A 57671-nucleotide genomic window follows, 5' to 3' on the forward strand; every position below is an offset into this window, starting at 1 on the left:
ACGATCGTCATGCGAATCGGCGCGTACGTCGCCGGCCCGAGCAAGTCGGCATAGAAACGCGCCGCACCGGCGGCATGCATCTTCATCAACGCGACCAGCGGGTCACTCGGGTTGGCTGCAGCGAAATCGAGCCCGTCCTTGTCCTCATGCTTCAGACCCGGCACGGCGATGATCGGCAAATCGACATCGGCATAACCGCGGTGGATGGCGACCATACCGTCCTTCTCCCGGCTTACCTTGCCTTGCGAAACGACATCCATGCCCGCCGGAATCCCGGCGATCCGCGCATCGATCGCATAGTCGAGCGTCAGGTCGCTGCGGAACGGAATCCAGCCGGCTTCGAGCGACAATTCGATCAGGCCGGGCGAGAAGAAATCGCTGCCGGCCGAGTCGATCGGCCCGGCATAGATAAGCCGGACGACCACCGCCTGCGCCGGCGTACCGCGTGGAATGACCCGGATGCTCGTCAGGCCGCGCATCGGGCGGGCGGTCTTGCCAATCGCGACACGCGCCGGCCCGGCGACCCTGACGGGCTTCAGCACGAAGCGGTTCGACAGGACGAACTCGATTTCCTTCGCCATGTCGCCTGGTGGCAATGTGATCGTCACATCGGCGCTGAGCTTATGCGCGGCGTCGAAGCTCGCCTTTACCTCATAGACCGGCCTGGCCTGAGCCGCGGTCGCGACGAGACACAGCCCAAATACGGCAAGCCGCGCGACGAATTTCACGGCACGGCCTTCATATAACGGTCGCGCAGTTCCAGCGGCCGCGCGGTGAGCGGCATCTGCCGCCCCTTGATGAACAAGGCGAGCGGGCGCGACAGTGGTTCGAGCGGGTCGCCGTTCCATAGTACCAGATCGGCTTCCTTACCCGGTTCGAGCGAACCAATCCGGTCCGCCACGCCGAACACGCGTGCCGGGTTGATCGTGATCGCGGCCAGCGCCGCGTCGAACGGCAAGCCCCAGGCGACGGCGTTGCCCGCACCATAACGAAGCTCGCGTGCCCGGTGCGCCACACCGCTGCCGGTCTTGATGATGACGGTGACCCCGGCCGCGGCAAGCTTGGCGGCATTATCCATCGTCGCGCCGATCTCCGAAAAGCTGCGCGGCAGATCGGCGAGCGGGTCGACCACCACCGGGACCTGCGCCGCGGCGATGGCGGCGGCGACACGCCAGCCCTCACCGCCGCCATCGACGATGATCTTGAGCTTTTCCGCGCGGGCAAAGGCGATCATCTCGATGATATCCGACGCGCGATCGACCTTGACGATCAGCGGCATGCGCCCCTCGACCATCGGGATCAACGCTTCGAGATCGATCCGCGACAGCGGCTGCGGCCGGCCCGCGCCGCGATCATAGGCTGCCCGATTGCGCATGAAGTGGCGCACATCGGCGATCGTTTCGCGAAGCTGGACGATCGCCGCACCGCGCGCGCCGCCGGCGCGTTCAGCCCCGCCCTCGCCCATCTCGATCACCATCGCCACACGCGGTCGGGTGACCATCTCGGGCTGCTGGCCGAGGTCGATCACAGCCGCCTGCCCGGCAAACTGGAGTTCGCGGCCACTACGGTCGTCGTATAACGGCGCGGTCACCGCATGAGTGATCCCGGCGAGCCGCGCGACCGGCAGCAGGATCGAATCCGGATTGAGTCCCTGCGAGATATCGAACCCCGCGCTGATCGCCGCGCTGTGCGTCGCGCGATCGGCGCTTGGCGGCACCTGGCTCACCTCCACCGCGCCCAGCGTACTGTCCGCCTGGATGAAGCCGGGCGCGACGATCCCGCCCTTGCCGTCGATCACACGCGCGTTCGGAGGCACCGCAACCATCGGCCCGACCGCGACGATGCGGCCATCGCGCATCACGATCGTGCCGTTCGCGATCTCGCCCGCCGGCCCCATGGTCAGGATACGCGCATCGACGATCGCGACAGTTTCGGCAGTAGCGGGCGCAGCGGCAATCAGTGCTGCCGCCATCAGCATTTGACGGATCATGGCGTGGCTCCCGCTTGGCCCAGCGTGAAATCGGAATGACGGCGATACTGCGGGTCGGCCCGGTCGAAGACCGTGTTACCCTCGATCCACACCCGGTCGGCGCGTGCGTAGATGCTGAACGGGTCCGCGCTCCACAGCACGACATCGGCCAGCTTGCCGGGTTCAAGCGTACCCGTTCTGTCAGCGATGCCGAGCGCCTTTGCCGGATTGGCGGTGAACCATTTGACCGCATCGGCCTTGGGGATTTTCATCCCCGCGCGCCAGGCCGACGACAAAGCGACCGCCGCTTCCTGGTTGAGCCGCTGAATGCCGATCGGATCGTCGGAATGGATGATCGCGCAGCCGCCGGCTTGATGGACGATCGGCGCGTTTTCCTCGATCGCGTCATACACTTCCATCTTGTACCCCCACCAACTTGCCCAAGTGGCGACGCAGATGCCTTCTTTCACCAGCAGGGGCGCGATCTTGTACGCTTCGTTGGCGTGATGAAACGCGCTGATCCTGAATCCGAACTCGTGCGCGATATCGATCATGTTGGCCATTTCGTCGGCGCGGTAGCAATGATTCTGGACGAGGATCTCACCCTTCAGCACGCCGGCCAGCGTCTCCATCTGCAAGTCGCGCTTGGGCGGGTCGTCGGCCTTGCTGCCCTTTTCCCATTTGTCCCAGCGCCGTGCATAATCGGCGGCGTCGATCCACGCCTTGCGATAGCCCGCGACATTACCCATCCGCGTCATCGGCGATCGGCCCTTGGCGCCATAGACGCGCTTCGGGTTCTCGCCACAGGCGATCTTCAGACCATAGGGCGCGCCGGGGAATTTCATCTCCTGCATCGTCACCGCCGGCACGTTGCGCAGCGTCACCGTGCGCCCGCCGAACAGATTGGCGGAGCCCGGCAGGATCATCATCGTCGTCACCCCGGCCTCGCGCGCAGTGTCGAAGCCAGGATCCTGCGGCCACACCGAATGCTCGACCCACACTTGGGCGGTGTTGGGGTCGGTCATCTCATTGACGTCGTTGACCGCTTCGACCGTTTCGGGCTGCGCCCAGGCGCCGAGATGCGAGTGTGCATCGATCACCCCGGGCGTGACCCATTTCCCGCGCCCGTCGACCGTCGCATAGCCGTCCGGCACGGCGAGGCCCGCGCCGACCGCGACGATCTTTCCCTCGGCCATCAGCACCGTGCCGTTGGCGATCTCCGCGCCGGTCGCGGTCAGCACCGTCGCGCCAACCACCGCGACACGCCCCGACGGTGCCGCGTGATACGTACTGGGGAACGCAATCGGCGCGGAACGGGCCTCGGCCGCCGGCGTCGCGGACGGCGCTTGCGGATGTTCGCCGGTCGAACACGCCGCGAGCGCGGTCAGGATGAGGGGAGCGAAACGCTTCATTTGCCGTCGGGCGTCATTGAGCGCTGCACGGCACCCTTTTCATCGAGGAAGTCGATCGAGGCTTTGCCGTCCTGCGCCACCTTCATCAGGATGCGCGGGCGGCCCATCGCATCGTTAAGCATAACCGCGGATTCCCGGTCGCGGGTCTTGCCGACATACAGGCGCTGGCGGCCGAACGTGCCGTCGGCCTGGACCTTTTGCAGCGCGGCGGTCTTGGCCGGCCCGTCGGGCATCTTGGTGATACGCTCCGCTAGGTCGAAATCAAGCGCCTCGCCCGGCCGGTCGTTGACGATCATCGCCGCCCAGCGCCGCCCGTCATATTCGCTTTGGGTCAGCTGGATGACCTGGTCCTGCTCATACTGGTCGAAGCTCAGATGACCGCCGCCCGAAACCTTGCCGTCCTTGCCCTTCTCGCCACTGAAGACCAGCCCGCCATTTTCGGTGCCTTCATTGTTGAAGAAGATCATGCCCGCGCCGCGATTGCCGCTGGGGTGAGGGCGTTCCTTGCCATGGAAGATGATGCCCGGCGCGCGGCTGGTGTTGGACACGACCAGGCGCAACGTGCCGTCATCCTCGCGGACATTGATGCGCTTCACGTCGATTTCGTCGAACACCATTTTTTGCGGCTTGGTGTCGGCCGACGCGCTGGTGCCGATGGCAAAGGCCATCGCGGCGGTCAGCACGCCCGAATAGATGAGCAGGAGCTTGTTGGCGTTCATCGATCGTCTCCGTTGATTCAGCGTTGCTTGAGGGCGGGAAGATAGCGGTCGCGAAGTTGCGTGGCGCGTGACGTCATCGGCTGGTCGACGCCGCCGATCAGCACCGCGACGGGGCGGGCTGTCGTCTCGAGTGGATCGCCGTCCCAGATCACCACATCGCCGTCCTTGCCCGGTTCAAGCGAGCCGATACGGTCGGCAAGACCGAAGATGCGCGCCGGGTTGATCGTCACGGCGGCAAGGCCCGCCTGCCAGGGCAGGCCGTTGGCGACGGCATTGCCGGCATTGTAGCGCATTTCGCGCTCGCGGTGATTGCCATTGCCCTGGATCGCGATCGTCACCCCGGCTTCGGCCAGCCGCCGGGCATTGCCGAGGGTGGCACCGAGCAGTTCGAACGAGGCCGGGCTATTCTCGATCGGCGTGATCAGTACCGGCACCCTGGCAGCGGCGATCTCGCGCGCGACGCGCCAGCCCTCGCCCGCGCCGGCGAGGATGATCTTCACCCGCTCTTCGTGCGCCATGGCCAGCGCGTCGCGAATATCCGAAGCGCGGTTGACGCTGACCAGCAACGGCATCCGTCCCTCGACCACCGGCACGAGCGCTTCGAGATCGGCATGCGACAGCGAATAGGTCCGCGTCTCGCCGCGATCATAAGCGGCACGGCGCGCCATGAAGTCGCGCACTTCGCCAAACACCGCATGCAGCGCAACGAGTTCCCCTGCACGCGCGCCACCGGCGCGTTCGGCGCCGCCATCGCCCATTTCGAGGATCATCGCCACGCCGCGCTTGCGCAGCATCGGCGCACCGCCGAGCGAGACCGCCGCCGCTTGTCCCGCGAACAGCAGTTCGCGGTTGGGCGCGTCGTCATAGACCGGCGTCGCGATCGCGCTGGTGATGCCGCCAAGCCGTGCCACCGGGATCAGTATCGAATCCGGATTGAGCCCGTACCCCGCATCGAACGCGGCGCTGATCTCGCTATTATGACTGCCGCGATCGTCGCTCGCCGCGACGAAGCGAACCTCGATCAAGCCAAGCGCAGTGCCTGACGCGACCAGCCCGGGCGTGACGATCCGGCCCGCCGCATCGATGATCCGCGCGCCGGCCGGCACCGGCGTATCGGCGCCGACCGAGACGATCCGGCCGTCACGGACGATTACCGTACCGCGTGCCAGCTCGCCCTGCGGTCCCATGGTGACGACACGCCCACCGGTAATCGCCACGGTTTCGGCGGCGGCCGGCGCGGCCATGCCGAGCGCTGCGATGGCGGTCAGGATGCGGATCATCGGGCAAATTCCTGTCCGGGCTGGCCGAGCAGGAAATCGGATGGACCCTGATAACGGGGGTCGGCCCGGTCCCAGGCCAGCGCGCCGTCGATCCAGGTTTTTTCGGCGACCGCATAGACGCTGAAAGGATCGGCACTCCACAACACGATATCCGCCATCTTGCCTGGCTCGAGCGAGCCGGTGCGATCGGCGATGCCCATCGCTCTGGCTGGATTGGCGGTGACCCATTTGATCGCCTGGCCACGCGTGATCGACATCCCGGCATGGTTCGCCGCGGTCATCGCGATCGCCGCTTCCTGATTGAGCCGCTGAATCAGCAGGCCATCGTCGGAATGGATGATCGCGCAGCCCCCTGCCGCGTCGATCATCGGCGCATTCTCCTCGATCCCGTCGAGCGATTCCATCTTCGCGCCCCAGCTATTTGCCCAGGTCGCGACGCAAATACCCTCTTTCGCCAGCAACGGCGCGATCTTGTAGGCTTCGTTGGCGTGATGGAACGCGGTGATCCTGAAGCCGAATTCCCTGGCGATATCGATCATCACCGCCATCTCGTCGGCGCGGTAGCAATGATTCTGCACGAGGATCTCGCCCTTGAGCACGCCGGCCAGCGTTTCCAGCTGCAGGTCGCGTTTGGGCGGTTCGCCGGCCTTGCCGCCCTTTTCCCATTTCTCCCAGCGCCGCATATAGTCGGCAGCGTCGATCCACGCCTTGCGATAGCCCGCGACATTGCCCATCCGCGTCATCGGCGCGCGGCCCTTGCCGCCGTAAACGCGTTTGGGATTCTCCCCGCACGCGATCTTCAGGCCGTAGGGCGCGCCGGGGAACTTCATCGCCTGGGTGGTCACCGCGGGCACATTCTTCAACGTGACCGAACGTCCGCCGAACAGGTTTGCCGATCCGGGCAGAATCAGCAGCGAGGTGACGCCCCCGCCACGGGCCAGCCGGAACTTCGGATCCTGCGGCCAGACCGAATGTTCGGCCCACACCTCCGCGGTGTTCGGCGCACTCGCCTCATTACCATCCTCGTGCGAGGGCACGCTCGGCGAAGGATAGACACCGAGATGCGAATGCGCATCGATTATCCCCGGCGTGACCCATTTGCCGTGCCCATCGATGCGTTGATATCCATCGGGCACTGTCAGTGCCGCGCCGACCGCCTCGATCTTGCCATCGCGGACCAACACCGTGCCGCTGGCGATCTCCTCGCCCGTGCCGGTCAGGATCGACGCGCCGACGATCGCCAGCGGCGCCTGTGGCAAAGGGCGATAGGTCGAAGGAAAGGCGCCGCCATCGGCGAAATCCTGCGCCACCGCCATATAGCTCGCGCCCAGCAGCATCGCGGCGCACGCGACCCAGGCGGCACTACCGGCGAATTTCCTGAAGTCCCGCCCCCCGAAGTTCACGCGCATGTTCGATTCCTCCGCCCATAGCGAATGAGCGGCGGGGCGGCGAAATCCGCCACTCGCAATTTCGCATCGCCCGGGTGGCGGATTTGCCCGCGCGGCGCATCGTCTCAGGCAGAGGGTATCCGCTCCCCCGAGCGGACCGAGGGGCTTGAACTTGTGAGTGAAATTCGCCTGGCGCGCCGTGCCGCAAAGCTTTCGACCAATTTTCCCGCGCCGCATTTTCCGTCGGAACTTGGCCCCGACGTCATTCCGTTCGATTCCGGCTTCGCCGCGCCGCAATTGCTTCCCGACCTGACCGAGTTCGCGCATGCAGCACTCAACACGCATCGCGCAGAGACGCTGCAATATTCGCCGACCCATGGTCAGCCCGAACTGCGCGGCTGGCTGGCCGGGCTGATGAACGAGGACGGTTGCGCGCTCACCCCCGATCACTTGCTGATCGTCAACGGCGCGAAGCATGGGCTCGAGCTGATCTGCAAGCTGTTGCTTGACGAAGGCGACGCGATCGTCGTGACCGCGCCGACCTATTTCACCGCGATCCCCATCTTTCGCAGCTTCGGCGTCGAGTTCATCGAGATCGGGCAGGATGATGACGGTATCGACATCGCAGCACTCGAAGTCGTGCTGGCGCAGCGCGTCGCGCAGGGCCAGGCACTGCCCAAGCTGATCTATAACGTCGCCGATTTCCATAACCCGACCGGCGCGACCATGCCGATCGAGCGGCGCAAGGCGCTGATCGACCTGGCCGAACGGCTCGGCATCTTCGTGGTGGAGGACACGCCCTATCGCCGCGTCCGGTTCGAGGGCGAGACGATCGCTTCGCTCAAGGCGCTCGACCTGACCGGCAATGTCTTCCACCTCGGTACGTTTTCGAAGCTGGTTGCGCCGGGTCTGCGCATCGGCTGGGTCGCGGCCGACACAGCGTTGATCGCGCGGCTGATCCAGCTCAAAGCGGATGGCGGCTCCTCGCCGCTGGTCCAGCGCATCATCTACGAATTCGGCCGCTCCCCCGCCTTTGCGGCTCATATCGAGCGCGTGCAGTCGGTTTATCGCGAGCGGCGCGACCGGATCGTCGCGGCGGTGCGGCGAGAATTGCCCGACGCGGTGCTCGCCGTGCCGGAGGGCGGTTATTATGTCTGGTTGACCTTGCCGGCACAGGTTGATGGCGACGCGCTTGCCGCGGATGCGGCCGCACGTGGCGTCAACCTGATCCCCGGCAGCAAATTCTTCGCCAGCGGCGGCGATACGACCACGCCGCGCAACCATATCCGCTTGTCCTACAGCTATGCGACACCCGAACAGATTGACGAGGGCGTCCGTCGCCTCGCCATTTCCTATCGGACGATCGCCGGCTGATGACGCCCGCCGCGCCGCCCCTGGTCGAGTTCCGCAAGGTCGAAAAACGCTATCCCGGTGGCGCGAGAGCAGCGGTGAGCGGGCTCGACCTGATGGTGCGCAAGGGCGAATTTCTGACACTGCTCGGGCCGTCCGGCTCGGGCAAGACAACCACCCTGATGATGCTCGCCGGGTTCGAAACGCCCGATTCTGGCGATATCCTGCTCGACGGGCGCTCGCTGGCAAAGCTGCCGCCGCACAAGCGCAACATGGGCGTTGTGTTTCAGAATTATGCGTTGTTCCCGCACATGAGCGTGGCGCAAAACCTCGCCTTCCCGCTTGGTGTGCGCGGCATTCGCGGTGCGGAGGCAATGGCCAAGGTCGATGCGGCGCTGGCATTGGTGCGGCTCGATGGGCTCGGCCATCGTCGCCCCGACGCGCTCTCCGGCGGTCAGCGCCAGCGCGTCGCGCTCGCACGCGCATTGATCTTTCAGCCCGATATCGTGTTGATGGACGAACCGCTTGGCGCGCTCGACCGGCAATTGCGCGAACGGCTGCAAAGCGAGATCAAGCGCATCCAGCGCGCGCTCGGACTCACCATCGTCTATGTCACGCACGACCAGAGCGAGGCGCTGACCCTGTCGGACCGGATCGCGGTGTTCGCCGATGGATCGGTGCAGCAGGTCGACACGCCCGAGGCGATCTACGAACACCCCGCCAACGCCTTTGTCGCTGGCTTTGTCGGCGAGAATAACGGCCTGGCGGGGCAGCTTACCTCGCGTGCCGGCAACGAATGCGAGATCAGGCTCGATGGCGGGCAGACGATCCGCGCGACGCCGGTTGGCGATATCGCACCGGGTGCGCGGATCGTCGCGACGATCCGGCCCGAACATGTCGAGACCGTCGGCCTGTCGCAGCTCTGCAACCGGATCGACGCACAGGTCGACGAACTGGTTTATCATGGCGATCACAGCCGCATCCGCGCGACGCTCGCCGGGGGCGGCGTGCTGACCGTCCGCGCGCCGCGTCAGCCGGTGCTCGCGCCGACCGACAGTTTCGCGCTCGGCTGGTGCACCGATCGCTGCTTCGCGTTTGCCGCCGAGGGCTGGACCAACGATCCGCTGGGGGAAGCCGGATGAGCTGGGGGAAAGGCATTATCGGCGCACTAGCGCTGGGCGCCACGCTGCTCGCCATCGCCTCATGCGGGCCGACCTCGACGGTGCGCCCGCTGACCATCGTCGGCTGGGGTGGATCCTCGCAGGACGCGCATCGCAAAGCCTATTGGACATCCTTCACCAAATCGACCGGCGTGGCGTTGCGCGAGGACACCTGGCACGGCGGCGTCGGCGTGATCCGCACCAAGGTGATCGGCGGCGATTCGAGCTGGGACATCGTCCAGGTCGAAACCGAGGACCTGATCCTCGGCTGCGAGGAAGGCCTGTTCCAGCCGCTCGACTGGGCCAAGCTCGGCGGGCGCCGCGCCTTTATTCCGACCGCGGTGCATGACTGCGGCGTCGGCGCGATGCTGTGGTCCTATCTGATCGGCTACGATGGCGACCGCATCAAGGGCAAGGGGCCGCAAAGCTGGGCCGATTTCTGGGATATGAAGCGTTTCCCGGGCAAGCGCGGCATGCGCAAGACGCCCAAATATACGCTCGAATTCGCACTGATGGCGGACGGCGTATCGCCGGCACAAGTCTATGCCACATTGCGCACGCCCGCCGGCGTCGACCGCGCCTTTCGCAAGCTCGACCAGCTCAAGCCGCAGATCATCTGGTGGTCGTCGATCTCGCAGGTACCCGACCTGCTCGGCTCGGGCGAAGTGGCGATGTCGGTGACCAGCCCGGGCCGGCTGATCGTCGCCAATCGCACCGAAAAACGCCATTTCAAGGTCGACTGGCACCAGAATATCTACGCCGTCGATTATTGGGTGATCCTGAAGAACAGCCCGCGCCGCGAGGAAGCCAACGAACTGCTGCGCTACATGACGCGACCGGAGAACCAGATGCGGCTGGCGATGTTCATGCCGACCGGCCTGACCAGCATCGAGGCGAGCCGGCGGATCGACCCGGTCTACAAGCGCGACACGCCGACCGACCCGGCCAACATGACCGATGCGCTGCAGCTCGACGGCGATTTCTGGGTCGAATATGGCGACCAGCTCACTCAGCGATTCAATGCCTGGGTCGCGCGCTGAACCCGCCGCCCGTGCGGCGAGGGTCAGACCGCGCTGGTGGATCGTCGCGCTGGTCGCGCCGTTATTGATCTTCCTGATCGCGACCTTCGTATTGCCGGTGGTGATGATGCTGTCGCGCGGCGTCAGCGATCCCGAACTGCCGCAAAGCTGGCCGCGAGCCGCCGTCGCGTTGCGACAATGGGACGGCGCGGGGCTGCCCAGCGATGCGCTCGCCCGGACCGTCGCCGGCGATATCGTCGCGGCGCGGCGTGCGGGCACGCTCAATCGCGTGGCCAACCGGCTCAATTACGACAGGGTTGGCTCGCGCAGCCTGCTCTATCTGACCTCGGCGCGGCTGGCGGCGGGCGCCAAGGTCGGCGGCTTGTCCGATCTCGCGGCGATCGATCCGCGCTGGCGCGACCGCGCCTATTGGGGGGCGATGCGCCATGCGGCGGGGCCGAGCACGAGCTTCTACCTGCTCGCAGCGCTCGACCGGCGGATCGACGCCGATGGCCGGCTGACCAAGGTACCTGCCGATCAGGCGGTGTTCGTCGATATCCTGCTGCGCACTTTCAAGATCAGCGCGGTGGTCGCGTTGCTTTGCGCCGCACTCGGTTATCCGGTCGCTTATCTGCTCGCGTCATTGCCCGACCGTAAGGCCAATCCGCTGCTCATCCTGGTGCTGCTGCCATTCTGGACCTCGGCACTGGTACGCACCACCGCCTGGGTCGTGCTGTTGCAGACCAATGGCGTGGTCAACGGGCTGCTCGAAGGGATCGGCCTGATCGATGCGCCGCGCCAGCTGCTCTACAACCGGGTCGGCGTCTATATCGCGATGACGCACGTCCTGCTGCCTTTCTTCATCCTGCCGTTGTACGGCGTGATGAAGGGTATCCAGCCATCGGCGATGCGCGCCGCAAGCTCGCTCGGCGCGCCGCCGCTGACCGCATTCGCCAGGGTCTATCTGCCGCAGACCCTGCCCGGCGTGATGGCCGGCGCGATTATCGTCTTCACGCTCGCGCTGGGTTATTATCTCACGCCCGCCCTGGTCGGCGGCGGCGCGGATCAGATGATCAGCGGGTCGATCGCCTTCTACACCAACCAGTCGCTCAACTGGGGCATGGCGGCGGCGCTCAGCCTGTTGCTGCTGCTGCCGCTCACGCTGATGCTGTTCGCCGGGCGCACGCTGGCGCGGACGGTGCCGGCATGAGTGGTTATCGTTCGCCGGCCGACCGCGCGGGCCGCGCCGTGCTGATCGGCTTTTGCGCACTGGTCTTCGCTTTCCTGGTGCTGCCGATCCTCGCCGTGGTGCCGCTCTCGTTCAACCCGAGCGCCTTTCTCGTTTTCCCGGAGAGCGGTCTGTCGCTGCGCTGGTATCGTTCCCTGGCGGACTCGCCGCACTGGACGCGCGCACTGATCAACAGCCTGTCGGTGGCCAGCGTGACCACGTTGATCGCGACCCCGCTCGGCACGCTCGCCGCGATCGGGCTGTCGGCGATGCGCTCGCGCGCCAAACCGATGATCGTCGCCCTGCTTACCGCGCCGATGGTCGTGCCGGTGGTGGTGGTGGCGATCGCGATCTATTTCCTGTTCGCGCCGCTTGGCCTGGTCAACAGCTTCACCGGGCTGGTCATTGCCCACACCGTGCTTGCCTTGCCTTTCGTGGTGATCGTCGTGCACGCCGCGCTGCAGGGTTTCGATTATGAGCTGCTGCGCGCCGCGAGCAGCCTTGGCGCGCGCCCGGCGACCGCCTTGTTGCGCGTGCTCGCCCCGCTGATCGCGCCGGGCATCGGTGCCGGTGCGGTGTTCGCTTTCATGACCTCGTTCGACGAAGCGGTGATCGCCTTGTTCATCGCCGGCCCCGAACAGAAGACGCTGCCGATGCAGATGTTCGAAGGCGTTCGCGAACAGATCAGCCCGGCGATCACCGCCGCCGCCACCTTGCTGGTGATTGCATCGACCCTGTTGCTCGGTACCGCCGAGTTGCTGCGCCGTCGCAGCGACCGGCTGCGCACCGGACGGTCATGATCGTCGTACCCGACCAGGCCGGATTGCGTGCGCGCAGCGGGCGTAAATGGGGCAATCATCCCGCCGATGTGATCCCGGCCTGGATCGCCGATATGGACCTGATGCCCGCGCCGGCGATCGCGGAAACGCTGGCCGAGGCGGTGCGGCTCGGCGATTTCGGCTATGCGATGGCAGGCGATCTGGGCGGCATTCCCGAAGCGTTCGCGCGCTGGGCGACGCGGCGCTGGGACTGGCAAGTCGACCCGGCCGATATGATCGTCATGCCCGATGTGGTCGGCGGGATCGCCAATTGCATCGAGGCGCTGACCGGACCGGGCGATGCGGTGCTTGTGCAGACCCCCGCCTATCCGCCGCTGCTCGGTTCGGTGCGCATCGCCGGGCGACAGCTGATCGAACATCCACTGGTCGACGGCATGACCGATTTCGCCGATCTCGAACGCGTGGTCGCGGCACAGCGCGTGCGGATGATCCTGTTCTGCCACCCGCATAACCCAAGCGGTCATTGTTTCCGCCGCGCCGAGCTGGAGACGCTGGCGCGGATCGCGCGGGAGCATGGCGTGACGATCGTCTCGGACGAGGTCCATGCCGATCTCACTTTCGCCGGACACAAGCATATCCCGTTCGCGACGATCGCACCGGAAATCACGGTGACGCTCAACGCACCGAGCAAGGCGTTCAATCTCGCCGGCCTGAGGACCGCGGTGTGCATCGCGTCGGGCGATTTACGCACCCGCCTCAAGGCGCTGCCGCCGACGCGCTGGACCGCCTTTTCGACGCTCGGTGCGCGCGCCGCGCTCGCCGCCTGGAGCGATGCGGGCGAGGCCTGGCTGATCGAATGCGTTGCCTATCTGCAGGATCGGCGGGACCGGTTGCTCAGGACGCTCAGCCGCGATTGCCCGATCATCGGTTTCACGCCGCCAGAGGCGGGTTATCTCGCCTGGCTCGACTGCCGCGCGCTCGGGCTGGACGATCCGGCACGTTTCTTTCTCGATTCCGCCAGGGTCGCGCTATCGCCCGGCCTCGACTTCGGCGCGCCGGGACGCGGTTTCGCCCGACTCAACTTCGCGACCTCGGACGTGATCCTCGACGAGATCGTCGCACGGATGGCCGCTTCGCTGTCAGCCGCCCCAGACATCGGCGCATAACCGCGCGAAATTTGCGCCGAGCAGCTTTTCGATCCGTCGTTCGGGCCAGCCACGCGCCGCCAGATCGTCGGCAAGCCGCAAGAACCGGGTCGGCTCGTTATACTCGGGCACGATGTTGAGCACATCGGGCGCCTCGCCCGGGGCGGCGACGCCAAGCGCCTTGCGCTCCTCATAGAATTGCCGCTGCTCGGTCAGCGCCGCCGGACCGGTCGGCGCCGCGCGGATGCCGCCATCGGTGCCGAGCGCCACATGATCCTCGCCCGCAACCTTCACCGCATGTTCGATATGGCGGATCACATCCTCGCCGCGCGGCTGGCCGGCGGCGCGCAGGAACGGCACGAAATAGATGCCGGCGACGCCGCCCTTGTCGGCCAGCGCCCTTAACTCGGCGTCGGACGTGTTGCGCGGCACGTCGACCAGCGCGCGGCACCCGGTATGGCTGATGACGATCGGCGCGGTCGAGGCGGCGATCGCATCCGCGATGGTTCGCGCGCCCGCGTGGCTGGTATCGACCATGATGCGCCGCGCATTGAGCCCGGCAACGACCTCACGGCCATAATCGCTCAAGCCCCCATTGGCGCTTTCCAGGCAGCCGTCACCGACCAGATTGCGTTTGTTATAGGTCAGCTGGATGATGCGCACGCCAAGCTGGTCGAACAGGTCGAGCCGATCGATCTCGGTTTCGAGCGGCACGCAGTCCTGGAACCCGAAGATCACCCCAAGCCGGTTACTGTCCTGCGCCAGCTTCAGATCGGCCGCGCTGCGCACATGGAGCAGCCGGTCGGGAAAGGCGCGGATGAAGCGCTCGTAGCGCGCGATGCGACGCAATGTCTCGCCGAAGCGGTCCGGCGTATTGCCCGCCGCGCCGACCGTCTGGTTGATCGCGGTCAGGCCCGAGGCGCGGAAGACGTCAAGCTGCGCGCGAACGCCCGGCGCCTTTGGATCGAGATTGCCGATCGACGACAGCCCGTCGATCACCATCGCGCGGCGATAGCGCGCCGCCCCGAAACCTTGCGCGCGCACCGGCCCGGCAACCGCCAGCGCCACTACCCCGGCAAGCACCGCGCGACGGCTCGGCATTATCTGCCCCGCCGCCCTACTCACGAATGCCCCACTCATGAATGCCCCACTCACGAATGCATCGCCGTATCGAACCATTTGGCGGCATCAGCCCCGCCGATCTCGGTCAGATGCTTGAGGAAGATCGGCGTCGTATGCGCCGGCTCGCGCGCCATCGTGATCATCAACTTGTCCATCGCGGGGCGGCCGATGCGCTTGTCGAGATCCCACAGGATCAACGGCCCCTTGCCATAGAGCTGGACGCGGTTGGGCCGGCCATGGCCCATCACCGGCCCGGCATCCTTGCTCCCCGTCACCTTGGCGTCGATATTCTTCTGCAGTTCCACCGCGCCAAACTGCGCCTCGACATACCGCATCGACATATATTCGGCGGCGGATTCGACCAGCCAGAAATCGTCGGTCAGCGGGCTCGCCAGCATCCACCACGCATGCGCGATCTCATGCGCGACATAGCGTGCCGGCCCGATCTCCGGGATATCCGGCGCCGACCGTCCGCCCTCCGACAACACTGTATAGGCGGTGCGCGCATAACCCAGCCCCTTTGCGCGCCACACCATCGCCATCCGCACGGTATGCGGCAGCGGCCCGAACAGAGTTTCGAAATAGCGCGCCGACGTATCGGCGTTCTTCACATGGAAACCCGCCAGCCGGCTGGTCAGGTCGCGCGAGAAGAATTCGACGCCATGCGCCTCGGCGCGCTTCAGCCCGCGCATCGCGACCATCGGCAGATCGATATCGATGAAGTCGCGGTGGATCTTCACGCCCGTCTTGGTGCGCGTGACATCGCCTTGCGCGACCACCACGAGATCGGGCTCGAGCCCCTCGATTTCGGCATCGACGGTGAAGCGCGTCTGGATGTCTGCGCCGACCGGAAACCACATATGGTCGATGAACAGTTCATAACCTTCGGGCCTGAGTGCCGGCGCGCCGCTATCATATTTGGTCTGGATCGGGCCGGAATAGCGAAAATTGAGGTCCACCGGCTTGGCCGTCGGCCTGGCGAAGTGGAAAATGTATTTGGTCAGTTCCTCGACCGGCGATTCGGCATTCTCGCTGGTCACCGTCACACCCTTGGGCAGCTTCATCGGCTGCAATACAAAACGGCGCGACAGCAGGAACGCCTTTTCGGGCAGCGCCTCGGTCAGTGTGACGGTAACGTCCGCGTCGAGCTTGCCCGCCGGATCGAAACTCGCCGCCACCTTGTAATGCGGTGGCGCGGCATGCGCGGTGCCCGCGAGCAGACCGGCCAGAACCAGGCCCAGGATCTTGTGCATGATGCTCCCCCTTATTTTTTGTAGATTTGTCCCGCCTTCATGACGAAGCCGATATGCTGAAGCAGTCTGACATCGCTCAGCGGATCGCCGCGCACCGCGACGATGTCCGCTGGCTTGCCCACAGCGATCGTGCCCGCCTGTGCATCGATGCCGAGATGGTCGGCGGCATTGACCGTGGCGGTACGGATCGCCTCGATCGGCGACAGGCCGGCCTGCACCAGCAATGCGAACTCACGCGCATTGTCGCCGTGCCGGCTGACGCTGGAATCGGTGCCGAAGGCGATCCTCACCCCTGCCTTGTGCGCCCGCGCCGTCGCACCGATCATCTTTGGCCCGACCAGCAGTGCCTTGGCCCTGGCAGCAGGGCTGAGAAAGCCATTGGGGTCATTGCCCCATTTCGTCACCGTATCGCCGGCCAGCAGCGTGGGCACGAGATAGACGCCGGGCCGGCGGAACAGCCGGATCGATTCATCGTCGAGATACGTGCCATGCTCGATCGAATCCCCACCGGCACGCAGGAACGCGTTGATGCCGTTCGCGCCATGCGCATGCGCGGTGACCTTGCGGCCGAGATTGTGCGCGGTCTCGACGATCGCCTTCATCTCGTCGTCGGTGAATTGCTGGCCGAGCCCCGCCGCCAGATCGGACAGGACCGCGCCGGTCGCGACGATCTTGATGATGTCCGCGCCGCGCTGGATCTGTTCGCGCACCACGCGCCGGCAATCGTCCGCGCCGGAACAGAGATTGGGTCGCCGGATGACTTGCGTCACGTCCCAGCGATAGCCGTAAAGATCGCCCTCGCCGCCATGCGGGCTGATCACATTGCCGGCGGCGATCACGCGTGGCCCCGGCACCCGGCCCGCCGCGATCCCGTCGCGCAGCGCAAAGATCGCGTCATTCTCCTCGCCCAGGTCGGCGACCGTGGTGAAGCCCGCCTCAAGCGTCAGCCTGGCATAATAAGCGCCGTCGATGGCGATCGCCGCAGCGGTCTGTGTGACGCGGCGGACCTTGTCGTCCGGGCCGTTCTGATGGCCGAGATGGACATGGCTGTCGATCAGACCGGGCAGCACGAAACTGTCGCGCAAATCGATCGCATCTGCGCCGCCGACATAACCGGCGCGGATCGCGACCACCTTGCCGTCGCGGATCACGATCGTGCGTTCGGTCTCTACCTTGCCCGTCGCCGGATCGGCAAGCAGCCGGCCGGCATGGATATAGGTTTCCGCGACCGGCTGCGCGCCCGCCGCCCCGACGCCCAGCAACAATGCCAATGCCGCGATCGCCCTGATCAGTTTCATCGCACAGGATCCTTTGCTGTGGCGAGCGCGCGGAAATCCACATCGCTGTCGGCGGCGAGCCAGACCAAAGACGCCAGCGCCGCGACATTCTGATTGAGCGCGTCCGGCTCGATCTTGTCCAGCGTGTCGTTGGCGGTGTGGTGATAGGCGAAATACCGCCCCATATCCTGCTCCAGCACGAAGGTCGGCACGCCGCGTGCGACCAGCGGTCCGATATCGACGCCCCCGCTGCCCGGCCCGTCGCGCGATCGCACGATGCGAAGCGGCGTCAGCACGCGCATCGCCGCCTCGGCAAAGGGGCTGGCATCGACGCCTTTTGGCAAGGACAAGGCATAGACCCGGTCGGCACCGGAATCGCTTTCCATTGCCAGCACATGCTTGTCGATCGCCAGACCCGGCGTGTCGCTATAGGCCCGGCCGCTGACATCGGCGGCGCCCGGCTGAGTCACTTCCTCCGACCCGTACAGGACGACGCGCACGGTGCGGCGGGCTTTACGTTTCTGCTCGCCGATCAGCTTGGCCGCAGCTGTCGCGATCGCCACGCCGGCGCCATCGTCGATCGCGCCGGTGCCAAGGTCCCAGCTGTCGAGATGCGCGCCGAGCAGGACGATTTCATCCGCCGCGCCGCTGCCCATGATGTCGCCGCTGACCTGGCTGGTCATCGCACCCGGCACATAGGCCGCGCTCGAGAACAGCCGCAAACGGACGGCCTCGCCGAGCTTTGCCAGCCGTTCGACCTGCTCCGCATCGGGCACCGCCAGCGCGAAGCTCGGGATCGCCACCACACCATCAACATATCGCGTCGATCCGGTATGCGCGAAACGCTCGCTGCCCGTGGCGAGCGAGCGCAACAGGAACGCCACCGCTCCGCGCTTCGCCGCCTCGGACGGGCCAAAGGCACGCGCCGGGCCGACCTGGCCATATCCATAACCGCGCATCGCGTTCGGCATCGCCTGAGTGATCATCGCGATCTTGCCGGTCAGCGATCCGACCGGCGCAAGCTTGAGTGCATCCAGCGAGTCGAACAGCACGACATCGCCCTCCACCCCGCCAGCCGGCGTCGCGGGCGATCCGCCCAATGCCGTCGCGATCAGCGATTGCGGGTTCGGTCCGACGATCTCGGCGCTTTCCATGCCGCGCGTCCAGCCGGTGATCGGATACCTGTGCACTTTCACATTGCGGAACCCGAACGAACGCAACCGCACCGCGAGCCATTCAGCGGAAGCACGCTCGGACACCGAACCTGCCGGCCGCGCGCCGAAGCGCGTGGTCAACTCGCTCACCACCTCCATCGCCACATTGCCACCCGCAACCGCCCGATCGCGCAACGCCGCGGCGACCTTCTCATCTGACTTCTCATCCGGCGGCGGTGCCGCCGCCATGAGTGCCACCGTTGCGGCAAGGAGCAGCGCGATCCTCACGCCTTGCGCCCGCCGGCGGCGATCCAGCCATCGATCGTCTCCTCCAGCATCGGCAAGGGCAGTGGCCCATTGCCGAGCACGACATCGTGGAACGCGCGCAGGTCGAACGCCTTGCCCAGTTTCGCCCTGGCCCGTTCGCGCAGTTCGAAGATCTTGCGCATCCCGATATAATAGGAATTCGCCTGGCCTGGAATGACGATGTAGCGGTCGATCTCGCGCTGATTGTCGTAATGGCTCGACGGCATGTTGTGGTCGAGATAGGCGGTCGCCCGTTCGCGCGTCCATTTGAGCTGATGGATGCCGGTATCGACGACCAGCCGGCAAGCGCGCATCAGCGCCAGCGAGAGCCGCCCGAAATCGGCATAGGGATCGGCATAGAGCCCCATCTCCTTGGGCAGCCGTTCGGTATAAAGGCCCCATCCCTCACTGAAAGCAGCGATGCTGGCGAACCGGCGGAACCTGGGCAGGCCGGTCATCTCATGCGCGAGGCAGGTCTCGATATGATGACCGGGCACGGCTTCGTGATAAAGCGTGACGGGCAATTGATAACGCGGCTGCGCCTTCATCTCGGCAAGGTTGATATAGAAGATGCCCGGCGCCGACCCGTCCTGTGGCGGATTGCGGTAGAATGCCTTGGGCGCCGACCGCTCGCGCCACGCCTCGACCGGGCGGACCACGACCGGCGCCTTGGGCAGCACGCTGAACAATTCGCCTTGCCGCGCGCTGATCTCGGCAAGCAGCGCTTCGGCCTCGGCGATATAGGCGGCACGCCCTTCCGCCGTATCGGGATGATAGAATTGCGGATCGCTGCGCATGAAGGCGAAAAAGGCCTGCAGGTCGCCCTTGAACCCGACCCGTTTCATGATCGCGCGCATCTCGTCATGGATGCTCGCCACTTCGCGCAGGCCCAGCGCATGGATTTCGTCCGCCTTGATCGGCAGCGTCGTATAGGCCTCGAGCTGCGCCTCGTAATAGGCCGGGCCGTCGGGCAGCTTCCAGATTCCGTCGGTCGTATCGGCCTTGGCTTCGGCCGCGCGAAGATGCGCGATCAGCGCGCGGTAGCCGCTGGCAAAGCCGGCGTTCAGCGCGGTCGTGGCGCGCGCGACCAGCTCGGCCCGCTCGGCATCGCTGAATTTCGCCTTGGCGACCTTGGCGCGGAAATCGGCCAGGATCGGGCTGTCCGTCCCGCTCGTGTCGAACGGGGCGCCTTTCAGCATATTCTCGCACGGCTCGATCACCTGCGCATAGACGAAGCGCGGCGGCCGGATGCCCTTTGCCTCCTGCCGCGCCATTTCGACGATCGCCTGACGCATCAGCGGCCCGACCCCGTCGAGCCGCGCGATATAGGCATCGGCATCGCCGCGCGTGGTGATCGGATGGCTACCGGTGAGCGTGTTCGGCACACCGGTATGCAGCCCGCCCATCTGGGTCATCGCATAATCATGATCGCGCCAGCGGAAATTGCGCACCGATTGTTCGGTGAAGCGCTTGAACATGCGATAGCTGAGCCGCGCCTGGGGCGAGAGCCTGGCCGGGTCGAACCCGCCAAGCGCTTTCAAATCCTCGCGCACCAGCGCTGCATTCTCCAACGCGCGCGCTTCGCTCACATCGTCCCATTTGTCCTGGTTGGTGCGGATGCCGAGCGAGGATTGCCGTATCGGGCTACGCGCCAGGCCACGCTGGAAGACGCGCTCGAAGAAGGCGTCGAGCCGCGCATCTTCATCCGTCTCCGCCGCGAAGACGGGCATGGCGAACGACGCGGCGAGCAATGCCGCCGATCCGGTAAAGGCACGCCGGCTGATCATGCGGATTTTCCTCCTCGGGCCATCCAGGCCTGGACATTGGTTTCGAGCATCGGCAGCGGCAGCGCCCCGCTGCCCAGCACGACATCGTTAAAGGCGCGGATGTCGAACCGCGGCCCCAGCGTGGCGCGGGCGCGGTCGCGCAAGCCGACCATGGAAAGCTTGCCCATTTCATAGGCACAGGCCTGACCCGGGGTGACGATATAGCGCTGGATCGACCCGATATTGTCGGCATGCGTCGCGGGCGTATTCTCATCCGCCCAAGCGATCGCCCGTTCGCGACTCCAGCGCAGCGCATGCACGCCGGTATCGACGACCAGCCGCCCGGCACGCATCAGTTCCATCGAAAGCCGGCCGAATTCCTGCCAGGGATCGTCGTACAACCCCATCTCCAGTGGCAATTGCTCGGCGAACAGCGCCCAGCCTTCGCTGAACGCGGTATAATCGTTGAACGCGCGGAAGCGCGGCAACCCGGTCAGCGCGCGCGTCACAGCCTTTTCGAGATGATGGCCGGGCACGCCTTCATGATAGGACAAAGCCGATAATTCGAAGATCGGCAAGTTCCGCATGTCACGCGTGTTGACGTAGAGGATGCCGGGCCGCGACCCGTCCGCCGAAGGCGCGAAATAACCCGCCGTGCCCGCCGACGCCTCGAGCCACGGCTCGACCGGCTTGACCAGCACTTCGGCGCTCGGGGCATGCGTCATGATCTCGCCGAGCCGCGCGGTCACCGCGGCGATCTTGCCACGCATCGCGTCGAGATAAGCCGCCTTGCCCGCCGCCGTATCGGGATAATAGAATTGCTCCGCGCTCCGCACATGCGCAAACAACTCGGGCAGCGACCCGGTGAAACTCGTGCGCTTCATCAACGCGCGCATTTCGCCGTGCAACCGCGCGGTCTCGTCCAGACCGATGCGATGCACTTCCTGTGGCGAGGTCGGCAGCGTCGTCTCCCAACGCAGCGCCGCCGCATAATAGGCCTCGCCATCGGGCAGCCGCCACACGCCGTCGTCGCAGTTCGCGGTGCAGCGTGCCTTTTCGAGATGCGCGATCAGGTGGCGGAAACCAGGGGCGAAGCCGTCGCGCAGCCCTGCCTCCGCCGCCGCGATCAGCGTCGCCTTTTGCGTATCGGCGATCGTCAGCGCCGCGACCTTGCCCCTGAAATCCGCGAGGATCGGGCTGTCACCGCCGCTTTGGAACGGCGCGCCGGTGATCAGCTTTTGGCAATTGCCGATCACCAGCGGATTGGCGAACACTGGCGGACTCACGCCGTTCGCCGCTTGCCGTTCCAGCTCGACGACGACTTGCGCCAGATGTGCCTTCACATTGTGCAGCCGTGCGACATAGGCCTCGGCGTCGGCCACGCTCGCAATCGGATGATTGTTGATCAGCGTCTGCGGGATCCAGCGCTGCGGCCCACGCATCTGGCACACCGGATAACGATTGCCGCGCCAACGATGCCGCTCGATCGATTCTTCGGCATCATAGGCGAACAGGCGATAGCTGAGCGCCGCGACCGGGTTCAGCCTGGTCCGGTCGAAACCGCGCAACGCGGCGAGATTGTCCCGCACCAGCGCGATCTCCGCCTCGGCATGCGCCGTGCCGATATCCGGCCAGCGATCCTGATTGCCCTTCAGCCCCAGGTCGGACTGGGCACCGGCGTTGCGTGCCAGATTGCGCTGGAACACGGTTTCGAAAAACGCATTGAGCCGCGCGCTCTCATCCTGCGGTACGCGCGCCAACGCCGGCGTCGCGGCGAGCGCGGCGCCGACCGCGATCACGTCCCGCCGCGAGAGCGCATGGTTCATCACTTGCCGATCGGGAAATCGCCGATCGACGACACGTCGTGCGCGCTGGGGCTCCCGGCAGGGGTCGTCGCGACGGGGCCGCCCTTCACATGCGTATCGAGGAAAGTCTTGATCGCGCGATACGCGGTGATCTGATTGGCTTTCTTGCGGAAACCATGGCCCTCGTCGGGAAATACGACATACTCGACCGGCACGCCGTTCGCCTTGACCTTGGCGACGATATCCTCGGATTCGACCGGCAGGACGCGTGGGTCGTTCTGCCCCTGCAGCACAAGCAATGGCCGCTTGATCTGCTCGGCATGGAATACCGGCGAGATTTTGCGCAGATACTCGGCATCCTTGTCGGGATCGCCGACTTCGGTGAACAACAGGCGGCGCAGATCCTCCCACCAGCTCGGCGTGTTGGCGAGCAGCCGCGGCCAGTTCGCCACACCATATAGATCGACCCCGGCGGCAAACTCCTCGGGCCGGAAGGCGAGCCCGGCAAGCACCATATAGCCGCCATAGCTTTGCCCCTGGATCACCACCTTGGCCGGATCGACCATACCGGTCGCGGCGAGCATTTTCTTGGCCGCGACGACATCGTCGAGATCGGCATCGCCATGCTTGTGATCGTCGAGATGATAGAAGGTCCGCCCCGACCCGCTGCTGCCGCGATTGTTGATCTCGAACACGACATAGCCGTTGTTGACCAGATACTGGACGAGCGGGCGATAGCCGATCGCGCTCTCATCGCCGGGACCGCCATGGACGTGGATCACCGCTGGGCGCTTGTCGCCCTTCTTCGCGCCCTTCGGCATGTAGAGAATACCGGGCACCTGCTGCCCGTCATAAGAGGCGAAGCGCACCACTTCGCCCGCGACCAGGTCGCTCGCGGCAATCCCTGGCGCCTGCGCGCTGAGCAGCAATTTCCGTTTGCCGGTCTTCAGGTCGAGCAGGAACACATCACCCGGCATGCTGCCGTTCGAGGCGCGGAGCAGCGCCAGCGGCTTGCCGTGCGCCAGCTGCAAACCGACACTCGCACCCGGCATCGGATTGGCAAAGGCGAGCGGCGCGAAGCTCTTTGCATCGAGCAGATAAGGCCGGCCCCGCGCATCCTCATTGACCGAGACGATCAGCGTCTTGCCGTCGCGCGAAAAGGCCGCGCCCTGCACATCCCATTTCGCCTTGAACACGGGCGCAACGGTCCGCGTCGCCAAATCCTGCCGCGCGAGATAAGTGAATTCGCCGCCATCGTCGGTGGTGTAGAACAGGGTGGCGCCTTCGGGCGCGAAGGTCTGCGGCTCGCACGCGACCGGCTTTCCTTCGGGCGTGAGCTGGATCAGCTTCGCTTCGGTCCGGTCATAGACATAACAATGTTTGGTCGCGTTATCGACGATCCGGCTCAGCGCGACATAACGCCGGTCGGGGCTGACCGCGCGCACCTGATAAGCCTTGTCGTTCTCGAACAACCGGGTCTTGGCATAGCCATCGGCCTGAATCTCATACAGGTCGAAATAACGCGGGTCGCGCTCATTGGTCTGGACGAAGAACGACTTGCCGTCCTCCACCCAGCCAACGAAGCGCGCGACATGCTTCGCGCCGGGGGTCGTGTCTTTGGTCGTGCCGTCGAGCTCGCGGACATAGATATGCGCCAGTTCGTTGCCGCCCTGGTCACTCGAAAACAGGATGCGCTCGTCGTTCGGAAAATAACCGATCGCGCTGACCGTCTCCTTGACCGAGCTGGTCAACGCCGTCGCCGGACCACCCGACGACGGCATGACATAGATATTGGCGATGCCGGTGCGATTGCTGGTGAAGATCAGCTTCGAATCGTCCGGCGACCAGGACATGCCGCCGATGGAATCCGCCCCCATCAGCTGTTCGATCGTGTAATGTTTCGATTGCCGGTCGGCGGCCGCCGCGGGAGCGGCCAGGCCCAGGGTCAGCGCCAGAAATCCCGATACCCTGTACAAATGCCGTCTCCCGCGAACGCCGAACATTATTTGCCTCAAAGGCCAGCCGTCACGCTGAACAGGAAGCGCCGGCCGATCAGGTCGTACGTGCCGAAGCTTCTCGAAAAGAGCTGCGACGCCGTTGGCTGACGATCGAACAGATTGTTGACGACGAGCTGGAGCGAGAAGCGGTCATTGACCCGCACGCCAACCGTCGAATTGAACCGCCAATAGGACCCGATCAGATTGTCCTTGTCGGCGATCGTGGCCGAGGTCGCCAGAATGTCGTTCTTGACCGGCCCCGTATAGAGCCCCTGCAGCAACAGATCGAGCGCCGCGCCCTGATAGCCCAGGTTGAACTGGCCCGACCATTTGGGCAGCCCGACGCCGCCGACCGAGTTGGATGTCGGCGTGCTGTCGGTGATCAGCAGTTCGTATTTGTTATTGTGGAACATCTTCACGCCGAGCTTGATCCGACCCTGCTTTTCCAATGCAGTCATGCCGAAATTATATTCGGCGGCGACGATCAGGCCGGAGAATTTGAGCCCTGCGGTGTTGATATACCCGCTGCGATAGCCGTTTGCGATATCGCCGACATGGCGGGTCGGGTTGGCAGTGCCGGGGCCGACCTCGGCTGCGGTGAGACGGCGGAATTGTCCGCAACCGGCCGCATTCGGAAAATCATTGCTGTCGTAACAGGCATTGACCACCTGCTGGATTCCCAGGCTTTCGATCCCGCCGGTCAGGTGGATATGCGTCCAGTCAGCGGAAACCCGGAAACCGGGGATCAATTTGGGCTGATAGACGATGCCCGCCGACCAGGACCGTGCTTTCTCGTTTTGAAGATTCTCATTGCCGGACACCGTGCCGATCGGCGAAAGTCCGGCAGTCGTCGGATCGAAGATCGCGGGGCTGGAAATGCCCAGCGCACTGAGCGCTGCGGCGCAATTGGCGGCGCGCGCGGTCGCATTGTCGCCGCGCTGATAATTGGCCGGCGCACAAGGGTCGCTGATCGCACCCCGGGTCGGCGACGCGCCGGAAAACAATTCGGTGACCGCAGGCGCACGGATCGCGCGCGCATAGGTTCCACGCAGCAACAGGCCATCCAGCACACCCGGCAAGCGCGGCGCGAAGCGGCCGCCGACCGCCCAGGTCACATCACCGCCGGCGATCGAATTGTCGACGTAACGAGCCGAACTGTCGACGCTGAGATTCTTGATGATCGGAATGTCCTGCGACTCCGACACGATCGGGATCGACAACTCGCCATAGAGCTCCTTGGTATTGTAGCTTCCCTTATTGGGCGAAAAGGGGCTGGCGAGGTCGAGGCCGAGTAAGGTCGCGCCAGCTCCGAGCACGCGATCGACGCTGAAATCGCCCATTTCCTTGCGGTATTCAGCGCCGATGTTGAACGCGATCGGCTCGGGGCTGATCCGGAACGGCAGCGCCCCGTTGAAGTTCGCCGTCGCGACGAACTGCTGGTTCAGGCTGACGGCGCGTCCGCGATCGAGAACATATTTCGCCGCTTCGTCGGTGAATGCGTTTTCGCCGAAGACGTTGAACGGCACACAGCTTCCGCCGCTCGCACACACGATATTGCCACTGCCGTCCCTGACCGCATCGACCGCAGCGAGGAAACGGTCATTGTTGATGTAGCTCATCTCGGTGACCGCGCGGCTCTTGCCGTAATTGACCGATAGCTCCCACGCCGCAGGCTCGCCGAACAGGCTGGTCTTGCCTTCAAGGCCGCCGACGAAACGATAGAAATTGACCGTGTTGACCGTCAGGCCGCCGCGGTCGAGCAAATCGCTGAAATTGCGTGCCAGCACGAAATCGCCGGTGATGCCATTTGCCGCCAGCGTGTTGCGCGCCGCAGTCGAAATGAAGGGATTGTTGGCCGACACGGTCAGGATCGTGCCGCTGACATAGGGTGAGGTGAACGCGGCGACCTCGCTCAGCTCCTTGCCCTCGCTGCGTGCATAGGAACCTTCGAACACCATGCGGATCGACGGCGTCAGGTCATAATGGCCGATGGCGCTGACGATCGCACGCTTGGTCGGCGACAACAGGCTGAAATGGTCCGCCATGCGAACGCCGTCGCCACCGTCGAAGAGAACGCTGCGGACATTGGTACCCGGGACATAGGGCTGAAGGTCACCACCCCGGAACTGGAGCGACCGGCCGGAACTGTCACGGATGAAATCGAATGTGTTGGGGTCGAAGGGCAGCCCGCCTTCGGTGAAATACCCGTATACCAGGTCGTTGGTGACGGTGTTGGACGGCGTCGAACTCGGCGTAGGCACCGCATAGCGGAGGCCGGATCGCTCGCTGAGCACCATCCCCTTTTGCTCATGATACTCGCCACTGATCGCGATATTACCGCGACCTTCGTCGAAATTGAGGCCAGCCAGGCCGCGGATCGAATAACCCGGCGCGTCGCCCCGCTCGGCGATGCCATATTGTCCGGTCACGCTGAGGCCCTGGTATTTGTCCTTCAGGATGATGTTGACGGTGCCTGCGATCGCGTCGGAACCATAGATCGGCGCGCCGCCGATCGCGATCGTCTCGACCCGCTCGATCAATCCAACCGGAATGACGTTGAGATCGACCTGTTGCCCGGGGGACGCGCTATTGCCGCTACCCGAGATCGAGTTGGACGAGACCGCCCGCCGGCCATTGATCAGCGCAAGCGTGCGCTGCGATCCGAGGCCGAGAAAATCGACGAAGCTTTGTCCGGCATTGAATGTGCCCTGTGACGCGCCGATCGGGTTGACGCCCGAAGCGACGAAGCCCGGCGTATCGTCGAACACCTGCGCGACATTGGTATAGCCGCGTTGCGCGATCACCTCGGCATCGGTGACGATGGTCGCCTCAAGCGTGTCGAAACCGGGGCGACGGATGCGCGAACCGGTGACGATGATGTCGGGATCGGTTTCCTCGCGGATCGGCGCATCGACCGCCGCCGTTTCCGTCGCGCGACGGATGACAACGGTATTCTCGCCGCTCGCAACAACTTCCAGCCCGGTATCGGCGAGCATCCGCTGCAACGCCTCGACCGGGGTATAATCGCCCTTGACCGGGTTGGTCTTGATCCCGGCGAGATCAGCGTTGGGCGCCATCACCTGGACACCCGATTCGACCGCGATCTTCTGCACATTCTGTGCGGCGTCGCCGGCCGGGAGATTATAACTCTGGCGGCTCTGCGCTGCGACCGGCGCCGCCCACAACATGATTGCCGCGGCGCTGCCGAATAAAGCCGCACGCTTGTCGAACCGGACTTTCTTTGCCCACCCCATCGAAAATCTCCCTGCCACCCGGCGCGAACCAATCGCCCTCAAGACTGAAGAGTGTCGGGGCTGCAAAATCCGCCATTATGGTCCCAATTGAGGTCCTGTCCCCAGTACGGATCGACATTCAAGTCGATTGATAGGCGCTCAGCGAAGAAAGACGTGCCCCTAAACCCAGCTTCTTCCCTGACCGTCAGGCCGGGGACATTCGCCACCTGGCGGCTCGATTCAGATTTTTTCCGAACGCCGTCATGCCTGCTCCCCGACGCAACTGTCGCGCGTCGGCAAAAGGCTATGCGACGGGCCAATTGAATCGGAGCAACCGGAAACATGGCCATGACTCCCACCGACATTTCCCGATATTCCCGTAGGCACATCTGTAACATCCCGTACAGGCGCGTCGAAAATCCCGCGGATTTTCCCGTAAATTCCCGTAGAACCCGCGAAAAAGCATTTTCCCGTCGCGCTTCCCGTAACCACGGGAATTTTAAACGCTCGCAGCTGTGGCGAAATGCGCTGCGCCACACTGAATGACCCGCCGATTCAATACCGCCGGTCGAACCGTTAGAGCGCTTTCAAGCGGGTCATCCGCCCCGACGGCACGTCTCTCGCCGCCGTCCCGCTCTTTCACATGACGAGAACCGAACACGCTCCCGTTGCGTCGGATTGTGAAGGGCGATCCGCCCTTAGTGCGAGGGGGAGTTTTGCTGGCGCACCAGGCGCAATTGCTTGCCCTGTTCGATCACTTCGCCGTTGAACGCGTGCGCCGCCGCCTTGGCGAATGCGCGCGCATCGCCGACCTTGAACACGCCGATGAATTCGGCGCGCGCCAGCGTGGGATCGTCGATCACCACTTGCAGGTCGGTATAGCGGTTCACATTGGCGGCAGCGGTGCCGAGCGATTGGCCGTTGAATACCAGCAGGCCCTTGCGCCAGGCGGTGCTGCGCTGCACATCGCTCGCATCGAGCTTGGCCAGCCGTGGGCCGGTGGTTGCGGCGACGAATTGTTCGTTCTGGCGCAGCAGGCGCGACTGCCCTCCGGCCGTTCCGGTCGCGCCGGCGATCGAGACGATCCCTTCCTCCACCGTCACCTCGACATCCTTGTCCTCCAGGCCGACGACGAATTCGGTGCCGACCGCGCGCACCGCGATGCCATTGGCATCGACGATGAACGGTCTCTCCTTGTTGTGCGCGACCTTGAACGACGCCTCGCCACGGCGCAGCACGATGCGGCGCGTGCCGGCCTCGTAACGCACCTGGATCGCCGAATCGCCGTTGAGCACGACGGTCGACCCATCCTCCAGCGCGATCGTGCGCACCTCGCCTTTTGCGGTCGAGATGCGCCCGGCCATATGGTCATAGGTTATCCCGCCGCCGAGCACGGCGAAGGCGACCGACGCGGCCATCGCATAGCGCGGCCAGCGCGCGGTACGTTCTTCGACCGGCTCGACGCGCGAGCCGCTGTCCAGCGCCGCCACCCGGTCGATATCCAGCCACAGCGCCTGGGCGCGCACATAGGCGCCCAGATGCCGGCTGTCGCGGCCGAGCCAGGTTTCGAGTTGCTCGCTGTGGGAAGGATCGAGGGGATGTTCGGCAGATCGGATCGCCCAGGCGGCCGCCTGAGCGTCGATTTCATCCCCATTTCCAGAACCTGGGTTCACCGGCAATCCTGTTCCTCGCGCCCGTCGGCGCTTCCTTGATCTGTTCCGACACCAGGCGAAGCGCCTTGGCCAGATGTTTTTCCACCGTGCTTTCGGCGATGCCCATCCGTTCTGCAATCTGTCGTTGCGACAGTTCGTCGAACTTCTTCAGCTGGAACGCCTGCCGGCATTTCGGCGGAAGCTGCGCCAGGATCGCATGCAATCGAGCCACTTCTTCCTGACCGCTCAGCCGACGATAAGCACCCATCTCGTCGTCTACGATGTTCAGCGACTCCAAATCCGCCATAAGCTCGATCGAGACGATGCGCGAGCGCCGGATATGTTCGCCGACAATGTGGCGCGCGGTGACGAAGAAATAGGCCCGCGCGTTGATGATCGCATCGGCATCGGCCGACCAGAGCCGGGCATAAGCCTCCTGCACGACTTCATCGACTTCGCAGGATTCGAGCCCGCGCACGCGCCCGGCAAGCCATTTGCGCACGTCGCCTTCGTGCGGCAGCACTTCGCGCGCGAACCAGCGGAGTCGGGCTTGATGTTCCATCGGACACGATGGCAACAGCAATTGCCCGCGCCGTCAAGGAAAAATGACGAATAGATGAACTATTCGTGAAATAAATCAGATGTTTAAATGAATAAAGCCGACGCGCCGCTACGCCGGAAAGCTTGATGCTTCCGACGTCGTGTCGCTTTTCGGAGGTCAGGTCACTGACTGATGCGCTTGACCACCTTTCCCTGGGGATCGAGGAACTCGATGCTCGGCATGCCATCGGCGCCGACCTTGAGTAGCAGCCGTGTCTTGCCGCTTTTATCGGCGAGCCGGACGATCGCGTCGTCAATCGCCTTGCCGGCAAAGACACGCTCCGCGCCGCCGCCGCCATTGGCATTGGCGAAAGCCTGCATTTCGCCGCGGATCTTCTGTTTCTCCGCGTCGCTCGGCGCGCGCGCGGCGCGATCGCTCATCTCCATCAACGGCTTGATCGAATAATCCGGCCGGTCCCAGACGCGCAGGCCGGCGGTGCGCCGGCCGTTCGCTTCGGTATATTGGATGCCGACGGTCTGGTCCTGCTTGTACTGATCGAGCGTCAGGCTGCCGCTCGCCGAATACTGATCGCCGGCGCGGTTGCTGCCGTAAGTCAGCCCGCCGACCTCATCGCCCTCATCGTTGAAGAACAGCATCCCGCCGCCAGTTCGGGCGTGATGCTTATATTCCTTGCCCTCCATGAACAGCCCGGGAAAGCGCTCGCTATTGGAAAGCACGAGACGGTATTTGCCGTTCGGTTCGACGATGTTGAGCCGCTTCACGCTGACTTCGTCGAACACCGCCTTTTGAGGACCGGCGCCCGCCACGACCCATGCCGCGGGCAGCGCCGCCCCGGCCAGGAACCCGGCACCCACCAGCGCGATGCGCATCCGCGATCGTGTCATGACGCTCATCTCAATAGTTCCAGTCTGTCAGCGGCGCGCCGGCGGGCGCGTTCTTGCGCACATGGTCGGCAACTTCGCGCACCACGCCGGCCCAGTCGGTATGATGCCAGTTATGGCCCTTTTTCGGCCGGCCATAGAGGAAGCGGATCGGATAATCCTTGCCCCCGACTTCACCGATCATGTCCTCGAACTTGTAGACCGCAAGGTTGAGCGAGAAATCGTCCATTTCGCCGGCAAAGAAATTGAGCTTGCCGCTGAGCTTCGGGCCAAGCGTCGCCCAATTGTCGCGCATATAGCCGGACAGGTCATAGCCTTTCTCGCGCATATATTTGACCACGTCCTTGTTGATCACGCCGGTCTTCTTGTCGAACAGCAGCACCGGATAACCATCCGCGCCGACCGGGCCGTGCGTCGCCTGCCAGATGTCGAGCTGGTAGAAGGAGCGCCCCTTTGACCCGAGCGCGCCTTCGAGCGCGGACAGGTCACGCATCGTGAAGAGCGGGAAGCCCTCGCGGCTGCGACGGAAGAGCTTTTCGTTCACGGTCCACTCGCTCGAGCGGAGGGTGAACATATTGTCCTCCTTGTAGATATCGGTCTGCTGATAGCGCGTGAAGTCGATCGGATCGGGATTGAACACCCATGCGCCACCGAACAGGTCGGGATAATGGAGCTGCATCGCCAGCGCTTCCCAGCCGCCGGTCGAGGCGCCCTCGACGATCCGCGCATAGGGCTGATCGATCAAGCGGAAGGTCTTCTCCAGATAGGGGATCAATTCCTTGGTGATCGCATCACCCCAGGGGCCGTTATTGGCCGAATTGAGCGCATAGCTTTCGATGAAATAGGGTCCCGGCGAGACCAGCGAGACGCCGACCATGCGCGGGAATTTGTCCGATTTCCATTCCTGCGAGAATTGATAGCCGGTCTTCACATTGGCATCGGCGGCATTGCGTCGCGCGCCTTCGGTATCGCTCTTGGGGTCGTCGTCGAACGTGAACGAGCCGCCGAAATGGCCAAAGGTATAGATGGCCGGATAACGAACCTTGGGATTATCCTGGAACCCCTTGGGGATCAGCACTTCGGCACCGATCGTCATCGGCACGCCCCAGAAATCGGACAGGATCTTGCTCTTGATCGTCACGCGCTTGATCCACGGCGTGTCGACTTCCTTGTCCATCGGCCCGATCGTTTCGGACAGCGTCAGCGCGACCGGCGCGGTCGCGGCGGGATCAAGCTTGACCTTGGCGACCTTGCTATAGGGATTGCCCGGATTCATGAATGCGATGACGCGCTGCTGCGTCACCGGCACCCAGATCGTATGGCCGTCGGACCGCTTGGTCTGGGTATAGGCGATCAGCACCGCCTGGACGCTATAATCGCCAGCGGGCAGCTTGCTCATGTCGAACGGAAACCCGTCCGCCTTGGCATCGACGATCCTGGTTTCGCCAGGCTTGAGCCCCTCGACATCGACACCGAAGAGCGGCGGGCCGTTCATCGCAATCGCCATCCGTGGTTCGGGCGTATCCTTGCGCGCGGTGATGACGATCAGGCGGCCGGTCACCGGCCCCTTGACGGTCGCCGGCAGCGTGACCGCGAAACGTACCTGCGCCGCCGCCGGCAAAGCCGCCACGACCGCGATCAGCGACGAGATCAGGACAATCACTGCCCTGGATATCTTGGCGAAATACACGCACGTCCCCCTCATCACCCGGCCTCGATTCACTCGGGTCTGCAGGTTATGATGGACGAGATCGGGATTTCCGCCATTGCAACCGGAACGGATCGTTTTCCGCTTTAGTCGAGCGGCAGTTCGGTGGTCGACTTGATCTCCGACAGCGCGACCATCGAGTTGATTTCCTGGATCCCGGGCACCTGCGACAATTTGTCGAAGAAGAAGCGTTCATAGGCATCGATGTCGCGCGCGACGATGCGCAGCATGAAATCGACCGGCCCCATCAGCACGAAGCAGTCGAGTACTTCGGGAAACTGGCGGATCGCGTCGGAAAATTCGGCAAGGTTGGACCGGCCATGTGCCGATAGCTTGACCTGCGCGAAGACCTGCGCGTTGAGCCCGACCTTGCGCCGATCGACCAGGCTGACCTGACCGCGGATATAGCCATCCTGCTTCAATCGCTGGATACGCCGCCAGCACGGCGCCTGCGACAGGCCGACCGCATCGGCGATGTCGGTGGTCGAGCGCGACGAATCGACCTGGAGCAGCTTGAGGATCTTGCGATCGAACGCATCAAGCTCATCCGACATAAATTACTCTCCAGATTACAGATCGGAGAATATCTTATTCGTTTTCTCTCTTCGCAGCAACGATTGCGCAATTTTTCTCAGCACATCACCTGTTAGTTTGTCAGCGCTGGAGGAAGCCTGATGACCTATATGACATTCGAGAACGGCGCCGATTTTCAGGAAGAACTGGTCGTCATCGACGATCCGGCCGCTGGATTGAGCGGCGTCATCGCGATCCATTCCACCACGCTCGGGCCGGCCGCGGGCGGTTGTCGGCTATGGCATTATGACGGCACCGCCGATCTCGCGCGCGATGCGGTCCGCCTGGCGCGCGGCATGAGCTACAAGAATGCGCTGGCCGGGCTGCCGCTCGGCGGCGGCAAGGCGGTGCTGCGTCGCCCGCCGGGCGAGTTCGACCGCACCGCGCTATTCCATGCGTTCGGCGAGGCGGTGGCGCGGCTGAACGGCCGCTATGTGACCGCCGAGGATGTCGGCACATCGGTTGCCGACATGAAACTGGTGCGCGAACGCACGCGGCATGTCGCCGGACTCGATGCGCTGCCCGGCCGGGCCGGGGGCGATCCCTCATCCTGGACCGCGCTCGGCGTGTTCGAGGCGATGCAGGCGGCGGCCGGCAGGCGCTTCGGCCGCAGCCTGCACGGCATGACCGTGGCGGTGCAGGGCGTCGGCAATGTCGGCGCGGGACTGTGCCGGCTGCTTCATGCCGAAGGCGCGCGGCTGATCGTCGCTGACACCGATGCGCGGCGCGTGGCACGACTGGTCGAGGAACTCGGCGCCGAGAGCTGCGGCGTCGACGAGATCGCCGCCGTGCCCGCCCAGATCTTTGCGCCGTGCGCGCTGGGCGGCGTGCTCAACGACCGGACGATCCCGCTGCTTCAGGCCAAGCTGATCTGCGGCGCCGCCAACAACCAGTTGGCGACCGACGAGGACGGCGCGGCGCTGATGCGGCGCGGCATCACCTATGCGCCCGATTATGTCGTCAATGCCGGCGGCATCATCAACGTGTCGGCCGAATATCTGGGCGAGACCAGCCAGCAGGTTCGCGCCCGTGTCGGGCTGATCGCCGCGCGCCTGATCTCGATCCTGCGCGAAGCGGAAGATAGCGGATCGCCGACCAACCGGGTCGCCGACGCGCTGGCCGCGCGGATCATTGCCGATGCCATGCCCGGTGCCGGTGCGGGTGCCGCCGCGACGCGAGTTGTCGCGCCGCCGGTTCGTCCGCCGCTGGTCTTTGCGCCGGCCACCGGATGACGGCGGCCGCGTGCCCGCCCCGTATTCGGCCAAAAGCATAGCGAATAAGCCGATAAGCGCGCCGCCATGTGCGATATCCAGGTTGCGGCGGCCGCCGCGCCTGTCACTATCCGCAATCTTTTCGCCTGGGGGTAAAAAATGAGACGCACTCTCGCCGTCGTCGCGGCCGCATTGCTGATCGGTGCCGCGCCGGCACCGGAGTTCGATATCGTGATCCGGCATGGCCGCGTGCTCGACGGGGCGGGCAATCCATGGGTCGCGGCCGATATCGCGATCAAGGATGGACGCATCGTCACGATCGGGCAGGTCGACGGCGCCGGCCGGCAGGAGATCGATGCGACGGGTCGTTATGTCGCGCCGGGCCTGATCGACATGATGGATCAGTCGGGCGAAGTGCTGCTGAAAAGCGGCGGCGCGGAGAACAAGCTGCGCATGGGCGTCACCACGCTGATTGCCGGCGAAGGCGGTACGCCGGTCGAGGCAGCGAAAATCCCGGACTATTTCGCTCAGCTTGAACGGCAGGGCATCGCGGTCAATTTCGGCACCTATTACAGTGCGGCGCAAGCCCGGGTGAAAGTGATGGGCGATGGCGACGGCCGCCCGACACCGGCGCAACTGGCCGCGATGCGCACCGAGGTGGAGACGGCGATGCGCGCCGGCGTATTCGGCATCGCCACCGCGCTGATCTACCCGCCCGACAGCTTTCAGTCGACCGAGGACCTGATCGCCCTCGCCAAGGTCGCCGGCGCTTGTGGCGGTTTCTATGTCAGCCATATGCGCGACGAGAGCGCCAAGCTGCTGCCGGCGATCGACGAGGCGATCCGCATCGGCGAGGAGAGCGGCGCCAAGGTCGAGATATTCCACCTCAAGGCCGCCTATATGCCACTGCGCGGCAAGCTGATGCCACAGGCGGTCGCGAAGATTTCCGCCGCGCGCGATCGCGGGGTCGATATCGCCGCGGATCTCTATCCCTATAATGCCGGCGGCACCGGGATCGACATCACCGTCCCAACCTGGGTCTTTGCCGACGGGCAGAAGAAGGGCTGGGAGCGGCTGCGCGACCCGGCGATCCGCGCCCGGCTGAAGAAGGAAGTCGCCGCCGGGTCACAACCCGGATGGTCGAACCTGGTGCAAGCCTCGGGCGGCTGGGATCATGTCACGCTCGCCAATGCATTCGACCCGAAATATGACGACTATCGCGGCAAGAGCTTCGCGGTGATCGGCAAGGCGCTCGGTCGCGATCCGGCGGATGTCGCCTGGGACATCGCCGGCAACGCACTGCCCAACCGGGCGATGGCGCTTTATTTCATGATGGACGAACGCGACATCGACCTCGCCATCAAACAACCCTGGACGAGCATCGGCACCGATGCCGGCGCTTCCGCCAAGTTCGGCGAAGTGGATGCGCTCGGCCTGCCGCACCCCCGCGCCTATGGCACCTTCCCGCGAGTCCTCGCTTCCTATGCGCGCGACCGCGGCGTGCTGACGCTGCCCGATGCGGTGCGCAAGATGACCTCATGGCCGGCGGCCCGCATGGGCCTGGCCGATCGCGGTGTACTGCGCGAAGGGCTGCGTGCCGATGTGATGATCTTCGATTATGCCAAGGTGAAGGACATGGCCGACTGGGCGCATCCCGTCGCGGCGCCCGTCGGGATCGACGATGTCATCGTCAACGGCGTGCTGGCGATCCATGGCGGCCGGGCGACCGGCGCGCGGTCGGGCAAGGTGCTGCGCCACCGCTGCGAGTAAGTAGCGCGGACGAGCCGCGGGGCGATCAGGCTTCCTGCATGATGCCCTGATAGGCCGGATCCTCCAGCGCGCGGCCGGCGCCCATCGCGACGCACGTCAGCGCCTCGTCGGCGACGATCACCGGCAGGCCGGTTGCCTGCGCCAGCACTTCGTCAAGGCCAACGAGCAAGCTGCCGCCGCCGGTCATCACGATGCCCTGGTCATAAATGTCGGCGGCGAGTTCGGGTTCGGTCTTTTCCAGCGCGGAGAGCACCGTACCAACGATCTGGCCGACCAGCTCGGCCAGTGCCGTTGCCAGTTCGCCCTGGCTGACCTCGATCTCCGACGGAACGCCGTTGACCAGGTCGCGGCCCTTGACGCGCATCACCTTGCCGACCCCGTCATCCGGCATCATCGCGGTGCCGATCTCGACCTTGATCCGCTCGGCGGTCGATTCGCCGATCATCAGATTATGCTTGCGCCGGATGCTCGACGCGATCGCCTCGTCCATGCGGTCGCCGCCGACCCGCGCGGACGTGCTATAGGCAAGGCCGCGCAACGACAGGATCGCGACCTCGGTCGTGCCGCCGCCGATATCGACGACCATCGCGCCGGTCGGCTCGGTGACCGGCAGGCCGGCGCCGATCGCCGCCGCCATCGATTCCTCGATCAGATAGACCTTGCCGGCACCGGCATTGCTCGCCGCCTGCCGGATGGCGCGACGCTCCACCGTCGTCGCGCCCGACGGCATGCAGATCGCGATCTGCGGGCGGCGCGGCAACCGGCTCGCACCGCCATGCGCCTTGTCGATGAAATGCTTGATCATCTGCTCGGCGACGTCGATGTCGGCAATCACGCCGTCACGCATCGGCCGGATGGTACGGATCGTATCGGGCGTCTTGCCGAGCATCAGCTTTGCCTCGGCGCCGATCGCGCGAATCCGGGAGACGCCGTCGAGCGTCTCGATCGCGACGACCGAGGGTTCGTTGAGCACGATCCCCTTGTCGCGCAGGTAGACAACGGTGTTCACCGTGCCGAGGTCGATCGCCATGTCGTGCGAGGCGCGAGAAAAGAAGCGGGAAAATCGCATTGACGGACAATCTGTTAGGTATCGGCGCCGCGGGCGCGTGAACTGCGGGAAGCGGGTCGCGTGGGCGCTCGTGCCCAACCGGTCAAGGTGCCTGCGCCCGGACGAACCGCGCGCGCGGTGATCGGCGCGACGCACGATCTCCTAGATGGGCAGGGCCGTGGTGTATTTCGTCATCGACAAGGCGAAATGAGACGACCCGCCGGCGACCGAGGGATGAGCGAGCAAGGTCTGCATCAGGAAATGATTATAGTCGGCAACATCGGCGACGACGATGCGTAGCAGATAATCCCAGTCCCCCGACATCGAGAAACACTCGATCACCTCCGGCCGGCCGTCGACGAAGCGTTCGAAACTCTCCCGCGCCTCGATCGCGTGGCTCAGCATCCGGATATTGCACAGCACGTTGACGCCGCGCCCGACCATGACGGGATCGACCAGCCGGACGGTGCGGGTAAGCACGCCGGCCGTCTCCAATGCCTTGACCCGGCGCCAGCACGAGGCGCTCGACGCCCCGACCCGCTCGGCGAGATCGGCATGGCTGAGCGTGGCATCCTCCTGCAACAACGCAACGATGCGACGGTCGATCGAATCCAATTCGCGATTTTGTTTCATGATGGTCCGGATTTGCGAATATTCATTTCTTATAACGTCATATTCGCGGTGATAAAGACAAGCAATCGCCGCGGGTCGGTGCGATCCTGCATCACATGAGCGATGCAAACCTGACTCGCCCCAAAGGGGCCGCCGACGACTGGACCATCCCACAGGGCTGGGATGCCTATACGCCCGAGGAGCACGCGACCTGGGACATATTGTTCGCCCGACAGGCGGACATGCTGCCGGGGCGCGTCACGCCCGAATTCATCGAAGGTCTGGACGTATTGCGCCTTTCAAAACCGGGCATTCCCGATTTCGAGGAATTGTCCGAGCGGCTGATCAAGGCGACCGGCTGGCAAGTCGTCGCGGTGCCGGGTCTGGTGCCCGATGAAGTGTTTTTCGATCACCTCGCCAACCGCCGCTTCGTCGCCGGCAACTTCATCCGCAAGCCGGACCAGCTCGACTATCTTCAGGAACCGGATGTGTTTCACGATGTGTTCGGGCATGTGCCGCTGCTCGCCCATCCGGTGTTCGCCGATTATATGCAGGCCTATGGCAAGGGCGGGCAGCGCGCGGCAGCATTGGGCGCGATCGAGCGGCTCGCGCGGCTCTACTGGTACACGGTCGAATTCGGCCTGGTTCGCTCGGGCAACGGCCTCAAACTCTATGGTGCGGGGATCGTATCGTCCTACACGGAGTCGGTCTTCGCGCTTGACGATCCGTCGCCCAACCGCATCGGCTTCGACTTGAAGCGGCTGATGCGCACCAAATATCGTATCGACGATTTCCAGCAGAATTATTTCGTCATCGACAGCTTCGAGGACTTGCTCGAACAGACGCTGAACACCGATTTCGCGCCGCTTTATGCCGAACTGGAGGGGCAGCCCGACATCGAGATCGAGGCGATCCTGCCGGCCGACAAGATCTACACCCGCGGCACGCAAAGCTATGCCCGCGCAAGGGAAGCGGCATGACCGTCACGCTCGACCATCTCGCCGCGACCGCGCTGTTCGGCTCGCTGCAGCGTCAGCCACCCGACGCGCTGCTCGCCGTGATCGGCATGCACCGCGCCGACCCGCGCCCCGACAAGATCGATGTCGGCGTCGGTGTCTATCGCGACGCCAGCGGCAAGACCCCGGTCATGCGCGCGGTCAAGGAGGCGGAAAGGCGGCTGCTCTCCACTCAGGACAGCAAGAGCTATCTGGGTGCCGAAGGCGACCAGCGTTTCACCGATCAACTCGCCGTTGTCGCGCTGGGCGAACGCCTTGCGGCCGACCCGCGCATCGACGGCATCCAGACACCGGGCGGCACCGGCGCACTGCGGCTGGCGGCGGAACTGATCGCGCGAACCGAACGTGCACCGACGATCTGGATCGGCACACCGACATGGCCGAATCACGCGCCGATCTTTCGCGCGGCGGGACTCGCCGTGCGGTCCCAGGCCTATTTCGATGCCGCACGATCCGACCTGGATTTCGACGCATTCATCGCTGGTCTCGATCAGGCGGTGGCGGGCGATGTGGTGCTGCTCCATGGTTGCTGTCACAACCCGACTGGCACGGCATTCTCCACCGCGCAGTGGCAGGAACTGGCGGCGCTCACCGCATCGCGCGGCTTGGTGCCACTGATCGACCTCGCCTATCAGGGCCTGGGCAAAGGACTGGAGGAGGATGCCGCGGGCATGCGCATCATGCTCGACGCCGCGCCCGAAGCGCTGGTCGCTTATAGTTGCGACAAGAATTTCGCGCTCTACCGCGAGCGGGTCGGCGCGCTTTGGGTGCAGGCGTCGTCGCCCGCCGCGGTCGTGCCGGTGCGCGAGACCATGCTGGTGCTGGCGCGCAGCCTGTGGTCGATGCCGCCCGATCATGGCGCGGCGGCGGTGCGGCTGATCCTCGAGGACAACGCTCTCACCGCCGATTGGCGCGCCGAGCTGGTCGATATGTGCGCGCGGATCAATACGTTGCGCGCCCGGTTGGGCGATGCCCACCCGGTCCTTGCGCCGATCGCGCGCCAGCAAGGGTTGTTCGCATTGCTCCCGATCGACCGCGTCGCGGTGGCCGCGCTGCGCGAACGGCACGGCATCTACATGCCCGATTCCGGCCGCATCAACATCGCCGGGCTGCGCGAGGAAACGGTCGCGCCGTTCGTCGCGGCGCTTGCGCCCTATCTTGCCTGCGGCTGAAATTCGGGTTCGGGTTGAGGCACGTCGTGCGGCCTATGGCTCCACATGGCGGTGTGATAGAGCGGGCCTATAAGGTCTCACAAAGTTCGAGGTATCCGCCTTGCAGCTCCGCCTCCTCGAATATTTCGTTGCGCTCGCGCGTGAGGGGCATTTCGCGCGTGCCGCCGCGTCCTGCAACGTCACTCAGCCGACGCTCTCCGCTGGCCTTGCCGCGCTCGAGGAGCAGCTCGGCAAGCGGCTGGTCGAACGCGATCGCCGCTATATCGGGCTGACCGACGAGGGCCGGGCGGCGCTACCCTGGGCGCAGCAGGCGATCGCGATGGTCGATGGGCTCGCCCATGCCGCCGAGACGGCACGCGGGCCATTGCACGGCACGCTCCGGCTCGGTGCGATCCCCGCCTCGATGCCGGTGGTTGGCCATTTCACTCATGCCCTGCGCACCGCCAATCCCGAACTCACCGTGTCCGTCCGCTCGCTCACCTCGCGCGAAATAGAACAAGCGCTGGCCGCGTTCGAGCTCGACGCCGGCCTGACCTATCTCGATCACGAACCGCCGGCGCAAGTGATCGCCGTACCGCTTTATGCCGAGCGCGCGATGTTCGTCGCACGCGCCGGCAGCGGTTTCGACGATCACAAGGCGGTCGGCTGGCCGGAGGTGCTCGCCCAACCGCTTTGCCTGCTCCATGAAGGCATGCAGAACCGCCGCATCTTCGACGCCAACCTCGCTGCACGCGGGTTCGCGGTCCATCCCGGGGCAACCGCCGATTCCTATGTCGCGCTGCTTGCGATGGTCGAGGCGGGCGGGCTCGCCACGGTGGTGCCCGAAGGCTATACCGCGCTGATTCCAGCGAACAGCTGGGCGCGGGTATTGCCCTTTACGGAGCCGTTCCCCGCCAGTCGGGTCGGACTGGTCGTGCTCGACCGCCGCCCCTCGAGCCAGCTTGCCCAAGCCGCGCTTACCGCCGCCAACAGCATCAAATTGCCGACCCTCTATCGGGATCGTTGATAGAGTTTCTCTATCAAACATGAAGTCAGTCGATTTGACCTGGCGTACGCGATCGGGCCTATCCTCATCGGTGATGCGCAAGACCAGAGAGAGTGAGCGACCGGCCCCCGCCTTGACCGCGGAAGCGATTGCGTATCGCGAGGCGATCGGTCGCTTCATGGCCGGCGTGGCGGATGGGCGCGGCGTACTGCTGCCGCTGCTCCATGCGCTGCAGGATGAGTTTGGTTATATCGACGACGCACTGGTGCCGCATGTCGCGGAGGCGCTGAACCTGAGCCGCGCCGATGTGCACGGCGTGGTCACTTTCTATCATGATTTCCGCCGTCAGCCGGCCGGTCGCCATGTCATCAAATTGTGCCGCGCCGAAAGCTGCCAGGCGCGTGGCGGCCGAGCGATCGAGCGCGCCGCAGTCGAGCGGCTCGGCGTGGCGATGGGCTCGACCAGCGCCGATGGCCGGGTGACGCTGGAGCCGGTCTATTGCCTTGGCCTGTGCGCGACCGGACCCAATGCGCTGGTCGATGGCGTGCCGGTGTCGCGGATCGACGGCGCCCGGCTCGACCGGCTCGCCGCGCAGGTGGCGGCGTGAGGGTCTTTATCAGCCGCGACATGGCCTCGGTCGCGCTCGGCGCGGACGACGTGGCCGAGGCGTTCGCCCGGACCGGTGCCGAGGTGATCCGAACCGGCAGCCATGGCCTGTTCCGGATCGAGCCTTTGGCCGAGGTCGATACGGCGGACGGGCGCATCGCCTATGGCCCGGTCGCGCCCGATGAGGTTGGCGCGGTGCTTGACGGGAGCCACGCGAACCGGCTCGGCAGACTCGCCGACCTGCCCTTTTTCGCATCGCAGCAGCGCTTCACCTTTGCGCGCTGCGGGGTGATCGATCCGCTCGATCTCGACGATTATGCCGCGCATGGCGGCTGGGTGGGCCTTGCCGCCGCCCGTGCGCTTTCGCCGGCGGCGGTGGTGGCGACGGTCAAGGACAGCGGGCTGCGCGGCCGGGGCGGCGCGGGGTTCCCGACCGGGATCAAGTGGCAGACCGTGCTCGATACGCAGGCTGCGGAGAAGTTCATCGTCTGCAATGCCGATGAGGGCGACAGTGGCACCTTTGCCGACCGCATGCTGATGGAGGGCGATCCCTATTGCCTGATCGAGGGCATGGCGATCGCCGCTCATGCGGTCGGCGCAGCCCATGGTTATGTCTATATCCGCTCCGAATATCCCTTTGCCGTGGCGACGATGCGCGAGGCGATCGTGCGGTCGGCGGCGCGGATCGCGCCCTTCACGCTGGAAGTGAGGGTCGGCGCGGGGGCCTATGTCTGCGGCGAGGAAACCGCCTTGCTCGATTCGATCGAGGGCAAGCGCGGCCAGGTGCGCGCCAAGCCGCCGCTGCCGGCGATCGCCGGGCTGTTCGGTAAGCCGACCGTGATCAACAATGTGCTGAGCCTCGCCGCGGTGCCGTTCATCCTGGCCAATGGCCCGGCCGCCTATGCCGCGGTCGGCTTTGGCCGGTCGCGCGGCACCATGCCGATCCAGCTGGCCGGCAATGTCCGCAATGGCGGGCTGTACGAAGTCGGGTTCGGCATCACTTTGGGCGAACTGGTCGACGAGATTGGCGGCGGGACCGAGAGCGGCCGGCCGGTGCGCGCGGTGCAGGTCGGCGGGCCGCTTGGCGCTTATTTCCCGCCGTCGATGTTCCATCTGCCATTCGATTATGAAAGCTTCACCACGGCCGGCGGTCTGATCGGCCATGCCGGGATCACGGTGTTCGATGACAGCGTCGATATGGCCAAGATGGCGCGGTTCGCGATGGAATTCTGCGCGGTCGAAAGCTGCGGCAAATGCACGCCGTGCCGGATCGGATCGACGCGCGGGGTGGAAACGGTCGACCGGATCATCGCCGGCGACCGGATCGACGACAATATCGAGATATTGCGCGATCTGTGCGACACGATGAAGTTCGGGTCGCTGTGCGCGTTGGGCGGCTTCACGCCCTATCCGGTGCTGAGCGCGCTGGATCATTTCCCCGAAGATTTCGGTGGCGCAACCGCGCTGCCCGTGGCGGCGGAGTAAAGTCATGGCGTGGCGCGGCGAAATCGACCTGGGCACCAAGCCCGCCGCCCCGGACGCGGCGATGGTGACGATCAGCATCGACGGCCAGCCGGTCAGCGTGCCCGAAGGCACATCGGTGATGCGCGCCGCCGCGCAGATGGGAACGAGCATCCCGAAGCTGTGCGCGACCGACAGCCTGGAAGCATTCGGATCGTGCCGGCTGTGCCTGGTCGAGGTCGAGGGCCGCGCGGGTTATCCCGCTTCCTGCACCACGCCGGTTACCCCGAACATGGTGGTGCGGACCCAGACCGAGAAGCTCAAGAAACTGCGCCGCGGCGTGATGGAGCTGTATATCTCCGATCACCCGCTCGATTGCCTGACCTGCGCCGCCAATGGCGATTGCGAATTGCAGGACCAGGCCGGCGCGGTGGGCCTGCGCGACGTGCGTTACGGCGATACGGGCGCGAGCCATCTTGGCCAGGCCAAGGACACATCCAACCCCTATTTCGATTTCGACCCGTCGAAATGCATCGTCTGCTCGCGCTGCGTACGGGCGTGCGACGAGGTGCAGGGCACTTTCGCGCTGACTATCGAGGGCATGGGCTTCGGCAGCAAGGTCGCGGCGAGCCAGGGCGAGGATTTCTTCTCCAGCGAATGCGTGTCGTGCGGCGCCTGCGTCCAGGCCTGCCCGACCGCGACATTGATCGAGAAGAAAGTGGTCGAGATCGGCACGCCCGACCGGTCGGTCATCACCACCTGCGCCTATTGCGGCGTCGGCTGCACCTTCCGCGCCGAGATGCGCGGCGAGGAGCTGGTGCGCATGGTGCCGTGGAAGGAAGGCAAGGCGAATCGCGGGCATAGCTGCGTCAAGGGCCGCTTCGCCTGGGGCTATGCCAATCACAAGGAGCGCATCCTCAATCCGATGATCCGCGCGTCGATCGACGATCCATGGCGCGAAGTGAGCTGGGACGAGGCGATTGCGCATACCGCGTCCGAATTCCGCCGTATCCAGAACCAATATGGCAAGCGCTCGATCGGCGGCATCACCTCGAGCCGCTGCACCAATGAAGAGACGTTCCTGGTTCAGAAGCTGATCCGCGCCGGGTTCGGCAACAATAATGTCGATACCTGCGCGCGGGTCTGCCACTCGCCGACCGGCTATGGCTTGAAGACCGCGTTCGGCACCTCGGCGGGCACGCAGGATTTCGACAGCGTGATGGCGGCCGATGTGGTGGTGATCATCGGCGCCAATCCGACCGACGGGCATCCGGTGTTCGCCAGCCGGCTCAAGCGCCGCTTGCGGCAGGGCGCGCAACTGATCGTGATCGATCCGCGCCGTACCGACATCGTGCGCTCGCCGCATATCGAGGCGGCGGAGCATCTTGCGCTGCGCCCGGGCACCAATGTCGCGGTGCTGACCGCGATGGCGCATGTCATCGTCACCGAGGGACTGGTCAACGAAGCGTTCGTGCGCGACCGCTGCGACTGGTCCGAGTTCGAGGATTGGGCCGAATTCGTCGCCGATCCGCGCCATAGCCCGGAGGCAACCGAGCTGATGACTCAGGTGCCCGCCGCCAATTTGCGCGCGGCGGCGCGGCTCTATGCGACCGGCGGCAATGGCGCGATCTATTATGGCCTTGGCGTGACCGAGCATAGCCAGGGATCGACCACGGTGCTGGCCATCGCCAACCTTGCGATGGCGACGGGCAATCTCGGGCGTGACGGCGTCGGGGTGAACCCGTTGCGTGGGCAGAATAATGTCCAGGGCGCGTGCGACATGGGCAGCTTCCCGCACGAGCTGTCGGGGTATCGCCATGTTTCGGACGATGCCGCGCGCGACATGTTCCGCGACCTGTGGGGCGTCGAGCTCGATCATGAGCCGGGACTGCGCATCCCCAACATGCTCGACGCGGCGGTCGATGGCACGTTCAAGGCGCTCTATATCCAGGGCGAGGATATCCTGCAGTCGGACCCGGACACGCGGCATGTCTCGGCCGGGCTCGCGGCGATGGAATGCGTTGTGGTGCACGACCTGTTCCTCAACGAGACCGCCAATTACGCGCATGTATTCCTGCCCGGATCGACTTTCCTGGAGAAGAACGGCACCTTCACCAATGCCGAGCGGCGCATCCAGCTGGTGCGCAAGGTGATGCAGCCGAAGAACGGCTATGAAGATTGGGAGATCACGCAGTTGATCGCCCAGGCGCTCGATTGCGACATGCATTATGGCCATGCGTCGGAGATCATGGACGAGATCGCCGCCGTAACGCCGACCTTTGCCGGCGTGTCGTTCGCGCGGCTCGATGAGCTCGGATCGATTCAGTGGCCGTGCAACGAGGCAGCGCCCGAGGGCACGCCGGTGATGCATATCGGCGGTTTCGCGCGCGGGCGCGGCAAGTTCGTGCGCACCGAATATGTCGCGACCGAGGAGCGCACCGGGCCGCGCTTCCCGTTGCTGCTGACCACCGGGCGGATTCTCAGCCAGTATAATGTCGGGGCGCAGACCCGCCGCACCGAGAATAGCCGCTGGCACGAAGAGGACCGACTTGAGATTCATCCGCATGATGCGGAGCAGCGTGGCGTCCTCGACGGCGATTGGGTCACGGTGGTCAGCCGCGCCGGCGACACATCGCTGCGCGCGCTGATCACCGACCGGGTTGCGCCGGGCGTGGTCTATACGACCTTCCACCATCCAAGCACTCAGGCCAATGTCATCACCACCGACAATTCGGACTGGGCGACCAATTGTCCCGAATACAAGGTGACGGCGGTGCAGGTCGGCCGTTCCAACGGCCCGACCGACTGGCAGGAACGCTATGAGGCGCGCTCGCTCCTCTCGCGGCGGATCGAGACGGTCGCCGCCGAATGAGCGCGACGATCGACAAACTGGTCAGGATGGCGAACCAGATCGCGACCGAGCTGGAGCATCAGCAAGGCGCGAACGCGGCGACCGCAACCTGGGATCATCTCTGGCACTTCTGGGATCCGCGTATGTGCGCGCAGATCATTGCTTATCTCGATCAGGGCGGCGATGGCCTGAACGACATGGCAAGGGAAGCGGTCACGATGTTGCGCGACAAGGGCACGGCGCCTTCACAGACTCCCGCCACCGACTTCGCGGTCGGCGCGGACGGTGTGCCTCCATCAGACGCCGGATGAGCGAGGCGACCCGGCCGGTCGGCTTCGACCGGATCACGCCGGATGGCGGACATGACGATGTCGTGCGTGCGGTGGCGATCGAGGCGCCGGTCTCGGTCGAATTCAACGGTATCGGCTATGCAGTGATGATGGCGAGCCCGGCCGATCTGGAGGATTTCGCGATCGGTTTCGCGCTCAGCGAAAGGCTGGTGGAAGACCCGAGCGAGATCCTCGCGATCGATCACCATCCCTCGCCCGCCGGCCAGATCTTGCGCATCACTCTGGCCGACTCGCGCACCGAAACATTGCTTGGCCGGGTCCGCCACCGTGTATCGGATTCCTCCTGCGGACTGTGCGGGATCGAGAATCTGGAACAGGCGCTGCGCCCCCTGCCCGTCATCACCGCGGCGAGCCAGGCGGACGAGGCGGCGATCTTCGCCGCGCTCGCCCATTTGCGCGACCTGCAGCCGCTCAACCGGGAAACCGGCGCGGTTCATGCCGCCGCACAATGCCGGCCGGACGGAACGATCGTTGCCGTGCGCGAGGATGTCGGGCGGCATAATGCGTTCGACAAGCTGATCGGCGCGATGGCGCGCGCGGGCGAGGGCTGGGACGGCGGCTTCGCGCTCCTGTCATCGCGTTGCTCCTATGAGCTGGTCGAAAAGGCGGCGCTCTCCGGCTGTCCGATGCTCGTGACGATTTCCGCACCGACCACGCTCGCCGTCGAGCGCGCACGCGCGGCCGGAGTCCGGCTCGTCGTGCTGGCGCGGCCCGATGCCGCGCTCGTTATCGCCGCATGACGCGGCTGCTCGGCGCGATCCTTGCCGGCGGGCGATCGCAGCGGTTCGGGTCGGACAAAGCGGTGGCGCTTCTTGCCGGACAAAGCCTGATCGATCGCGTCGTTGCAGCGCTTGCGCGGCAGGTCGATAGCGTCGTGCTGGTCGGGCGCGCCGGCGACATCGCGGCGATACCAGACCGGCCCCTTCCCGACCTTGGCCCGCTTGGCGGGCTCAACGCCGCGCTTCATCATGCGCGCGCGCAAGGGTATTCGGCGGTGATGACGGTTGGCTGCGACATGCCGGTGCTGCCGCCGGATCTGGCCGAACGGCTCCGCGCGACCGGATGCCCGTCCTATGTCGAGGCGATACCGATCATCGGCCTGTGGCCCGCCGACCTTGCCGGCCAGCTCGACATTTTCCTGGCCAGCGACCGCCGGCGATCGATGCGCGGCTGGGCGGCCGAGGTCGGGGCGGCGGCGCTGTCGCTGGCCGAGGACTTGCCCAACATCAACACGCCGGACGATTTGGCGCTGCTCGCACGGACATTCCCGCGTGACTGAGCGCGGCGATGGCGCAAGGCCGGGATTCGACGAAGCGCGCGCGATCGTCACGGCATCGACGCCTTCGCCAGTCGAGCTGATCGTGCCGCTCTCCGACGCGCTGGGTCGCTGGACGGCGGCCGACCTGTTCGCCGCGCGTGACTGTCCCGGCTTCGATGCGTCGGCGATGGACGGTTTCGCCTTTGCTGCGGGCGCCACCGCAGCGGCGACCGCGCACGTGCCGGTCGAGCTGGTCGTCGCCGGAGAGTATCGGGCCGGCCATTCCCCTACCCCGGCGATCGCCGGCGCGGCCTATCCGATCAGCACGGGCGCGAAGATGCCGGTCGGCTGCGACACGGTGATCACCACCGAACGGGCAAGCGTCGTCCAACAGGGAGAGCGCCGTGTCCTGACCTTTGCCATACCCGAAGCCGCCGGGAGAAATGTCCGCCGCCAGGGCGAGGACGCCCGGGCCGGGGAACCGGTCCTGCCGTCCGGGCGGAGGATCACCGCCGAGACGATCGGCGCGCTTGCCAGCTACGGCCTCAGCCATGTGCCGGTATTTCGTCATCCGCGCATCTCGATCATCCCGACCGGCGACGAGCTTGTCGGCACGGCCAGGCCGGACGCTATTCCCGATGCCAATGGCCCGATGATCGCCGCTTCCGCCGCCAGCCTTGGGCTGCCCGTGCAATGTCACCCGCCGGTCGGCGACGATCCCGGACAGATCGAACGGGCATTTCGCGCCGTGCTGGCAAGCGGTTCCACCGATATCCTCATCTCCACCGGCGGCGTGTCGACCGGCGATCATGACCATATCGCCGCCGTCCTGCGCGCAATGGGGGCCAGGATATATTTCCACGGCGTGCGGATGCGCCCGGGCAAGCCGGTTCTCTTCGCAAAACTTGCCGACGGCACGCTGTTTTTCGGTCTGCCCGGAAACCCGGTCGCGTCGCTGCTCGGCTTCCGCTTTCTCGTACTGGCAGCGGTCCGGACGATGCTGGGCCGACCGCCGGAGACGGGCGCGCCGGAGACTGTCGATGTGGCCGGTCGCGAGAACACGACATTGTTCCTCAGGGCGCATCGCGGTTCGTCGCGTGGCCGACCGGGCATCGAGATCCTGCCGGGGCAGCAATCCCACATGATGCGTTCGCTGCTCGCGGCGAATTGCTGGCTCTCGGTCGATCTCGACGCGGCGGGGAACTCGCTGGTGCGCCGCTATGATTTGTCCGCGACCCTCGAATGAGCTCCGCCTAGAAGATCAATTTACCCCCGACAATCGCCAGCGTCCCGGCGAGAACCGCGCGCGATATCCGGTCCGGGATGCGGGCCGAGATCAGGCTGCCGACGATGATTCCCGGCACCGACCCGATCAACAACGACAGCAACAGCCCGAAATCGACCGAGCCCATCGCCCAATGCCCCATGCCGGCGATCAGGGTCAGCGGCACGGCGTGAGCGATGTCGGATCCGACCAGCCGGTTTGTCGGCAACTTGGGATAAAGGATCAAGAGCGCGGTCATGCCGAGCGCGCCCGCGCCGACCGACGACAGCGACACGAGAACACCGAGCGCGACGCCCAGAATGACGGTCAGGCGCTTCACCTGTCGGTCGGTCATCGCGTCGATCGTGTCCGCATAATAAGCCAGGATCTGACGACGAAAGGCCATGGCGATCGCGGTCGCGATGAGCGCGAGGCCAAGCGTGATGGTAATCACATGCTGCGTCCCGTCGAACTTCGTGCCGGCATAAGCCAGCGCCAGAAGCGTCAACAGGGTGGCGGGCACGCTGCCCAGCGCCAGCCGTCGCACGACCTTCCAATCCACCGTGCCGCTGATGCCATGGACGACGGTGCCGACGGACTTCGTGGCGGAGGCATAAAGCAGATCGGTGCCGACCGCCGTTGCCGGGTGAAAGCCGAACGCCAGGACAAGCAATGGGGTCATCAGCGACCCGCCGCCGACGCCGGTCATGCCGACAAGCAGGCCCACCGCGACGCCCGCGACCGAGTAGAGGGGATGGATCTCGAACATCATCGGCATCCTCGTCTCGGGCCAGGCTCGAAATGTCTCGCCAAGCTTCGCGAAGCTCGGCGGCCTCGTCAGCCGGAACATTCAACTCGAAGTTTCGTCGCATTCGACCGGCCAAGCGAGGTAGATTTTCTCTTGTGCACCATCGCCAGACTCTCCCGCGAAATCCGCCGAATCCGGCTCGCCTCCGTATAACTACCGCGCCCCCTCGTAAGGTCTGAGTCATCGGCGGCTGCGACAAGCGACGTTGGGCGCATAGTCCACGTACGGGCCGCCACGCCGAACGGCAGAGGACGAAATGATGATGCTCACCAGATTGCTCCGAGAGCATGACAAGCTCCGGACCATCGGCGCGGATCTGGCGGTGCTGGTTTCGTCCGGCGAGCCCTGTGATCTCGATGAACTGGTCCAGAAGCGCTGCGAGATGACACGAACGGTGCATCAGCATCTTGCCTATGAGGAGCGGCAGGTGCTCCGGCGTCTCCGGGACGACCCGGACCCCCTGACGCGCAGGGCCGTTGACGATTGCGTGGCCGGCATCGAGCAACTCCACATCGCTTACAGGGCACATGTGACAATGTGGACGACCAGGGACATCGCAACCCGCTGGCCCGATTTTCAGAAAGCCGTGAAGACGCTGATCATCGGCATGCGGATGAAGCTGGATCGTGAGGAACGCCTGCTGTTCCCCCTCGTCACCGGAATCGGGGAGCCGGACTCTCATTGGCGGCCGGGTACCCGGAACTGGGCTGGCGACGGGATCGCGATCCAGGCAGCGATCAGGCGCTCAAGCGCCGTATGCGACCCGGCACCGCTCTTCCTCGAAATGGATTCCCCGACGATATCGCGACAGATGACATGATCCCGATCCGGGTGTTGATCGTCGATGATTCGGTCACGATCCGGGCAATGCTCGAACATATCATCTCGCGCGATCCGGAGTGCCGGGTGGTCGGCATTGCAGCGGATATCGACGATGCCCGCACCTTGATGCGCACCAGCCTGCCCAATGTCATAACGCTGGACCTGGCCATGCCCGGCCTGGGCGGCCTGCATTTCCTGCGGGAATTGAAGGAACAGCCGCATCCCCCAATCATCGTGCTGTCGTCATCCGCCAAGGATGGCGCATTCGAAGTGGAGGAGGCGATGGCGAGCGGGGCGGCAACATGTTTCGACAAGAACAAGCTGCTGAGCGCCTGCCCGTTGTTCGTGAGCACGCTGAAAAAAACGGCGCGGCGGACCAGTATAACCGCCCCGGCCAAATTCAAACGCCAGCCGGTGCCGGCCAGCCCCACAAGCGGCTAGGCGGTCACAGGCTCCGCACTCTCGGCCATAAATGACAGGGTGAACAACATGACCCGGTCGGCGTCGGAGACCGTCATCTTCCACGCTTCACAGTTCCAGAAGCGTTCCGGCATTTCCTTGAGGACTTCGGCCGAATAACGCACCGCCTCCATTCTGGCCGCGGTCAGATCGGGCCATTCCGACCCCTGCAGGTCAGGCAAATCCTCACCGTCAACGATGTCGAAGAAATAGTGCGGCATAACGTCTTCCTGCTCGGGGGCGAGAGCGCCTTGGCCCCCAGTCGCCTGTGCCTTTACGAAGGAAGACGATGAATAAATCTACCGTGAGACGCCGCTCCGTGCAATATAGTGGATACCCATAATGGCATCGAATGTGGGACAATTCCGCCAAGAATATTTGAGCCTTTTTTTGCTCAATACTGCCTGATTTCAGGCATCCGATCCGACTGATATTAAATGATCGATCGGCATCTTGATCATTGTTTTCACAGTATAATTGCACGCTGCCTCTTCGGTTGGGCGAAACCACGCAGCCTGACGCCCGCGTCACGGCCATCGTGGCCGAGGGGAATTACCTAAAGTCGCCGCAACAAATATGTAAGCCGCCCATGCGATCCCGAACATCGCGTCGACGTGACCGCTACTCAGGCATTTTCCCGAGCGAGTCGGTCACGACAACATCGCAAATGATCTGCCCGAGGACCCAAGATGCGGAAATCGTCGAAATGAAAGGAGACCTGCTGACATTGATGGTCCGCGACCCTGGCCTGCGCAGCATTTTGATCGGGCGTTTGTCGATGTTGGGGGAGAGCATTCTCTCTTTGGAAGGGTCATTCGACGACCCTGCGATCCGCCGGCACGCACGTCCGCCGGCGATCCTGATCATAGACCTGGAAAGCCTTGATGGCCGACTCGATGAGCTGCTCGCAACGCAACATTGGAAAGGGATCATCATCCTTGCCGAAACCGCCGCGCCATTGGGCAATGATCGGGTCCGCATGATCGGTTCAAGCGAAGCACCTTCACATGTCGTGGAAACGCTTGCCGGCTGGCGCTGCGATCCGCAGCCTATCCGGGCGGAATAAGTCCCGCGGCAAAAGCGATGCGTAAAGCCTCGGGCAGGTTGCGCACCCCCAATTTCGTCATCAGATTGGCACGGTAGATCTCGACCGTCCGGGGGCTGATTTCGAGCTCATGGGCGATGACCTTATTGGCCCGTCCCTCGATCAATCCGGTCAGCACGTCGCGCTCGCGTGGCGATAGCGCGGCGATCTTGGCCGCGGCCTGTTGCATATGTGCCGCGGCGGCGCTGTCTTCCGTCAGCCTGGCAAACGCGACCTCGATCGCAGCGAGCAGTTTTTCGGCCTGATAGGGCTTTTCGATAAAGTCGATCGCGCCCGCCTTCATCGCCTGCACCGCAAGCCCTATATTGCCCTCGCCGGTAACGATGATCGTCGCGAAGGCGTTGGTGCCCTGATTGCGGATTGCCTGCAGCACGTCGAGTCCGCTGACCCCGGGCATGTGAAAATCGAGCAGCAAGACGCCCGGATCGAGATCGGGCACCTCCTCCAGAAATCGGTCGCCGCTGCGGAAACTGCGCACCACCAGATTGGATTGCAGCGACAACAAGGTGTGAAGCGACGCGCGCACCGCGTCGTCGTCATCGATGAGATAGATTGTGCGGGTCATCCCTCCAACTCCTCCAGCTCTTCGAGCGCAGGCAAGGTAAAGCGGAATTCCGCTCCCCCGCCGGCGCGGTCCATCGCGACAAGCTTGCCACCATGCGCCTCAACGATGCGACGCGATATAGACAGGCCAATGCCCATGGCGGAACCCGATTTGGTCGTCGCGAACCGCGAATAGAGTTCGCCGCCGATTGACTTGGGCAAGCCGGGGCCATTGTCGCTGACCGAAAGTTCATTCATGCCATCCGCCACCCGGCGCGAAGCGATGACGATCTCGCGCGCGCCGGTCGGTTGCCCGCGCAACGCATCGACCGCGTTGCGTAAAAGATTCACCATCACCTGTTGTATCTGAATACGGTCGGCAAAGACCATGTCGGCGGCAGGGTCGAGCCGGTAGCGCAGCTTGATACCGAACTGGGCGGTACCGAACAGGACCAGTTCGACCGCTTCGCGAACCGTGTTGGCGAGCGATTCGGCGCGCATTTCGGTTTCGTTGTTGGTGAGAAAGTCGCGCAACCGCCGGATGATCTCACCCGACCGCAGCGTCTGATCCTCGCCCATCTTGATCAAATCGGCGACCCGCGCACTGTCCTCCCCGCGTTCGATCAGCATACGCGCCGAAGCTAGAAAATTGGCGGTAGCGCTGAGCGGCTGGTTCAGTTCATGCGCCAGGTCGGCCGCAACCTCGCTCATCGCGCTCTGCCGCGAGATATGGGCGAGTTCGGCATTCAGCTCGCCCATCCTTCGTTCCGTGGCATGCCGATCGGAGATGTCGCGAATGACGCCGGTGAACATGCGTTCCCCACCAAACCAGGCCTCCCCGACATTCAACTCGACCGGAAAGGAAGAACCGTCCACGCGTCGGGCGGTCAGTTCACGGGCCAGCCCGCTAGCGTGTCGCTGCCCCAGATCGAGCTGGCCCGGATCGAGTGGATGCACGATCGACTGGCCATGCGCCGCGGCGATCACCTCGGGAATCAACAGCTTGACGTCGCTGCCGATCGCGGTCGCGCCATCGCAACCGAACATGCGTTCGGCCGCCGCGCTGAAGCTGCGGATCGTACCGGCCAGGTTGAAAACGATCGTCGCGTCCGGAACGACGTCGATGATCGACTGAAGTTGCTGCGCCGCTTCGCGCTCCTGACGTTCGGTGACGTCGATATTGGCCGCGATGACGGCGGCAAGCTCGCCATTCTCGTGATAGATCAGCCTGGCGGATCCCTCTATCGTCCGCATCGCGCCACTCGGCTGCCGGAAACGATACTGGAAGGTGATCCGTTCATCGTGATTGGCGGTCGCGCGAGCGACCGAGTCCATCACTCCCTTTGTATCCTCCGGCTCGATCAGCGCTTCCCACTGTGCGAAGCTGCTCAGGCTGCCGGGTTCCAGACCCAGCCGTTGCTCGGAGCCGGGCGACCATTCGAGCCGTCCGCTCGCGATATCCCAATGGGATACGCCAAGCCGCTGCGCTTCGGCGGCGATGGCGAAGCGAGCTTCGCTTTCGCGCAATGCCTCTTCGGCGCGAACGCGATCGGAAATGTCCAACATCTTGACGACGAACAGCGCCTCGCGATCGGGGCGTTCAACGACCTGAGTTCTCTGGAGTACCCTGATCCGCGATCCGTCGCGGCACCGGACGCTCAAATCGATTTCGCCGACCGAAGGCGCGCCGGACATCTCGGTCGCATTTGCTCCCACGCTACGCGGTCGCAGCAAATCCTTCTTTTGTCGGCCAATCGCTTCAATGGCAGACCAGCCATAAAGTAGCTCGCAACCGCGCGACCAATGAACGATTTCACCGCTCGGCCGGGTCAACACGATTGCCGCGACATCCAGCGCGCTGGCGATTTCCTGTGATTTGGCCTGTTGATGCGCGAGCCGGTCGACGGAAAGCCAGACCAGCAATCCGACCACGCCGACATTGAATAGAATGGCGATCAGGTCGGTCGCGAGCGGCGATACCGGCAACATGGTCGGCACGCACCGCGCGACGACCACGGGCAGGATCGGCAGCAGCACAACCAGCCCGACGACCGGCCATCGGAGGCGGTTTCGCGCCCGAAAAGGATTCCAGCGCGTCCCCTGGCGCCAGAACAGAAAGGCGGAGGCGAGCAATATGTTGGCGAGCGCCGCAGGGAAAGGCGCGACAAGGATCTGCGTCACGGTATCGCGCGCCGGAATGATGACGAAGAGCAGCACCATCGAAAACAGGCCGACGCACAACGAGGCCGCGGCGAGCAGATTGGCGAACCCGGCGCTGGCGTTGTCGCGATGCGCTGTCAGCAGCAATGCCGTGCCGAGGAATGCAAACGCGACGATCGAATTCGCTGTCGGCAGGCTGCGGAATCCTGTTGGGATTCGCGCCAACGGGTCACCAGGCAATGGTCCATCGATCCCCGGCAACCCGCCGCCCTGCCCGGCAAGCGCGAACAATGCGATCAGGATAGGTATGGCGAGCAGCAACGGCGCCCGACGGCGGCCCAGCAGGGTCGCGGTGAAACCGCCGATGAGGAACAGATACCCCAACGCCGCCAAAGGCCATATCGGCCGGCCGGTAATGCCGAAACCCTGAAGCACCGGCACATCGACCAGCCATCCGGTAAATGCGATACCGCTGACAAGTCCCGCGGCCGCGACCAGGCCGAACACGATCCTCTGCTCTTCGACTGCGGCGTTCGTCCGACGCGCAGCGAGTTGCCGCTTCAATTATTCGCCTTCCCTTCCGGTAGCGCTTCCTTGCGGAGCCCAACGCTAGCACCGCCAGGACCGGGAGGCGCGCCGTAATGACCATGGACGTAACAATCTGATCCAAATCGGGTCTAATGCTTCAGGGATGAGCCCGATAGGCCCCGATAAACATCGCCTTTGAGCCGCCAGCCTCACCCCATCGACAGGCGCCGCACGATCTCGCGCCGTGGCCGCTTGTGCCGCAGTAGATCGATCAACTGCCAGTACAGCACCGCGCCGCCGATGCGCAGCGCTTCCGCCAGCGGCATGCCGCATCGACCGGCCGTCGGTCGCGGTCCGTTTTCACCTGGCGGACGTGGTGCAGCATGTGGTGCACGCACGACGCGAAAACCGCGTGGAACGTTCCTCCATTCAGTTGCCGGCCGCGCCTCGGCCGACCGGATCATGTCGCGGCCGCATCGCCGGCACCGGCTGAAGGCAAACCCCTGATTGACCTGCACGTCGAGTATCCGGGCATGGTCCAGAAGGCGACAGCGAAGGGACATGGAGAACCTCGTTTCCAATATGAACCATGAGATGATGGGTGGCGAGCGTGATGAGATCGGAGGGTCCCCGCTTGAGCACGCAGGCCAGGTCCCAGATTTCGAAGCGCCGCCCGGTGGCGACAAGCAATACCGAATGCCCGATATGACCGCGCTCACGCATCAGTGGAGGCAGGACCATCGTGCCGTCCGGCGCGATCAGCGTCGATTCGACAAAGCCATAGTCCCGGCGCAGGCGATGGGGATCGGCCGGGACACCGCTCGCCTCAGCGTCGAACTGACGCTGCAGCGCATAGTGACGGTCGAATGCCACAAGGCACTGTGCTTCCTCATGCAAGCCGATGAAGAACTTTTGATCCGGCGACCGGAGCCGGATGGTTTCGCCGAAGCGATGCGGCAGCGGAATCTCGCCCGCGCTGGTCACATCGCACACTGCGCTGCCGAAAAAGAGTTCGTCCATTCGTACCCCCATTGCCGTTCCAGCAATGTGGTTAACTGAGCCTGTTCGAGTCGCAGAATTCCGTTAAAGTACGATTGTGATCTTCCTACCAGTGATATTGCGTAGTGGCGTGACCGGAAAATATGATCGTCTCTACGTAAATCCTGCAACCATCTACGCATGACAACTACTCTCAACTACAAATCTGTCCGGGTCGCGTAGTTATACTGGATCGCGACTCAACTTTCATCTGGATATCCTTCTGACCACGGCTCGATTCGCCGGACAGGAGCATCAGGATGGTAGAGAATCAGGCTGAACTTTGGGATACCTCCGGCGTCACCGTGTTTGGCGTTGGCGGCGCTGGAGGCAACGCGGTGGCGCAACTGATCGGGCGCCACGGCCGCAGCATGAAGATCCTCTGCGCCAACACCGATATACAGGCGCTTCGCGCCGTGCCGGCGGCGAGCCGGCTACAGCTTGGGCGAAAGCTGACCGGCGGACTTGGCGCCGGCACGCGGGCCGAGATTGGACGCGCCGCCGCGGAAGAAGCGATGCCCGATATCGTCCGCGCGCTCAAAGGGTCTTCGCTCTGCTTCGTCGCGGCGGGACTTGGCGGCGGCACAGGTACCGGTGCGGCGCCGATCATTGCCCGCGCCGCCCGCGACCGGGGTATCTTGACGATCGGCGTTGCAACCATGCCCTTCGCCTTTGAAGGCAAAAGGCGCATGCGCGCAGCGGAAATGGGCGCGATCGATCTGCACGACAGCGTCGACGCGATGATCACCGTATGCAATCAGAATCTGCTTGGCGTCGCCGGCCGCGAGGCCACGCTGCGCGCCGCGCTCGGCCTGTCGGATTCGATCATCCGCGACAGCGCGACCGGCTTTGCGCTATTACTCGGCGAGCCCGCCTTGAAGCGCGTCACTCCCGCCGATCTACGCGCGATTCTGTCATCCAGCGGCCATGCGATCGTCGGCTATAGCGAGCATTGTACCGGCGCGGGCCGGGCGGCCGAAGCGGCGAAATCGGCGCTGAACAATCCTTTGTTGGAAGGCGCGCCGGCGACGGCGCAGCGCCTGCTCATCACCGTTGCCGGCGGCAGCGATCTCGGCTTGTTCGAAGTCGACGAGGTGATCGCGTTGATCCGCGCCGGCGCGGCCTGTGATGTGGAACTGGCCTGGGGCGCGGTGATCGATCCGGCGCTGGCCGGGCGGCTGCGCGTGGGCATCGTCGCCGCCGGCCTGCCAGTCGCCCGGCCGATCGGAGAGAGTGCGGCCGCCTATATCCTGGTCCCGCGAGCAACCATTCAGGAGACTGTGTATGCTGTCGCGGCAAACGATGTTTCTGCCGCACTCGCTGTCCCTCAAGCGCAAGACGCTGACCTGCCCCCTGCGGCGGCAGCGAGCATGGTATCTTTCGTCGCAAGTGCCGCCGCGGCGAATGCCAAGCGAATTTTCGTCGAGCCGGGGTCCAAGCCACGCACCGCCTTCGGAGGCCCCCTCCCGAAATTGACGCACGACCCGATCGCCATGTCCGGCAACGCAAGCAAAGAGATTGCGGGGGCGGGCATAGCGCGTCGGGCCAGATCGCTTAGCCTCGCGGATCGTATCCATGATGCGACGCGCGATCTGAAGCGCCGTCTCGGTCGCCGCCTCAAGGCGACCAGCGATCATGCCGCCGCGCCGACATCACGACTGTTCCATGTCACCAAGGCATTCGCCTCGTCGCGCCACCAAGGCCAAAACCCATAACTTACCCAAAAGCGGACGGGCCCGACGGTTGCCCTGCCATCCCTGCAACAGCTGTTTTCCAGTCATGTGAAAGAGCGGAGCGGCGGTCGCGAGATGCCGCTCAAGGGGTGGTGTAGCGACTGACAAGGCGGGGTTGAATCGATGGATCATT

At 64.6% G+C, this 57671-nt stretch carries 48 protein-coding genes (1 of these 48 only partly in view); 22 read left to right on the forward strand and 26 right to left on the reverse strand.

From position 1 onward, the window contains the following. The 6 genes in view from G4G27_RS15915 to G4G27_RS15940 are tightly spaced (at most 17 nt apart) and all read right to left on the reverse strand, a layout consistent with a single transcriptional unit that may run on beyond the window. Window positions 1-728, reverse strand: the 5' portion of a protein-coding gene (locus G4G27_RS15915) for a hypothetical protein (RefSeq protein WP_183109557.1). The gene continues 508 nt to the left of window position 1, outside the view; only the first 728 of its 1236 coding nucleotides appear in the window; it begins with the start codon at window positions 726-728; its stop codon lies off the left edge, out of view. Further along, entirely contained in the window at window positions 725-1990 is a 1266-nt protein-coding gene (locus G4G27_RS15920) for an amidohydrolase family protein (protein ID WP_183109558.1), read from the reverse strand. The genes G4G27_RS15915 and G4G27_RS15920 overlap by 4 nt, the downstream gene beginning before the upstream one ends. Further along, window positions 1987-3381 carry an amidohydrolase gene (locus G4G27_RS15925; protein WP_183109559.1) on the reverse strand — a complete coding sequence of 465 codons (1395 nt, stop codon included), beginning with the start codon at window positions 3379-3381 and terminating at the stop codon, window positions 1987-1989. The genes G4G27_RS15920 and G4G27_RS15925 overlap by 4 nt, the downstream gene beginning before the upstream one ends. Beyond that, window positions 3378-4100, reverse strand: coding sequence for a hypothetical protein (locus tag G4G27_RS15930; RefSeq protein WP_183109560.1), 723 nt, complete (start codon window positions 4098-4100; stop codon window positions 3378-3380). The genes G4G27_RS15925 and G4G27_RS15930 overlap by 4 nt, the downstream gene beginning before the upstream one ends. A gap of 17 nt (window positions 4101-4117) precedes the next feature. After that, complete coding sequence (locus G4G27_RS15935; RefSeq protein ID WP_183109561.1) at window positions 4118-5380, reverse strand: amidohydrolase family protein; 1263 nt, start codon at window positions 5378-5380, stop codon at window positions 4118-4120. Further along, complete coding sequence (locus tag G4G27_RS15940) at window positions 5377-6789, reverse strand: amidohydrolase (RefSeq protein ID WP_183109562.1); 1413 nt, start codon at window positions 6787-6789, stop codon at window positions 5377-5379. Before G4G27_RS15940 ends, G4G27_RS15935 begins: the two co-directional genes overlap by 4 nt. Before the next feature lie 153 nt (window positions 6790-6942). Between G4G27_RS15940 and G4G27_RS15945 the strand changes: the two genes are divergently transcribed. Genes G4G27_RS15945 through G4G27_RS15970 form a run of 6 tightly spaced genes read left to right on the forward strand, consistent with a single transcriptional unit; the run spans window position 6943 to window position 13470 of the window. Continuing rightward, entirely contained in the window at window positions 6943-8142 is a 1200-nt protein-coding gene (locus G4G27_RS15945) for a PLP-dependent aminotransferase family protein (protein WP_183109563.1), read from the forward strand. Then, window positions 8142-9260, forward strand: coding sequence for an ABC transporter ATP-binding protein (locus G4G27_RS15950; protein ID WP_183109564.1), 1119 nt, complete (start codon window positions 8142-8144; stop codon window positions 9258-9260). The genes G4G27_RS15945 and G4G27_RS15950 overlap by 1 nt, the downstream gene beginning before the upstream one ends. Further along, window positions 9257-10318: an ABC transporter substrate-binding protein gene (locus G4G27_RS15955; protein ID WP_183109565.1), complete on the forward strand. Its 1062-nt coding sequence runs from the start codon at window positions 9257-9259 to the stop codon at window positions 10316-10318. The genes G4G27_RS15950 and G4G27_RS15955 overlap by 4 nt, the downstream gene beginning before the upstream one ends. Continuing rightward, window positions 10299-11507, forward strand: coding sequence for an ABC transporter permease (locus G4G27_RS15960; protein ID WP_202049592.1), 1209 nt, complete (start codon window positions 10299-10301; stop codon window positions 11505-11507). The genes G4G27_RS15955 and G4G27_RS15960 overlap by 20 nt, the downstream gene beginning before the upstream one ends. After that, entirely contained in the window at window positions 11504-12325 is an 822-nt protein-coding gene (locus G4G27_RS15965; protein WP_183109567.1) for an ABC transporter permease, read from the forward strand. Before G4G27_RS15960 ends, G4G27_RS15965 begins: the two co-directional genes overlap by 4 nt. After that, window positions 12322-13470 (forward strand): PatB family C-S lyase, encoded by a 1149-nt coding sequence (locus G4G27_RS15970; protein ID WP_183109568.1) that lies wholly within the window; start codon window positions 12322-12324, stop codon window positions 13468-13470. Before G4G27_RS15965 ends, G4G27_RS15970 begins: the two co-directional genes overlap by 4 nt. Here the strand turns inward: G4G27_RS15970 and G4G27_RS15975 are convergent. From G4G27_RS15975 to G4G27_RS16035, 13 genes are all read right to left on the reverse strand, one after another. Continuing rightward, the gene (locus G4G27_RS15975) at window positions 13444-14550 is read right to left on the reverse strand and encodes a membrane dipeptidase (protein ID WP_183109569.1); all 1107 of its coding nucleotides are present in this window, start codon (window positions 14548-14550) and stop codon (window positions 13444-13446) included. The two genes, G4G27_RS15970 and G4G27_RS15975, sit on opposite strands and share 27 nt — an antisense overlap. 50 nt (window positions 14551-14600) lie before the next feature. Next, entirely contained in the window at window positions 14601-15824 is a 1224-nt protein-coding gene (locus tag G4G27_RS15980; RefSeq protein ID WP_183109570.1) for a hypothetical protein, read from the reverse strand. Window positions 15825-15835: 11 nt separating this feature from the next. Further along, a complete protein-coding gene (locus tag G4G27_RS15985; protein WP_183109571.1) occupies window positions 15836-17122 on the reverse strand; it encodes an amidohydrolase family protein in 1287 nt (428 codons plus the stop codon). Then, the gene (locus G4G27_RS15990) at window positions 17119-18543 is read right to left on the reverse strand and encodes a M20/M25/M40 family metallo-hydrolase (protein ID WP_202049593.1); all 1425 of its coding nucleotides are present in this window, start codon (window positions 18541-18543) and stop codon (window positions 17119-17121) included. Before G4G27_RS15990 ends, G4G27_RS15985 begins: the two co-directional genes overlap by 4 nt. Beyond that, a complete protein-coding gene (locus G4G27_RS15995) occupies window positions 18540-20348 on the reverse strand; it encodes a DUF885 domain-containing protein (RefSeq protein ID WP_183109572.1) in 1809 nt (602 codons plus the stop codon). Before G4G27_RS15995 ends, G4G27_RS15990 begins: the two co-directional genes overlap by 4 nt. After that, window positions 20345-22153 carry a DUF885 domain-containing protein gene (locus G4G27_RS16000; protein ID WP_183109573.1) on the reverse strand — a complete coding sequence of 603 codons (1809 nt, stop codon included), beginning with the start codon at window positions 22151-22153 and terminating at the stop codon, window positions 20345-20347. Before G4G27_RS16000 ends, G4G27_RS15995 begins: the two co-directional genes overlap by 4 nt. Next, entirely contained in the window at window positions 22153-24108 is a 1956-nt protein-coding gene (locus G4G27_RS16005; protein WP_183109574.1) for a S9 family peptidase, read from the reverse strand. The genes G4G27_RS16000 and G4G27_RS16005 overlap by 1 nt, the downstream gene beginning before the upstream one ends. Window positions 24109-24143: 35 nt before the next feature. Next, the gene (locus G4G27_RS16010) at window positions 24144-27383 is read right to left on the reverse strand and encodes a TonB-dependent receptor (RefSeq protein ID WP_183109575.1); all 3240 of its coding nucleotides are present in this window, start codon (window positions 27381-27383) and stop codon (window positions 24144-24146) included. 677 nt (window positions 27384-28060) lie between these two features. Continuing rightward, complete coding sequence (locus G4G27_RS16015; protein WP_183109576.1) at window positions 28061-29035, reverse strand: FecR domain-containing protein; 975 nt, start codon at window positions 29033-29035, stop codon at window positions 28061-28063. Further along, entirely contained in the window at window positions 29007-29492 is a 486-nt protein-coding gene (locus G4G27_RS16020) for a sigma-70 family RNA polymerase sigma factor (protein WP_183109577.1), read from the reverse strand. Before G4G27_RS16020 ends, G4G27_RS16015 begins: the two co-directional genes overlap by 29 nt. 245 nt (window positions 29493-29737) lie before the next feature. Then, window positions 29738-30469 carry a hypothetical protein gene (locus G4G27_RS16025; protein WP_183109578.1) on the reverse strand — a complete coding sequence of 244 codons (732 nt, stop codon included), beginning with the start codon at window positions 30467-30469 and terminating at the stop codon, window positions 29738-29740. A gap of 1 nt (window position 30470) precedes the next feature. Beyond that, window positions 30471-32147 (reverse strand): alpha/beta hydrolase-fold protein, encoded by a 1677-nt coding sequence (locus tag G4G27_RS16030; protein WP_183109579.1) that lies wholly within the window; start codon window positions 32145-32147, stop codon window positions 30471-30473. 104 nt (window positions 32148-32251) lie between these two features. Next, complete coding sequence (locus G4G27_RS16035; protein WP_183109580.1) at window positions 32252-32719, reverse strand: Lrp/AsnC family transcriptional regulator; 468 nt, start codon at window positions 32717-32719, stop codon at window positions 32252-32254. 129 nt (window positions 32720-32848) lie between these two features. Here G4G27_RS16035 and G4G27_RS16040 point away from each other — a divergent pair, with 129 nt between their 5' ends. Next, the gene (locus tag G4G27_RS16040) at window positions 32849-33970 is read left to right on the forward strand and encodes a Glu/Leu/Phe/Val dehydrogenase (protein ID WP_183113848.1); all 1122 of its coding nucleotides are present in this window, start codon (window positions 32849-32851) and stop codon (window positions 33968-33970) included. 138 nt (window positions 33971-34108) lie between these two features. Further along, window positions 34109-35719, forward strand: a complete 1611-nt coding sequence (locus G4G27_RS16045) for an amidohydrolase family protein (protein ID WP_183109581.1) — start codon at window positions 34109-34111, stop codon at window positions 35717-35719. Between the two features lie 25 nt (window positions 35720-35744). Here the strand turns inward: G4G27_RS16045 and G4G27_RS16050 are convergent, their stop codons facing one another. Together G4G27_RS16050 and G4G27_RS16055 are read right to left on the reverse strand one after the other, a co-directional pair. Then, window positions 35745-36788 (reverse strand): rod shape-determining protein, encoded by a 1044-nt coding sequence (locus G4G27_RS16050; RefSeq protein ID WP_183109582.1) that lies wholly within the window; start codon window positions 36786-36788, stop codon window positions 35745-35747. A 141-nt stretch (window positions 36789-36929) separates the two neighbouring features. Next, window positions 36930-37400, reverse strand: a complete 471-nt coding sequence (locus G4G27_RS16055; protein ID WP_183109583.1) for an Lrp/AsnC family transcriptional regulator — start codon at window positions 37398-37400, stop codon at window positions 36930-36932. Window positions 37401-37495: 95 nt separating this feature from the next. Between G4G27_RS16055 and phhA the strand changes: the two genes are divergently transcribed. The 10 genes from phhA to G4G27_RS16105 all read left to right on the forward strand — a co-directional run bounded on the left by phhA (window position 37496) and on the right by G4G27_RS16105 (window position 48324). Continuing rightward, window positions 37496-38359: a phenylalanine 4-monooxygenase gene (phhA, locus tag G4G27_RS16060; protein ID WP_183109584.1), complete on the forward strand. Its 864-nt coding sequence runs from the start codon at window positions 37496-37498 to the stop codon at window positions 38357-38359. Beyond that, a complete protein-coding gene (locus G4G27_RS16065) occupies window positions 38356-39567 on the forward strand; it encodes an amino acid aminotransferase (RefSeq protein ID WP_183109585.1) in 1212 nt (403 codons plus the stop codon). The genes phhA and G4G27_RS16065 overlap by 4 nt, the downstream gene beginning before the upstream one ends. 100 nt (window positions 39568-39667) lie before the next feature. After that, window positions 39668-40573 carry a LysR family transcriptional regulator gene (locus G4G27_RS16070; RefSeq protein WP_183109586.1) on the forward strand — a complete coding sequence of 302 codons (906 nt, stop codon included), beginning with the start codon at window positions 39668-39670 and terminating at the stop codon, window positions 40571-40573. A 157-nt stretch (window positions 40574-40730) separates the two neighbouring features. Next, the gene (locus G4G27_RS16075; RefSeq protein ID WP_244624723.1) at window positions 40731-41159 is read left to right on the forward strand and encodes a formate dehydrogenase subunit gamma; all 429 of its coding nucleotides are present in this window, start codon (window positions 40731-40733) and stop codon (window positions 41157-41159) included. A 20-nt stretch (window positions 41160-41179) separates the two neighbouring features. Beyond that, window positions 41180-42643 (forward strand): NADH-ubiquinone oxidoreductase-F iron-sulfur binding region domain-containing protein, encoded by a 1464-nt coding sequence (locus G4G27_RS16080; RefSeq protein WP_183113849.1) that lies wholly within the window; start codon window positions 41180-41182, stop codon window positions 42641-42643. Window positions 42644-42647: 4 nt separating this feature from the next. Next, on the forward strand, window positions 42648-45491 hold the full coding sequence (fdhF, locus tag G4G27_RS16085) for a formate dehydrogenase subunit alpha (protein WP_183109588.1): 2844 nt from the start codon (window positions 42648-42650) through the stop codon (window positions 45489-45491). After that, complete coding sequence (locus G4G27_RS16090; protein ID WP_183109589.1) at window positions 45488-45781, forward strand: formate dehydrogenase subunit delta; 294 nt, start codon at window positions 45488-45490, stop codon at window positions 45779-45781. Before fdhF ends, G4G27_RS16090 begins: the two co-directional genes overlap by 4 nt. Next, complete coding sequence (fdhD, locus tag G4G27_RS16095; RefSeq protein ID WP_183109590.1) at window positions 45778-46560, forward strand: formate dehydrogenase accessory sulfurtransferase FdhD; 783 nt, start codon at window positions 45778-45780, stop codon at window positions 46558-46560. Before G4G27_RS16090 ends, fdhD begins: the two co-directional genes overlap by 4 nt. After that, a complete protein-coding gene (locus G4G27_RS16100; RefSeq protein WP_183109591.1) occupies window positions 46557-47099 on the forward strand; it encodes a molybdenum cofactor guanylyltransferase in 543 nt (180 codons plus the stop codon). The genes fdhD and G4G27_RS16100 overlap by 4 nt, the downstream gene beginning before the upstream one ends. Further along, a complete protein-coding gene (locus tag G4G27_RS16105; RefSeq protein WP_183109592.1) occupies window positions 47092-48324 on the forward strand; it encodes a molybdopterin molybdotransferase MoeA in 1233 nt (410 codons plus the stop codon). Before G4G27_RS16100 ends, G4G27_RS16105 begins: the two co-directional genes overlap by 8 nt. Before the next feature lie 7 nt (window positions 48325-48331). On the opposite strand, the gene G4G27_RS16110 is transcribed toward G4G27_RS16105, so the two are convergent. Continuing rightward, on the reverse strand, window positions 48332-49111 hold the full coding sequence (locus G4G27_RS16110) for a sulfite exporter TauE/SafE family protein (protein WP_183113850.1): 780 nt from the start codon (window positions 49109-49111) through the stop codon (window positions 48332-48334). A 295-nt stretch (window positions 49112-49406) separates the two neighbouring features. On the opposite strand from G4G27_RS16110, the gene G4G27_RS16115 reads away from it, so the two are divergent. Beyond that, the gene (locus G4G27_RS16115; protein WP_183109593.1) at window positions 49407-49970 is read left to right on the forward strand and encodes a hemerythrin domain-containing protein; all 564 of its coding nucleotides are present in this window, start codon (window positions 49407-49409) and stop codon (window positions 49968-49970) included. After that, window positions 49967-50413, forward strand: a complete 447-nt coding sequence (locus G4G27_RS16120) for a response regulator (protein WP_183109594.1) — start codon at window positions 49967-49969, stop codon at window positions 50411-50413. Before G4G27_RS16115 ends, G4G27_RS16120 begins: the two co-directional genes overlap by 4 nt. Here G4G27_RS16120 and G4G27_RS16125 read toward each other — a convergent pair. Next, entirely contained in the window at window positions 50410-50652 is a 243-nt protein-coding gene (locus tag G4G27_RS16125) for a hypothetical protein (protein WP_183109595.1), read from the reverse strand. The genes G4G27_RS16120 and G4G27_RS16125 overlap by 4 nt on opposite strands. A 275-nt stretch (window positions 50653-50927) precedes the next feature. Between G4G27_RS16125 and G4G27_RS16130 the strand changes: the two genes are divergently transcribed. Then, complete coding sequence (locus G4G27_RS16130; protein ID WP_183109596.1) at window positions 50928-51497, forward strand: hypothetical protein; 570 nt, start codon at window positions 50928-50930, stop codon at window positions 51495-51497. Here G4G27_RS16130 and G4G27_RS16135 read toward each other — a convergent pair. From G4G27_RS16135 to G4G27_RS16145, 3 genes are all read right to left on the reverse strand, one after another. After that, entirely contained in the window at window positions 51481-52101 is a 621-nt protein-coding gene (locus G4G27_RS16135) for a response regulator (protein ID WP_183109597.1), read from the reverse strand. The two genes, G4G27_RS16130 and G4G27_RS16135, sit on opposite strands and share 17 nt — an antisense overlap. Beyond that, a complete protein-coding gene (locus G4G27_RS16140; protein WP_183109598.1) occupies window positions 52098-54803 on the reverse strand; it encodes a PAS domain S-box protein in 2706 nt (901 codons plus the stop codon). Before G4G27_RS16140 ends, G4G27_RS16135 begins: the two co-directional genes overlap by 4 nt. A gap of 393 nt (window positions 54804-55196) precedes the next feature. Next, window positions 55197-55751 carry a division/cell wall cluster transcriptional repressor MraZ gene (locus tag G4G27_RS16145; RefSeq protein ID WP_244624366.1) on the reverse strand — a complete coding sequence of 185 codons (555 nt, stop codon included), beginning with the start codon at window positions 55749-55751 and terminating at the stop codon, window positions 55197-55199. Window positions 55752-56065: 314 nt separating this feature from the next. On the opposite strand from G4G27_RS16145, the gene G4G27_RS16150 reads away from it, so the two are divergent. Next, entirely contained in the window at window positions 56066-57520 is a 1455-nt protein-coding gene (locus tag G4G27_RS16150; RefSeq protein ID WP_183109600.1) for a cell division protein FtsZ, read from the forward strand. The last annotated feature ends 151 nt before the right edge of the window (window positions 57521-57671 follow it).

The sequence above is a fragment of the Sphingomonas sp. So64.6b genome (genome assembly GCF_014171475.1).
GTDB lineage: Bacteria > Pseudomonadota > Alphaproteobacteria > Sphingomonadales > Sphingomonadaceae > Sphingomonas > Sphingomonas alpina_A.

Coding starts and splice junctions, on each gene's coding strand:
- G4G27_RS15920 (WP_183109558.1), bottom strand. CDS start 1,990: ATGATCCGTCAAATGCTGATGGCGGCAGCACTGATTGCCGCTGCGCCC.
- G4G27_RS15925 (WP_183109559.1), bottom strand. CDS start 3,381: ATGAAGCGTTTCGCTCCCCTCATCCTGACCGCGCTCGCGGCGTGTTCG.
- G4G27_RS15930 (WP_183109560.1), bottom strand. CDS start 4,100: ATGAACGCCAACAAGCTCCTGCTCATCTATTCGGGCGTGCTGACCGCC.
- G4G27_RS15935 (WP_183109561.1), bottom strand. CDS start 5,380: ATGATCCGCATCCTGACCGCCATCGCAGCGCTCGGCATGGCCGCGCCG.
- G4G27_RS15940 (WP_183109562.1), bottom strand. CDS start 6,789: ATGCGCGTGAACTTCGGGGGGCGGGACTTCAGGAAATTCGCCGGTAGT.
- G4G27_RS15950 (WP_183109564.1), top strand. CDS start 8,142: ATGACGCCCGCCGCGCCGCCCCTGGTCGAGTTCCGCAAGGTCGAAAAA.
- G4G27_RS15955 (WP_183109565.1), top strand. CDS start 9,257: ATGAGCTGGGGGAAAGGCATTATCGGCGCACTAGCGCTGGGCGCCACG.
- G4G27_RS15960 (WP_202049592.1), top strand. CDS start 10,299: ATGCCTGGGTCGCGCGCTGAACCCGCCGCCCGTGCGGCGAGGGTCAGA.
- G4G27_RS15965 (WP_183109567.1), top strand. CDS start 11,504: ATGAGTGGTTATCGTTCGCCGGCCGACCGCGCGGGCCGCGCCGTGCTG.
- G4G27_RS15970 (WP_183109568.1), top strand. CDS start 12,322: ATGATCGTCGTACCCGACCAGGCCGGATTGCGTGCGCGCAGCGGGCGT.
- G4G27_RS15975 (WP_183109569.1), bottom strand. CDS start 14,550: ATGCCGAGCCGTCGCGCGGTGCTTGCCGGGGTAGTGGCGCTGGCGGTT.
- G4G27_RS15980 (WP_183109570.1), bottom strand. CDS start 15,824: ATGCACAAGATCCTGGGCCTGGTTCTGGCCGGTCTGCTCGCGGGCACC.
- G4G27_RS15985 (WP_183109571.1), bottom strand. CDS start 17,122: ATGAAACTGATCAGGGCGATCGCGGCATTGGCATTGTTGCTGGGCGTC.
- G4G27_RS15995 (WP_183109572.1), bottom strand. CDS start 20,348: ATGATCAGCCGGCGTGCCTTTACCGGATCGGCGGCATTGCTCGCCGCG.
- G4G27_RS16000 (WP_183109573.1), bottom strand. CDS start 22,153: ATGAACCATGCGCTCTCGCGGCGGGACGTGATCGCGGTCGGCGCCGCG.
- G4G27_RS16010 (WP_183109575.1), bottom strand. CDS start 27,383: ATGGGGTGGGCAAAGAAAGTCCGGTTCGACAAGCGTGCGGCTTTATTC.
- G4G27_RS16025 (WP_183109578.1), bottom strand. CDS start 30,469: ATGAGCGTCATGACACGATCGCGGATGCGCATCGCGCTGGTGGGTGCC.
- G4G27_RS16035 (WP_183109580.1), bottom strand. CDS start 32,719: ATGTCGGATGAGCTTGATGCGTTCGATCGCAAGATCCTCAAGCTGCTC.
- G4G27_RS16040 (WP_183113848.1), top strand. CDS start 32,849: ATGACATTCGAGAACGGCGCCGATTTTCAGGAAGAACTGGTCGTCATC.
- G4G27_RS16045 (WP_183109581.1), top strand. CDS start 34,109: ATGAGACGCACTCTCGCCGTCGTCGCGGCCGCATTGCTGATCGGTGCC.
- G4G27_RS16050 (WP_183109582.1), bottom strand. CDS start 36,788: ATGCGATTTTCCCGCTTCTTTTCTCGCGCCTCGCACGACATGGCGATC.
- G4G27_RS16055 (WP_183109583.1), bottom strand. CDS start 37,400: ATGAAACAAAATCGCGAATTGGATTCGATCGACCGTCGCATCGTTGCG.
- phhA (WP_183109584.1), top strand. CDS start 37,496: ATGAGCGATGCAAACCTGACTCGCCCCAAAGGGGCCGCCGACGACTGG.
- G4G27_RS16065 (WP_183109585.1), top strand. CDS start 38,356: ATGACCGTCACGCTCGACCATCTCGCCGCGACCGCGCTGTTCGGCTCG.
- G4G27_RS16075 (WP_244624723.1), top strand. CDS start 40,731: ATGGCCGGCGTGGCGGATGGGCGCGGCGTACTGCTGCCGCTGCTCCAT.
- G4G27_RS16080 (WP_183113849.1), top strand. CDS start 41,180: ATGGCCTCGGTCGCGCTCGGCGCGGACGACGTGGCCGAGGCGTTCGCC.
- fdhF (WP_183109588.1), top strand. CDS start 42,648: ATGGCGTGGCGCGGCGAAATCGACCTGGGCACCAAGCCCGCCGCCCCG.
- G4G27_RS16090 (WP_183109589.1), top strand. CDS start 45,488: ATGAGCGCGACGATCGACAAACTGGTCAGGATGGCGAACCAGATCGCG.
- fdhD (WP_183109590.1), top strand. CDS start 45,778: ATGAGCGAGGCGACCCGGCCGGTCGGCTTCGACCGGATCACGCCGGAT.
- G4G27_RS16100 (WP_183109591.1), top strand. CDS start 46,557: ATGACGCGGCTGCTCGGCGCGATCCTTGCCGGCGGGCGATCGCAGCGG.
- G4G27_RS16110 (WP_183113850.1), bottom strand. CDS start 49,111: ATGTTCGAGATCCATCCCCTCTACTCGGTCGCGGGCGTCGCGGTGGGC.
- G4G27_RS16115 (WP_183109593.1), top strand. CDS start 49,407: ATGATGATGCTCACCAGATTGCTCCGAGAGCATGACAAGCTCCGGACC.
- G4G27_RS16120 (WP_183109594.1), top strand. CDS start 49,967: ATGATCCCGATCCGGGTGTTGATCGTCGATGATTCGGTCACGATCCGG.
- G4G27_RS16125 (WP_183109595.1), bottom strand. CDS start 50,652: ATGCCGCACTATTTCTTCGACATCGTTGACGGTGAGGATTTGCCTGAC.
- G4G27_RS16135 (WP_183109597.1), bottom strand. CDS start 52,101: ATGACCCGCACAATCTATCTCATCGATGACGACGACGCGGTGCGCGCG.
- G4G27_RS16150 (WP_183109600.1), top strand. CDS start 56,066: ATGGTAGAGAATCAGGCTGAACTTTGGGATACCTCCGGCGTCACCGTG.